Genomic DNA, 51,668 nt, shown 5'->3' with positions numbered 1-51,668 from the left:
GGAAACATTGGAATGCGGGCGCTCTCCACGCTCTTCGCCGTGCTGCTGGTGAGTGTCGCGATGGTGCCGGCTGTGGCTGCACAGAGTGAAAAGCACTTTGAAGAAGAATTGCTGCAAAACATGGGTATAAAAGTAAACAGCATTGACACAGAACTGTGTGACTACAAGAAAGTTGGAGACACGATCTTCTTTAATGGAAACGTCAAATTCGATGCAGAATCAGGGATCAGCGGAAAATTTGAGCGAATTTGCGCAGACCAGCAAGTTAGTGGCTATTACTCCGAAAATGGTTCTTACCATATCGAATCGGTTGGTACAAACTATCGTTCGGTAATCGATGCGCAAGTGGTCTCGGAAAGCTCCGATGCTATCACACTCAAAGTTGAGCAGATGGTGGTTAAAAACGGAGTTGTAAAGGCGTCAAGCGATATAGTGACCCTTCCGAAAACCGAGAGTCCTGATATCAGCGATCTTACTAGTACGAGCGATATTGGCCTAACAAGTGATAAAACAAAGATTGACTTCCCGAGTCTGGCCCCATCAGGATCGACTTTAGTTTTCAATGACGTGAAGTATAGCGATCTTATGTGGGGCACTGCTGCTCTTGCAGCAATTGCTATGCTTTTCGGTGTGCTACCCGGAGTAATTCTCAGTTTAGTGGCTGTGGCTCTCCAAGCTATACCTGATCACTACGATTTCGAACCAGGGGATTGTTACCTCGATATCTGGCTTGTTCCCGAACCGCATCCCTCTGCCCCCATACTTGTAGAGGTTGACTATATATACATTTAAACATCCCATTATTTTTGTGGTGATTATGATTCGCAATTATCTGCCGTTACTATGGAAACTGGTACTCGCTCTTGCAGTAATTCTTCTCGTCGCAAACTTTTACGAATATACACAAAGCGGCCATTATGACTCCCCCAGACAGTGGCTATTTTTTGCCCTTTTATTCACGAGCATCATTATCCGGGTCATCAGTCAAAAAGCCACGAAAAATACCTGATTTTTCATGAGGTCATCCCGATGCTCTTCAGGTTACCCTTGATAAAGTTCCCGCACAATGCACCCCGGCGGAAAGTGTTGAAGACGCTGGAAGCGTTCGTTTTTCGCGTCGTCAGGAGGGCGAACCACATCGCACCTGTCCGCAACAATCCGGACGGCACAACGACGCCTCTCACGATGCCGAATCATCTTAAACTCAAAGGTTCGACCCTGTGAGCCATCTGTACGCAGATCTGTACGCAGGCAGGAATTTCACGGGCGGAGTTCCGGCGGGTGTATGAGCAGGAGCAAGGACAAGATTCTCTTCTCTCCCCTCCCCCCGGGTGCACCTTCTTGCTCCCGTCTTACCCCCGGAGCGGGAATGATTGCTTCGTTTTGTGAGCAGCCGAAGAACATAGAGAAATAGGACGGATATTAAATCCCGCTGGAGGCATTTTCTTCCCCATCCCAGGCCTTGACGCCGGTCACCATATAGTAACTGGTGATCGGACTGACCTTCTGATACCACTTCAACTGCTTACGCTGATTACTGCGAATAGCGCCGAGGTCGTGGATTTTTGCGTTTGAAAAACCGGCATCTACAAAATACTTCAGAGCGCGGTCTTCGGGAACGCCGCCCATGTTCGGAAGAGCCGCCTGCACCGTCTCATCGTATCCGCATACGGCGTTCCTCAACTGAGGAATAAACAACTGTTCCAGTTTCAATCCGAGAGCCCGCCTGAACTTCGTCATGGGCCTTCCGTCGTCCCAGCGTCCGTCGACGACAACGACCATACCGCCTGGTCCGACAACCCGTTTCCACTCGGACAATGCCTTTTCCGGATGGGGGAGCGTCCAGAGCAGGTGCCGGTTCACGACGACGTCGAAGGCGTCGTTTTCAAACGGCGTCTCTTCGGCGTCGCCCCTCTCAAACGTCATGGACAACCCGTTCGCCTTCGCTTTCTCCCCGGCGATCTCCATCATCTTCTCGGAGAGGTCCAGCCCGGTTACCGTATGCCCCATCTCCGAAAGGATCAGCCCCATGGCGCCGGTGCCGCACCCGACATCGAGAACGATTGATCGACGGTCCGGAAGAACTGCAGAGAACGCATCCATCCAGAGTCGTTTTTCGTCAGGGGTCCCGATCCCGTGCGCTACGTGTGAGTCGTAGTGCCAGGACCCTTTGTCCCAGCGGGTGGTGATCCGCTCCTTCAGCGTAGAGTCGTCCATGTCGGCATCACTCCCTTTTAGTTCCGGAGATCGCATAGTATTCCCAGTCGTACCCGAGGTTCTGATACCATTCCTTGCGAGATCTCTGATTTTCACGAATAGTATGCAGCTTTTTTACCGATATATCGGAAAAACCTGCCCTCACAAAAAAGTTCTGTGCCTCATTCATCGAGACTCCGCCCGCATGCGGAAGGGACCCGGACAGTTCTTCGGAATATCCGCTTGCACCCCGCGTATCCGGGTTGAAAATCTTCGATAAGCATCTTCCAAGAGACTGCCTGAATTTTGTGCCCGGCGACCCGTCGTCCCAGAGTCCGTCGATAACAACGACCATCCCGCCAGGTCTGACGACCCGTTTCCACTCGGACAATGCCTTTTCCGGATGGGGTAGCGTCCAGAGCAGGTGCCGGTTCACGACGACGTCGAACGTATCATCCGCAAAAGACAGCGATTCTGCATCTCCTCTTGAAAAATCAACGACAACTCCCCGGGCTTCGGCTTTCTTTCTCCCGACGTCCATCATGCCTTCGGAGAGGTCGATACCTTTCACGATGTGCCCCATTTCGGCAAGAATAAGCGCCATCGCACCGGTACCGCACCCTACGTCCAGAACCTCCCGCGATCCGGAACGGATCAACTCTCGAAAAAGGTCGGCCCAGAGGTCTTTCTCTTCAACGGTCTGTATCCCGTGAGATACATGTGTGTCATAATACTCGGCGTCGGTATCCCATTTTTTGATGATCGCCGATTTGATCTCTGCATCGTTCAATCGTCTCATCCTTGTTCACATCGTTAGAGCGGTTCTATGGGGGTGATGGTGAGATATCCGGCACCCGTCTTCTCGATATCGAGTCGGACGTTATACGCAGCTTCAAGCAATTCGGATCGCAACACCTCATCCGCCGTGCCGTGGGCTCTTATCTTTGCGTCGTGTAAGAGAATAATCGAATCGCTGTACCTGGCGGCCAGATTCAGGTCATGGACAACATAGATGGTGATCACATCGTGGCTGTGCGTGTAGTTGCGGGCAAGGTCCATGATGATGAGTTGATGGCGCAGATCGAGCGCACTGGTAGGTTCGTCTAGGAGGAGAATTTTTGGCCGGGAAACAAGCGCCTGTGCAAGAATAACCAGCTGGCGCTGCCCGCCGCTCAGACTGAAGAACGGTTGTTCGCTCAGGTGCAGGATATTCAATTCCCCAAGGACCCCGGTAACGGCCTGGATCTGTTCGAGAGTGACCTTCCATCTTAAATCGCGCAACAGCCCGATGAGAACCATCTCGAAGACGGTCAGGCGAGTCTGCGTTGAACTCATCTGAGGGACATACGAGATGTCGTCGAACGACAGGGCCCGCGCATTCCCGTCATCAAAGGTGATCGTCCCGGTTCGTTTAATCTGGTTTCCGATTGCTTTGAGAAGGGTGGTCTTGCCGATCCCGTTACGGCCGATAACGGCGGTCATCTCGCCGCTTTTAAACGTGGTGGTGATCTCTTCCAGGACGATATTGTTCCCGAAAGAGACACCCACGTTATCCAGGTCAAGCGTTGTCATTCCCACCTCCTGGTCTTCATGAGAAGGATGAAGAGAGCCGGGACCCCGACAAGCGACGTGACGATCCCCACCGGGATCATCGACCCGCCGCCGATGAGTTTTGCCGTAATCGATGCGGCAAGCATCAGCAGCGACCCGAATATCACTGAGGCGGGTATCAGATACCGCTGATCCTCACCAACCAGGAGCCGTGCACAGTGAGGTGCAACAAGCCCGACAAAGCCGACGGTTCCAATGAAAGAGACGGCTCCCGCGGTGAGGAGGGAGGCGCTCATGAACATCTTGAGCCTGACCGATTCCGTATCGACGCCGAGACTTTTTGCATTCTCTTCGCTTGTGGTGAGTGCGGTCAGCTGCCAGACATACCTGGTGACAAAAATAGCACAGACAACCAGGATACATCCGCTCACGGCGACACTGGTCCACGATGAACGGGTAAGGCTGCCGAACGTCCAGCTTGCTATGAGTTGCGCTACTTCGGCGGATGCTTTGTACTGGAGAAGCTGCTGAAGGGCGACGAAGAAGAAGTTCATCACGATACCGGCGAGAATGATGGTAATTGTCGACATTCCCTTCATTTTACCGACCATGTAGATCGCGAGAGATACCCCGCCGGCAAAAATAAACGCGAGAACAGCGGTCCCGAGCCATAAAATCCCGGCAATGCTGAACCCGGTGAATATTGCGGTTGCAGCGCCGAATGCCGCCCCGGAGGTAAGTCCGAGGGTATACGGACTTGCAAGGGGGTTGTTGCAGATTGTCTGGACCTTGACTCCGGCAAGACCGAGCGATGCACCGACGAAGATGCAGGTAAACGTCATCGGCAGGCGAACAGACCACACGATGGCAGTGCTGGTCGTCTCGCCGTTCGGCCCGTCAAAAAGCGTGGTCACAACGTCATGGATCGGTATCCACGAAGGGCCGATCATAAGGTCCGCCAGGACGAGGAGCACCAGACCTATCAGGCTGCCGATGCAGACTATCGCACGTTTCCGGACGATGGCCTGATAGATCGCCGCTCCGTCTCTGTCCGCCATTGTCTGCCCGACTTACGTTGCATCGAGTTTGATCATGAAGGTGCCCGTGTAATCGAGATCGGGCAGATACTTCTCGTAGAATTCCTCCATAGTCGCCTGCGGATCAAGGTCTTCGAAAAGTTCCGGATACAGCGCTTTGGCGATGTACTGGAGATAGACGTAGTCGATCATGGTACGAAGCCCGCCGTGGTCGATGCCGTATACCTCTCCCTCTTTGACGGCGGTAATCACGTTCCAGCCGGGTCGTTCAGTAAACTTCTTCAGGCGTTCCCGGGCGGTTTCTTCGCTGATGGTGTACCCCATGCGCATCTGGTCCCCGTTGGTATCTCCCGACCAGATCGCTCCTCCAATGAAGATTACGTCCGGATTGGATGCAATGACGTATTCCGGGTTTAAAGAGCCGTATTTTTCAATCTGACCGTCGGCAATGTTGATCCCGCCGGCCTGCGTAGCAAACGACCCCCACATGGTATTGGAGTAGGAGTTTCCATAGTCGCCCGGACCTTTGTTTCCGAGTTCAACGTAGACGGCTTTCTTCTCGACGTTTGCGTCGGCAAGACGTGAGGTAATGTCGTTAACGGCAGCGGTGTATGCCGCGATCTGTTCCTCCGCAACATCTTCCTTGCCGAGGAGCATCCCCAGAATGCGGTTGCTCCGGGTATGCGTCTCAAGGGTGTTCGAGTTGAAGTCGATGACGACGACGTTGATGCCGGCGTTCTCATACGTCTTTACCTGCTCGTTATTGGCGGAATACTGTGACGGGGAGAGCAGCAGGACGTCGGGTTTCAACTGCAGGATCTTCTCGGTGTTCAGGGTATCGTCGTGATAACTTCCTATGTTAACGATCTCGCCGTTTGCTTCCAGAAGTTTCGGGTATGTCGAGGTAAATACCGCATATTCGCCGTATCTTGTGCCGTCCCAGGAATCCATGGCCAGACCGACCAGTTTATCCAGGGCGTCATCGCCGCCGACCATCAGGTAGTTGACGATATAAAACCCGACCGCGATTGTTTCCGGCCGGGAATCAAGCGTCACTTCGCGCCCCGCCAGATCGGTGAACGTGATCTGAGCGTCCGTGTTGTTTGCCGCACTATTCGTAGTAACACAACCGGCCGCCAGCAGACATGCCGTAGTCGTTAAAACAAGAAATATACTCCAGATTCCTTTTACCATAGGTCACCCCGGAAAGAGTCTCCGACATTACAAAACGCCTGAAAATTCATCCTTTCATAATACTGGACACCGAAACTTGCGGTAGATGTAATATCCAGTTTAATTTTCCATGCTATAAATATAACGAATATTTATATGGATATTACTTAATTGAATGGATCTGATGGCTCTGTTGAAATCTCTCCATGATACCCGCTTCCGTCAGGGTGTCCGGAGGTAGCCACCGTCCCTCTCCCGCCGGACGACAGCCCCTTATTACACCATAACGACAATATACTATCATGACCACCGACCGCGAGAGGGCGGCGTTCGAAGCCGGGATCAAACTCGGCGCCCTCTACCACCAGTTCGTTGGGACGCCCATCTCCCGCGAGACGGCCGCGACGGTTGAGACCGCAATTGAGCAGGCCGTCGGCCTTCAGCCCTACGTGACGGGAATCCGCGTCCGGCTGAACCGGGAGATGATGGTCTCGAACCGGTTCGGCTACTCGGAACTTGCCGGGCGGATGTTCGACGCCGAGATCACGACAGAGGTAGGGACGGCCGTCTGCCGGGCCCGGCTGCACCTCGAGAACGACTACCCCATGATGGAGATTCTTGAGATCCATGAAACTCCCCGCGATACCGATCACTGACGACCATATCCACATCGACCCGGCGAACGGCCGGGGCGTCGAGGCCGCGAAGGACTTCCGCCGCAGCGGAGGGACGCACATCTTCCTCGTCTCGAAGCCCTCCTGGTCGTTCGGGATCAAGCCCTCCTCGGGCGAAGACTACCGGGGAGTCTTCCGGGAGACTCTCCGGGTTGCCGATATGGTCCGGGAGGCCGGGCTCGTCGTCTATCCCATCCTCGGCGTCCACCCGGCGGAGATCAGCCGTCTCTCCGAACGGATGAGCCTCGATGAGGCCGTCTCCGTCATGACGGCCGGGCTCGACCTCGCGGCCCGCTACGTCGAGGAGGGAGAAGCCGTCGCCTTAAAGAGCGGGCGGCCGCACTACGAGACGACACCGGAGGTGCTTGCCGCCTCAAACGCGGTCCTCTTCCACGCCCTCGAACTCGGGGCGGCATGCGGCTGCGCCGTCCAGCTCCACGCCGAGAGCGGGCCCTGCACCGACGTCGTCGAGATGGCCCGGCGGGCAGGAATACCGGTTGAGCGGGTCGTCAAACACTTTGCAACCTCCGATACGCCTCTTGCGCCCTCCTTCATCGCACGGCACGAAGATATCCCCGCACTCGCCCGCGCCGGGCGGCTGTTCACCATGGAGAGCGACTACATGGACGAAAACGCACGGCCCGGCGCCGTCCTCGGACCGAAATCGGTCCCGCGGTTCACGCGCCGGTATCTTGAAGAGGGGCTCATCACCGAGGAGGACGCCTGGCGCATCCATGCAGAGGCCCCCTCGCGCACCTATGGCGTGAATATCGTCCTTCCTTAATGGAACAGCGCACCTTTTTGACGACTCCCGTCCAAGAGATCTGCAATGTACCTGAAAGTGCACCACATACCGGGTGCCGGTGACGTGGTGGCCGCCTGCGACTCCGAACTCCTGGATGTCACCCTGATGCATGGAGACGTAGAGGTCTGCATCACCGGAGATTTTTACGGCACAACGCGTGCCGACGAAGAAGAGGTCAGGGGGGCTCTCGCCGGCGCGACAAACGTTAACATTATCGGGAAGCGCGTCGTAGCCCTCGCCGTCTCCATGGGCCTCGTTGCCGAGGGGGACTGCATCATGATCGGCGACGTGCCCCATGCCCAGATATTCAGGATCTAACCCATGACCATCCAGACGAGCATCTGCCCCCGGTGCGGGCAGCCGACCGAGGAAGGGGGACTCTGTCCGCGGTGCCGGGCCGCGGATGTCCGGCTGCTCTCCTGCGAACCCCGCATAACGGCCGTGTACTGCCCGGTCTGCGGGTCGCAGAAGCGCGGCAAGACCTGGTCCGACCTCCGGGTGCCGCGCGAGGACCTCATCGCCGAACTGGCGGTGGCGGCGACGAGCATCCACCTCGACGCAAAGAACCCCCGGGTCACCGTCCGGTCGGAGGAGACCGGGCCGAACAGGACGACCTGCACCGTCGAGGTGGAGGCGACCCTCTACTCCGTCCCGGTCCGGGAGACCTGCCGGGTCGAGATCCTCTGGCAGAAGGAGTCCTGCGACCGATGCAGCCGGATCTCCGGGGGCTATTACGAGGGGATCGTCCAGGTGCGGGCGACCAATAGAAAGATCAACGCCTACGAGCGCGAGGTCGCGACGAGCATTGCAGAGCAGGCCGAGGAGTCTCTCCAGCAGACCGGGGACCGCCTCTCGTTCATCTCGGAACTCGAGGAGTCGAAAGACGGCGTCGACATCACCGTCGGGACGCAGCACCTCGGCCAGGAGATCGCCCGGATGATCACGAGTGCGCTCGGCGGGCGGTTTACGACCCACCCGAAACTGGTCGGCGAGCGGGAGGGAAAAGCCCTCTACCGGGTCACCTACTCCATCCGCCTTCCCTTCTACCAGAAAGGCGACGTGGTGGTCTCCCGGGGCGGCTACTTCGAGGTGCGCGAGATCGACGGGCAGCATCTCCGGGTCTTCGACCTTGCGGACGGCACGACCCGGACCCTCACCGAAGGGGAGGTCGAGCGCCTGATCGGGAACGTCCGTGACGCCGAGTCCGCGCTCGTCGCCTTCACGCAGCCGAACCTCGTGGGGCTTCTCGACCCGAAGACCTACCGGACGCGGGAGGTCGATGCGGTGCCCTGGACCTTCCCGGTGGAGGGACAGCCCATCCGGGTGCTCCGCGACGAGGAGCAGGACCGTCTGGTCATCGTCGGGTGACTGCTGTTGCGTGCGCGGAAGGTGCCGGCGGGCGACCTCGCCGGTCTTTGTGATGCCGGGTGGGTGGACCGCACCCGCCGCCCCTACGTCCGGGACGGCACCGCCTGGGTCCCGGTCAGGGAGGGGTATCCCGCCGACGGGGACCTCCCCGAACGGGAACCGCCTTACCGGGGGCGCGGCTACCACCTCATTGGGGACATCGCGGTCCTTCACGGCGATGCGCCGACGGAGGGGGAACTCGCCGCGATCGTCCGGCACTGCCGCCCCCGGGGGGTCATCCGGGTGAAGGGGTATCTGGGCGCGATGCGCATCCCGGACGTCGAGGTCCTCTACGGCACCGCCGGCGAGGTGCGGCACCGCGAGCAGGGATACACCTTCATCCTCGACCCGACGCGGGTGATGTTTGCGCAGGGAAACCGCACGGAGAAAGCGAGGATTGCCGCTCTCGTCCGGCCCGGCGAGCGGGTCGCCGATATGTTCGCCGGGATCGGCTACTTCACCGTCCCGGCGGCCGCGAGCGGCGCGAGAGTCCACGCGATGGAGATCAATCCGACAGCCTTTGAATACCTGCAGCGAAATATTATGGGAAACCATGTTGCGGACCGGGTTACGGCAGAGATCGGGGACTGCCGGGACCTCCTCTCCGGGGTCTACGACCGCGTCCTGATGGGCCACTTCGACGCCCCGTCGATGCTCGCCGACGCCCTCGCCCATGTCCGGCCGGGGAGCGTGCTCCACGTCCACAGCATCGGCGATGCGACGTCCCGGGTCCGGGAAGAGGCGACGAAGGCCGGGTTCTCGGCGACGGTCGCCTCCCGCCGGGTGAAGAAGTACGGTCCGCATGCATGGCATATGGTGCAGGATGTGACGATAGCGTGACGATACTTTCGGGAAAAACGGTGGTCCTTGCCGTGACGGGGAGCATCGCGGCCGTCGAGACGGTGAAACTCGCCCATGCCCTGCGCCGCAGAGGCGCAACGGTGCAGGCGGTGATGACGGAGGCGGCAGCCGGGATCGTCCACCCCGACGCCCTGACCTACGCGACCGGCCGGCCGGCAATCACGCGGATCACCGGCATCGTGGAGCACGTCCTCTACTGCGGGGAGGGCGGGGCGGCGGACCTCCTTCTCATTGCGCCCGCTACGGCGAATACGATTGGAAAGATCGCCTGCGGGATCGACGACACCCCCGTGACCACCTTCGCCACGACGGCGCTCGGCCGGGGGATGCCGATGGTAGTGGTCCCGGCGATGCACGAGAGCATGTACCGCCACCCGGGGGTTATGGAGAACCTCCGTCGGCTCTGCTCCTGGGGCATCGACGTCGTCGACCCGCGGGTCGAGGAGGGGAAGGCGAAGATCGCCGATACCGAAACGATCGTCCTCCATGCCGAGCGTGCGGTCTCCGGCCGGCCGCTTGCGGGTAAACGCGTCCTGATCACGAGCGGGGCGTGTGCGGAGCCCCTCGACGACGTGCGGGTCCTGACCACCCGGTCGACCGGGCGGATGGGGCGGGAACTCGCGCTTGAGGCCTTCCGGCTCGGCGCCGACGTGACGGTGGTGCACGCGGGGTCGTTCCCGTGCGTACGAAACATCGCTGTCTCGACCGCCGCTGAGATGCGGGACGCGGTCCTCCGGGTCTCCCGGGACGAGGGGGTCGATATCTTCGTCAGCGCAGCCGCGGTATCGGACTTTGCCCCGGAACGCCGGGAAGGGAAGATCCCGAGCGGCACGCCCCAGACGGTCCGGCTCGACCCTCTCCCGAAGGTCATCGACGAGGTGATGGCGACCTATCGCCCCGTGACGGTTGCGTTCAAACTCGGGTGGCACGAGGAGGAGCGGGCGCGGGCGATGCTCGATGCGGGCGCGGCCGTTGTCGTCGTGAACGCCCCGCCGGTGATGGGGGCGGAGGAAGGGTCGTTCTCGATCATGACCGTCGATGGGACCCGGGAAGTCTCCGGGAGCAAAGAGGAGGTCGCGGCGGCGATATGGGCCGGACTGCTGTAGCCTTCTCTCCCGGGCACATCTCCGGCTACTTCAGGCGGGTCGAGGGGAACAGCCCGGAGGTCACCGGGAGCATCGGGGCCGGGATGGTCATCGACGAGGGGGTGCGTTCGGCGGTCGAGGAGGCCCGCGAGACGAGCGTCCGGGTGGTCCGGCAGGGCCGGCAGGGCCGGGCGAGCACCGGGTCGCCGCCGGTCGAGTACGCCCTCGACCGGCTGGGGGTCACGGCCCGCGTCACGACGGAGTGCCGGCTTCCCATCGGAGCCGGGTTCGGGCTCTCGGCGGCGGCGCTTCTCGCGACGCTCACGGCGGCGAATCACCTCTTCGGCCTCGGCCTCTCCGCGGGGGAGGTGGCGGCCTGTGCCCACGAGGCCGAGGTCCTCCACCGCACCGGTCTCGGGGACGTCGCCGCGAGTCAGGCGGGGGGCCTCGTCTGCAGGATGGGTGCCGGCATCCACGCGAAGATCGCCCGGTTCTACCCTGAAGAGCCCCTCTACGCCGTGAGCCTCGGCCCGCTCCCGACCGCATCGGTCCTCTCGTCGGGGGAGGCGATGACGCGGATAGCCGCCGCGTACCCGAACCGCTGCCCGCGTGACCTCGCCGACCTCTGCCGCCTCTCGCGGGAGTTCGCCGAGAAGAGCGGACTCATCGAACCTGCGGTGCGGCGGGTGCTTGCCGCCTGCGACGCGTCCGGGGTCCCGGCAAGCATGACGATGCTCGGCAACGGTGTTTTTGCCTGCGGAGACGGCGCCGGGCGGGTGCTCTCGGGGTTCGGGGAGGTCTACCGCCTGCATGCCGCACGCCGCGGCGCATACTTAATCGAGATGAGATGATGATTCCGAAAGACCATCCACGCTATCGCTCGCTTGTTGCTCGCGAGCGGATGGCCCGGTGCGCCCGTGAAGGCGTCGTCGCCCTGGAAGGGCTCGCGGCACACGGGCGCGGCGAGGCGTTCGACTACCTGATCGGCGAACGAACGACGGCGAGCGCGGCTCTCGCCGAACGGACGGCCGCCGCCATGCTTCTTTCAGCCCGGCACGCGGTGATATCGGTGAACGGCAACACCGCAGCGCTTGCGGCGGCGGAGATTGCAGCGCTCCAGCGGGCAAGCGGCGCCGACGTCGAGGTGAACCTTTTCCACCGGACCGACGAGCGGGTCCGGCTGATCACCCGTCTCCTTGAGGAGAACGGCGTCCGGGTCCTCACGGGGACGCCGGAGCGGATCGTCCCGCTCTCGCACGACCGCGCTCTCAGCCTCCGGGAGGGGATCGGGGACGCCGACGTGGTCCTCGTGCCGCTGGAGGACGGGGACCGCTGTGCGGCGCTCAGGGCGATGGGTAAATCGGTCATCACCGTCGACTTAAACCCGCTCTCCCGGACCGCCAGGACGGCGACCCTGACGATCGTCGACGAGGTGACGCGCGCCCTCCCCGCGATAACCGCGGCGTGCGCCTCTCTCGAACCGGGGGAGGGCGAGCGTCTGGTCGCCTCGCTTGACAATGCCTATCTTCTCCGGGCGGCAATAGATGAGATGAGAGAGAGCTTGAGCCATGCTCTGGAGTGAGGTCTACCGCCCGAAGGGGTGCGAGGGGATCGTCGGGCAGGAGGAGGTCGTCCGCTATCTTGTCTCGTTTGCGGATTCCGGGAGCCTGCCTCATCTCCTCATCTCCGGCCCGCACGGCACGGGGAAGTCGACGGCCGTCGAGTGTCTGGCAAAACGGCTCTACGGCGAGAACTGGGAGGCGAACACGACCATTTTCAGCGCCGCCGATCTCCTCGGCAGAGGGCGGAGCGCTCTTGAGACGGACGAGCGGTTCAGCCTGCTCTACCGCAAAGATCAGAGCCTGATCGTCAACTTCAAGCGGATCGTGAAATGGTACGCCTCGATGCGCCCGCTCGATGCCGACTTTAAACTGATGGTCTTTGAGGACGCCGGGGACCTGACGTTTGAGGCGCAGCAGGGCCTGCGCCGGACGATGGAGCGCTACAGCGCCACCTGCCGGTTCATCTTCGTCACCGTGCGGCCGTCGGCGATCATCCCCGCCATTGCATCGCGCTGTCTGCCGCTCTTCTTCGCCCCACTCGCAAACGAGGTCGTCCGCGACCGCCTCGAGGAGGTCCTCGCCGCGGAAGGGGCCGAGTACCCGGCGGACGACCTCGAGTTGATCGTTCAGGCCGCACGGGGCGACCTGCGGCGGGCGCTCCTCTACCTGCAGATCGCCGTCGGGTCGGGGAAGGACCTCGACCTTGCGGAGGTCTCGCGTTCGGAGACGGAGAGCGTGACGACGTCCGCGTTCGACGCGCTCCGGGCGGGGAACTTCGACGCCGCCCGCCGGATCGCCGAAGCGCTGATGATCGAGTACGGCCTCTCGGCGCGTGAGGTCGTCCGCGAACTCCGGCGGGTGATCGGGCGCGAGTATAACCACCCCGCCCTCTCCATCGCGCTCGCCGATACGGATTACCGGCTCTGTCACAGCGCAAACGATTTCGTTCAGATCAACGCACTTCTTGCCCGGATTTCCCGGGAGGTGTTCAGTGAGGAAAGTACAGCAACATTATGACGAGGTCGCGGACGTCTACGACGACCGCTACGACGGCCACCGCGGCAGGAGTTATCACCGGCATATCTGCGATCACGTGATGAGCATGCTCCCCGGGAGAGGGTTCCTCCTCGACCTCGGGTGCGGGACCGGGCTTTTTGTGCAGCGCTACGTGGAGGAGGGGGGCCGGGCGGTGGGCCTCGACATCAGCCACGGGATGGTCCGGCACGGGCGGCAGCGCTGTCCGGAGAGCGGGTTCTGTGTCGGGACCGCCGATGTCCTGCCGTTCCGGGACGCCACCTTCGATGCTCTCGCGAGCCTGCTCGCTTTCAGTTACGTCCCGGACCCAGCGGCGATGCTCCGGGAGTCCTACCGGGTCCTCGCACCCGGCGGCCGGATCGCCGTCTGCACCCTCTCGCGGACGGTCTTTACGAGCATCGTCCCCATCGCCTACCATGTGGGGGAGAAGGTCGGTTTAAAAAAGGTGGGCGTGGGGGATTTCGACGAGCACTACTACACCAACGCCGAGATTGCCGGGCTCTTCCGGGAGGCCGGGTTCGAGGACGTTTCGGTCGACCGGTGCTCGTTTGCGCACTTAAACCTCGCGGACCCGCTCTTTAACCTCGCCCGGAAGGTGGAGCCTTTCGTCGAGGAGAACCTCCCCTACCTCGCCTATAACGTCTGTGCGAGCGGGAAAAAGCCGGAAGAGTAGATGTCGGCGGGCCGTCCGTCGCGCCGGCGCCGACTTTTTTTTTACGATCGGGTTACGGTGCAGCAGCGATACGGTTATATCCTGCCTCCCCCGAATTACTTCCCATGGAGCCGGTCGATATCGTCCTGACGAAGGATACGTTCGAGGTTCTCGCCTCGGGGACCCGGCTTGATATTTTAAAGGCGCTACGCACACGCAGGATGACGGTCACGGAGCTCGCGGACGACCTCGACCTCGCGAAGTCCACGGTCCATCACCACCTCCAGAGGCTGGCCGACGCCGGGTTTGTCGCCGCCGGGGAGGACGGTCATGCCTGGGTGTACTACGCGCTCACGCCGGCGGGGCGCGCTCTCCTGCAGCCGCACGGCAGCGCCCGGGTCCGGATCATCCTGACGGCGGGACTGGCGAGCCTCGCCGGAGGGGTCGCCGCCCTCGCGGCCTTCCTGACGGCGCCGGTCCGCGAAGTGCCGATCTTTCCGAGACCGGGCGGCGGCGGCCTCCCGGTCCCGGAGGGGCCTCCCGTGGAACTGCTCATTGCCGGGATCGCTCTGGTGCTTGTCGGTGGGTTTCTGGTGGGGTATGCCTGCATCCGGCGGCGAAACACGCGCGCGGCGGGATCTCTCCCTGCGGACGGAAAAAGCGTTTAGCCTCCATATACTTTTTGGATCTGTTCGACGGGGGTCGAACATTTTCACCGGTTTTATCGTTCCGGGAGGCTGAAGGACTGCTGTAGATGCCGCACGCGGCGCCCGCGACCGACACGGCGTTCATCCGTCGACGGTTCGGGGTTGGGTGCGCTCTGCGTGCCCGGAGGCATCGGTTTCGCCGGTACTCGCGAGAGAGACCCGTTGCGGTCTTATGCCTCCAGTGGCTATGGAGGTTAAAAACAATGAAACTCTATCTCTCGAAGACCGGCGTCCTGCTGGCGGTTCTGCTCGTCATGGGGGCGGTCGCCGCTCCCGTCATGGCGGGGGAGGTGACCAAACAGCTCTCCGTGCCCTACTACGAGCAGGAGGCGTCCTGCTACTGCGGCCCGGCGGTCGCACAGATGTGGATAGACTTCCACAACGGTTACATCTCGCAGGATACGCTATGGAGCAGTATCCAGTCTCACAACCGGGAGGGCTGGCCTCTCTGGTATACCGACCCGGACGGGCTCGCAGCCTGCGTGAGCGACTACCTCAGCAACTTCGTCGCCGAGGATCGCAGGTGGAGTTATTTTGACTCGGCAAACATCGCCATGGCGATGGATATCGTGGACCTGGACAATCCGACGCCTGCGTTGATCTATAATGGGTATCACTGGGTTCTGGTGAAGGGTGTCTCGTACGAGGATTACTACGGGAGTATATACGATGTATATGGCTTCTGGGTGCACGATCCCTGGGAGGACGATATCAACCATGTCAACCGCTACTATTCTACAGATGACTGGAGCGATGTATTCACCCCGGTGGATATAGATGGAGATGAAAGCTACTGGGAGGGATATTGGACTCACTTGCGGGGCTACTGGGGAGCTGACACCGCCAGTACCGCACCTCTGGACGCGGCTTTGGTCTCCAGTCAACCTGTACCTAGGGATGACAACACTACCCGCCCCGCGGTCTGGAGCGACACCCTGGTGCGGCCCACGCCGACCGCAGGCGTCGATCGCGAGACCTACTATGACCAGATGACCGCATATTACGAAGCCGTGGCGAAAAACGTCACCCTGATGGCCGATGAGGAAGACGATATCCCCCTGACCGAGGATACCAACCTCGCCGCGTTTGCCCGGCAGGAGATGAACAGAATCAAGATCTTCCAGGAAGAACTTGAAGGTGCGATCCCAGGAGAGTCAGTCTTCGTGCACTCGCTGGATGAGAAGCGGCACGATTACTACCTGATTCCCTTTGAGCGGGACGGTTACGTCACTGTCGTCGCACAGGTCTCCATCAAAGGAGATGTCGCAGATTTCAGTAGCGCATTTTCCCCGACTCCAGGGACACAGAAGACACAAAACGTGATCCGTCCGACGCTGGAGGAGGCACGAGCAATCCTCGCGGAAAACGGCTATGATGGCACCCTGCCTGCCCGGCTGGTCTGGAAGTTCTGCGAGCAGACCCAGTCCTCGGCCGTTCCCGTCTGGGAGTTTACCGTGGACGACGGGGATACGGTCTACGTCGGCTACGCTCCCTGGAAGGATCAGGTCGAGTTCTACGAAGAATTGACGATGAAGAAGATCGCGGGATGATACAGGGCCTTATTTCCCCGGTGACTTCATCCTCTCCTTTTTTGGGCTGAAATTTAATTCGTGGAGATGCTACCCCTGAGAATCAGGCAACGCCGCACCCCCTTCGGGACTAATGATCTTGGTGGTGGCGGGTTCCCCGACCCAGCGAGAAGTGAAGATCGCGTTCATATACATTCCGGACCTGTTCGACGGGGGTCGAACAGTTTCGCCGGCTTTATCGTCTTTCTGCAGAGAGAATCCATGTGGATGCCCGGGGCTGCCCGGTCTCGAAGGTTTCCGGCCTTTTCCTCCGATGCGATCCACGGGAGAGAACGATGAAAAGACTATTGATATTCTCCGGAATAGGCATTCTGGTTCTGGCGCTCATTCTCGCAGGACTGAGCGCTGCCGGTACCGCACCTCTGAACACGACTTCGGTCTCCGGCGGACCCGTAGCGGGGGATACAGGCACCGCCCGTCCCGATACGCCGGACGGCGCCGGCAACAACCTATTCGCGTTCGACCTCTACCGCCGCCTCGCGGCCGACCCGGCGCATGCGGGAGGCAACCTCTTCTTCTCGCCCTACAGCATCTCGTCGGCCCTTGCAATCACCTACGAGGGCGCCCGCGGCACGACCGCCGACGAGATCGGGGCGGTGCTGCACCTTCCAACGAACGACACCCTCCGGCGGGAGGGGTTTGCCGCGATCGACGCCGGGCTGAACTGCGAGAGCGGTAACTACACTCTCCGCACCGCAAACGCCCTCTGGGCGGAGGAGACCCATTCGTTCCTCCCGGAGTATATTGAGACGGCCGCCCGCTGGTATGGGGCAAACGCAACGAGCCTCGACTTTATCAACGACTCCGAGGGGTCGCGGGAGACGATCAACCGGTGGGTGGAGAATGAGACCGAAGATAAGATCCGCGACCTCCTGCCGTCGGGTTCAATCGACCCGCTGACCCGGCTCGTGATCACGAACGCGATCTACTTCAAAGGAACCTGGGTCGAACGGTTCGACCCCGCCGAGACAATGGAGGAGGAGTTCCGGGTCGGACCGAACGAGACGGTGACCGTCCCGATGATGCACGGGAAAACCATCTATCCCTACGCAGAGACCGATACCTTCCAGGCGCTCGAGATGCCGTACGCGCACGGGAACGAGACCGAACTCGCGATGCTCGTCCTCCTCCCCAGAGAAGACAACCTGACGGCTGCGGAGGAGAGTCTCGATGCAGAGAAGGTTATGGACCTGCGAGAGTCCCTGACCTCCCGGCAGGTCGAGGTCTTCTTCCCGAAGTTCACACTGGAGACGGAATACGGCCTCCCCCCGACGCTTGCGGCGATGGGGATGTCCACGGCGTTTGACGAGGATGCCGCCGACCTCTCGGGGATGGACGGCACGAGAGACCTCTTCATCACCGGGATCTTCCACAAGGCGTTCGTCGACGTGAACGAGGAGGGCACCGAGGCCGCGGCCGCGACCGGCGTTGTGGCGGGGGGAGGCGGCATACGGTCGGAGACCCCACCCGTCTTCCGTGCGGACCACCCGTTCGTCTTCCTCATCGTCGAGAAGGACTCCGGGACGGTCCTCTTCATAGGAAGGGTCGTCAACCCCATAAGTCCGTGACGGGCGCGGAACGGGGGCTGCTCTCCCCCCCTCCGCCTCAAGAGCGCGATTGGCGACGATATCGCGGCCGGGAACGCTCCCCGGGCGTTCTCCCTGAAAAAATCACGAAGACCGGAGCCGGGAGAGTATCCGGAGTTTCTTTGCAAGCGCCGCGTCCGCCGCCCGCCGGACCCCGGCCTTCATCTCCTCGAAATCTCTTTTGTTCTCGTCCACGACCTTTTTGACCGGGGTGTAGGCCGACTCCCGGAACCGGGGCGAAAAGTCCCGGATCTCGCCGCCGACCGAGAGGACCGACTCGGGCTTTCCCGTTTCAACGTAGCCGACCTCGCGCATGGCGACCCCTGCGGACTCCACGACCCGCTGGATCTCGGGCGCAACCTCCGGCGGCGCGACGACCAGGAGGGCGTCGAGGGAGACGCCCAGGTAGTCGATCTCGAGGGCGTCGAGCATCGCGAGGACTTCCGGCTGGACGAGCGTGCGGAGTTCGTCCTCCACGACGACGATCCGGCAGCCGGCAGTCTCGGCCATCTCGTAGGCGTCGCCCCGGAGCCCGCCGTTCGTGACGTCGGTCATGGCGTGGATGGCGGGGAGGACGCTATCCGCAAGGAGCGCCTCGCAGGCCTTGAGGAAGTGGAGGTTGATCGTCGCATCGACCACCTCCGGGAACCCGGAGTAGATCGCAGCGGTGGCGATCGTCCCTCCGCCGGCGCCCTCGGTCATGAGGAGAACGTCCCCCGGGGCGATCTGTTTTCTCGCGGTGAGGTGCCGGGCGACGCCGACGGCGCCGACGCAGCCCGTCATCCGGGAGCCGAGGACCATGTCCCCGCCGATGCGGAGGGTGGAGCCGGTCACGAGCGGGACGCCCATGGCTTCCCCGACGGCGGAGACCCCCGCCGTGTAGTCGAATATCTTTGCGACGTCGCCGTCGTCGGCGACGTGGATATCGGAGAGGAGTGCGACGGGTTTTGCGCCCATCACGTAGACGTCCCGGAGCGTCGCCCGGGTGACGTGGAACCCGGCGAGGAAGGGGAAGTCGGAGAGGCGGGAGTGCATCCCGTCGACGGTGGCGATGATGTAGTCGCCTTCAGCACGGACGGCTCCGGCGTCGTCCATCTCGTCGACGCCGACCGCGGCGTTCGTCCGGCCGATGATCCGGGCGAGCTGCCGGTGGGCGAAGAAGTCCCCGGACCCCCGCGACCCGACGCCGAACTCACCCATCGTCGAGCCGGAAGGCTCGTAGACAAAGAGGTCGCCGGAGAGCCCGGTCGAGTTCTTCGCTTCGGCAAGGACCGCCCGAGCAAATGCCCGGGCATAGGCGGGGGTTATGCGGTTATGCTTGACGGTAAGAACGTCCTCTGCGAGAAGGCGCACGATCTCGTCGTCGGGGGTGCCGGCGGCAAGGTGCCGTCGGCTGATCTCTTCTACATCCATTGTAGAAGTGATCGGTGCAAAACCACATAAAGGGAGAGGCAAAGATTCAAACGGGTCCGGGCCGAACGTTGAAGGGTTAGTGGGTGTGCAGATGATCGCCGCATGTTCTATCGCCGGTTCCGATTCGGGGGGCGGAGCGGGCATCCAGGCCGACTTGAAGACATTTACGGCGCTCGGGGTCTACGGGCTGACGGTCGTAACCGCGGTCACAGCCCAGAACACCCGCGAGGTGCGGGGGACCTGGACGCTCCCGTCGGACGCGGTGCGGGCTCAAATCGAGGCGGTCGCCGACGGCTTCTCCGTCGGGGCCTGGAAGACCGGGATGCTTGCCGACGCCCCGGTGGTCAGGACGGTCGCGGAGGCCCTGCCGGAGGGGGCCGCGCTCGTCATCGACCCGGTGATGGTCTCGACGTCGGGCCACCGGCTGCTTGCGGAGGATGCGATAGCGGACCTCGCGGAACTGCTCATCCCCCGGGCGGCAGTCGTCACCCCGAACCTTCCGGAAGCGGAGGTGCTGGCGAGGATGCGGGTTACGACCCTCGAAGATATGGAAGAGGCCGGACGGCGGGTCCTGGACCTCGGGGCCCGGGCCGTGGTGGTGAAGGGCGGGCACCTTGCCGGCGACGCGACGGTCGACCTCTTCGTCGACCGGGACGGGGTGACGGGGGGTTCCGGGCCGCGCTACCCCCATTCGGTGCACGGGTCCGGGTGCTGCTTCTCGGCGGCGCTCACGGCACACCTTGCCCGTGGAATGGATGCGCGCCATGCATTCGAGGCGGCCCGGGAGTTCATCGATACGGCCATCCGGGAGGCTACGGGAGGTCCCGGACCCATCAGGATTGTCAATCCTGGAGGAACAATTCTTCGGGGGGATTGAAATAACATTTCATCATTCCGGCAATATTTTACCTATTTTTTCCAATTCGTTTCCAGGATTGTTCTTTTTTATCACCAGTCTAAATCCCGATAAAAACCCAATATTGCTGACATTATCCATTAGAAATGAAAAAAAACCATATGATTGTACGAACAAAATACGGTAAATTAATAACTGGTTGTTTGTAATTACTCTTAGAATGGATGAGATTGACGATGCGATACTCCGGGAGCTGCAGAGAGACGGGCGGATGTCTATGGCAGAACTTGGCTCGATGCTGGGTATTGCACCGTCGACGGTCTTCAAACGCATTGAGAAACTGAAGAACGCCGGTATCCTCGAGCGGTTCACGATTGTCGTCAACCAGAAGTGTTTCGAGCACACGCTGGTTGCTTTTCTGAATGTCAGGGTTCACCCGGACGGAAAACAGGAAGTCGAGGAGTTCATGCAGGACCTTCCGTACATCCTTGAACTCTATGAGGTGCTTGAGCCCGGGGACTTCTTCGTCAAGGTCCGGGTACAGAACATATCCGAGCTGAAGCGGAACGTTCTCGTCCCTCTCTCCAGCCTCCGGGGCGTGGAGGATATTCAGACGATCATCTCGGTGAGAAAGATCAAGGAACAGACATAGGTGGAACTGAATGCAAATTATGCAGATTGAGACCATGCAGCAGATGCTCGCGATTGTGACGCTGCTCCTCGGGGCGCTTCTGATTGCCGTCATCTTCAACGCCTACCGGATCGTGCGGCAACCTACCCTGCTCCTCTTCATTTACGGGCTTTTTACGCTGATCATGGGGATCACGTTTGCGGACCTGGTGAGCATCTTCACACCCGATGCCTTTATCGTCGCCTGGTCGGCGGTCTTCTCCCGCATCGTGGTCCTCCTCGGTCTCTGTGTGATGGCTTACGGAATCCTGAGAGGGTAATATGCGTACCGGTACTTCGTTTGCACGGGACTGGCAACTGATCAAGGTAGCCCGGTCTCTGCGGCGCCACGACGTTACCGGGCCACTCGTACAATGCCTCCTCCGCGACGCCTCCCCGGACCTTGTAGCGCGGGTCACCGCCATCGCCGGGCGGCTCGGTGAGAGGGATGGAACGGCGCTCCTTGCCCACACCGAGGAGCGGTTCGATCCCCCCACCCTGATGGAGGGGCTCCTCCTGACCTGGGGGGTCCCCTGCGAGCCGAGAGATTCCACCGACGGGGGCGTGACGATCACCATCAGCGGCGACGGTGCGGCGACGGCTATCCGGACGACCTTCGCGGACGAGCGGGTGGCCGTGCCCTATCTCGCCGGCTATGCCCGGGCGCTCCAGAAGGATGCGGTGCTCGAGCCCGGCAGCGGTAGCGGGATGACGATCCGGTTCCCGCCCTGCGATGAGTGAGGCGGGTTCCCGCCCGACGACGTCCTGCTCTCTTATCGTCTTTCGGAACGCTTTTGCAAACAGTTATCTCTCCGGCACGTCAGGTTACTGGTGAAGCATTTGTCGAACGAGGGATGCACATGGAGATGGAATGTATGCGGACATGCCAGAGTTGCGGGATGCCGATGGGTGCGGAGGGCGATTTCGGAACGGAAGCGGGCGGCACGCCCTCGACGGAGTATTGCGTGTATTGTTACCGGGACGGGGCGTTCACCGAGCCCGACATCACCATCGACGGGATGGCGAAAAAATGCGGGGCGATCATGTCGGAGTTGTACTCAATTCCTCCGGAGAAGGCGGTGAACTTTTCGAAGGAACAACTCTCGTGCCTGAGGAGGTGGGCGGGAAGGGAGATTGCATCCTGCGGGAGCTGCGGGATGCCCCTTGTCCGGGATGAGGACGCCGGGACGGAGGCGGACGGGTCGCGGAGCACGAGTTACTGCACCTACTGCTACCGGGACGGGAGGTTCACCGAGCCCGACCTGACGCGGGAGGAGGCGGTCGGGAAGTATGCGCCGATGATGGCCTCACACCTCGAGATACCGGTCGATAAGGCAACGGAGATGGTGCGGCGGTACCTCTCGACGCTGCCGCGGTGGCGGGAGTAAGGTTTCAGGTCCCGGGTGAACTCTTATATCTCTCCCCGTCCCACCATCGATACAGGAGGAAGGGAGCGTGAGTCTACGTGCCGGGCTGCTTGAAAGAAGGGAAGAGATCCTCGCAGTCGCAGCCAGACACGGGGTCCGGCGAGTCAGGATCTTCGGGTCGGTCGCACGGGGGGAGGAGACTCCGGCAAGCGATCTCGACCTCCTCGTCGAGTTCGAGCCGGGGAGGAGCCTCCTCGATCACATCGCTCTCGCTCAGGACCTGGAGGATCTGCTCGGCCGCAAGGTCGATGTGGTGACTGAGAACGGGTTGCACTGGTATATCAGGGACCGCATCTTCCGGGAGGCCGTGCCGCTGTGAAGGACGAACGGCTGTATTTCATCCATATACTTGAATCAATCGACAGGATAGAGAGTTACACCCACAAAGGGCGGGACGCGTTCATGGGCTCCCCAATGGCACAGGACGCGGTGATCCGGAACTTTGAGATCGTCGGCGAGGCCGTAAAGCAGATCCCGGATTCCTTGAAGATGGAGTATCCGGATATCCCCTGGCGCCGGATCGCCGGCCTCCGTGACGTTCTGATTCATCAATATATGAGTGTGGACTTAGACGCCGTGTGGGCAATTGTTGAAGAAGAACTCCCCGAATTCAAGCAGACGGTTGCCGATATCCTCGCCAGACTGAAGGATCATTGACCCCGGCACATCTCCAGGCCGGAGCGCCCCGCTCATACCGCGGCTCCGGAGACCCGGACCCTGTCGATGATCAGGTCTTCTTCCGGCGGAACACCCCGACCTTCCCGACGTAGCGCTTCCACGTGCCCTTTGATCGTTTCTCTGCTGTTCTCCAGCGTCTCCTCGACCGTCTCCCCCGGGAATAGCGTCCGGAAAGCGCCGGAACTTCCGCCCAGAGCCCCCTCTTCAGCTCGTCGGATTACAACAGTAGATTCCATTTTTGACGCCCCGAGTACCTCAGAGACCGCATGCAATACCACATCTTGCCTGTCCCGGTCGGCTCTTAATTCTGTGTAATGGACCGGTGCCTCGTCAAGTTTCCGAAGGTGGCCGCGGTTCTCTTCGTACCGAGCCATACCGGGCCCTCGTGAGCGGGACCCGGTCGAACCAGTTAAGCGTACGGATCGGGGCGATCTGCCCCCACTGGATAACATCTATATGTTCCGGACCAATGTAAATATTACAGGATATGAACCCGGGAACCGATCTCTCTACCCAACTCATCCAGAAACGGGACGAAATTCTCTCTCTTGCACACCGGAGGGGAGCAAAAAACGTCCGGGTTTTTGGGTCGGTTGCACGAAACGAAGCCCGGACGGACAGTGATATTGATACCCTGGTCGATCTGGACCCCGACCGGAGTCTTCTCGATATGGGCGGTCTTGCCATGGATCTCTCCCGCCTGCTCGGTCACCCGGTCGATGTTGTGACCGAAGCAGGACTCCGAGAACGTATCCGTTCAAGGGTCTTACGAGAAGCGCGACCCTATGAGAGACGATCGCGAACGGATACTGGATATTCTCGAGGCTGTCGAACGGATTAGAGAGTGGCAGCCCGGGACCGTGAGTACTTCTACAATGATGAGCCGGCACAGCGTCCCGGGTGATCTACCATCTCCAGATCATCGGTGAGGCCGTACGGGGAATATCTTCGGAGTTCAGGGCTGCAAACCCCGATATCCCGTGGTCGGATATCATCGGGATGAGGAACGTCCTTATCCATCACTATTTTGGGATCGACCGGAATGCGGTCGAGCACGATGGCGTCGAAATCGAGAGGCGCTATGGAGGTTGAGCACGGGTGACACGAAAGAATGAGCAGCACGATGCGCGGGTTGGAGACACGGCGCTACGACCGGTCAACCCAAAAGACACCGGCTCTCAGGAACCGGACATCTCCTCGCTTCTTATCGATGTTCGCGACCTGATCTGCACGGCAAAGAGCCGCTGCTCTGACTGCGGTGAATGTAGAACTGGTCCTGCTGTACTGGCATATCGGCGGCCGAATCCATAGGGATATCCTCGGGGAACAGCGTGCTGCCTACGGGAGAAAGATAGTCTCGACATTGTCGCGAGAATTGGTAGCAGAGTACGGACCGGGATACAGCGACAAAAATCTCTGGCGGATGATCAGGTTTTCCACCCTGTTTCCATCGGGGATCGGGAGACTTCACGGCCGGAACTAGATCGATTCGGCAGAGGCCTTCCGCCGGGCTCGTCTCCCGGGGCGGCAGCTCCCGGATTGTGGTGTCAGCGACTCCACAATTCCACGTTGTGGGAGATCTACTGACGTCCTGCCTGTTCGTACACCCGGAGGAACTCTGCCCGTGGAATTCCTGCCTAGCGTGCGGATGGCTCGCAGGGTCGAGCCCTTGAGTCTCGCGTGGTTCAGCATCGTGAGCGGCGTCGTTGTGCCGTCCGGGTTGTCGCGAACGAGTGCGATGTGATTGCCCGTCCTGACGACCTGAAATCCAAACTTCCAGAGTTTTGAGCACCTTCCTCTGCGGGGCGTCGTGCGGGAACTTCATCTAGATGGCGACCTCGGCAACGAAGGTCTCCGTACTATCGTTGTTCTCAAATGCACTGTCCCCGAAGGTTTCGATGTGGAACCGGATGGCGGACTTTACCTCGGCAAGCGCCTCATCGTAGGTGTCCCCCTCTGCGATGACAGCCCCTTTCAAACCCAGGGGGTAGGCAACATAGCCGTCCGGATGCTTCTCAACGATGGATCTTCAAGGTCTTCATGGTCTCATCCCTCCTGTAGTGACGTGCAACCGGAACACAGGCGGTTCGTCCCGGTCTCCCGTACTCCTGTATATGCAAACAGAGGGTAAATGCTCTTCTGTCCCTCGATGCCATCCCCGGATATCCCCGCCCGGGCTCCGGGAGAACCCCTGCCAGCACGTCCGTAAACCGGCCGGGTTCCCCGGAACACCCACCTATCGACTTCGGGTGGGCCAGTACCGGGTCATTCTCACGATCGAGGACGAATACCTCCTGATCCTCGTGCTGGAGGCGATGGTTCGAGAACCGGAGCTTGAGAAACCCGAAAGGGTTTCGAGGCGGGACACCGGAGCAGCATCTACCGGTAGGAGGCGATCAGAAAGATGGCTCGTCCGTATGATCTTCCGCACAGATCCGCTCTGCACAAACGACAAAATCCGTCGCCTTGGCGATGACCGAGACCACCTCTTCCCGCATAATGTTCCGGCAGATCGTGTAATCCACCTCCTCCCGGAGTTCTTCGATCAGGTTCAATGCCCGTCCGTGCTCTCGAGCGAGTTCACCGGTCTTGACGTATTCCGAGCCGATCGCCGAGATCAACCCGGTATGAGTCTTTGTCTCTACGCCTTTTCGGCGCAGAAGAGCAAGGGCTGCAAGATACATCGCATAGTAGGCCCGATTGATTGAATCTTCGTAATGCCCCTCAGTGCAGAGGATACGTGCTGCATCGAGGCGCTGGTGCGATTTGACAAAAAGCGCCGTTATGACAGACCGGTCATTCACGTGAACTACCCCGCGCGTTAAACCGCCACGCCGTCATGAAGAACATGCCTGATGAAGGGGTACTGCCGGTGCGATGCAAGATCGGCCCGGGAGATGACCTTGACCGAGAGCCGCTCTCCCGTCAGCATCAGCAGGTCGAAAGCAAGTCCTGTGAGGTATTCACGAAGGTGAAAATCCTCCCTGGATGTAATCACAAGTATGTCGATATCGGAGTCCGGCCGATCGTCCCCCCGTGCCACGGAACCGAAGAGTATGATCTCCTCTATTGCATCACCACACGCCTCTCGTGCCTTTGCCGTGAATTCATGGACGACCGGTCGCTTGACCGAAAGCATACGGTGGAGTAGTTGTGAATGCAGGGCAATAATGATTACTGATCGAAACTTCACGGCCGGAACTACCCCGGCTCGGCAGAGGCTTTCCCCCGGGCTCGACTCCCGGGGTGGCGGCTCCCGGATTATGGTGTCAGCGACTCTACAATTCCACGTTGCAAGGGATCTACTGACGTCCTGCCTGCTCACATATCCAGGGGTACTCTGCCTTGAGCCTCGTATGGTTCGATGTCGTTGTGTCGTCCGGCTGCTTCTCAACGATGATCTTCAAGGTCTTCGTGATCTCATCCCCCTGCAGTGACGTGCGACCGGAACACAGGCGGTTCGTCCCGGTCTCCCGTACTCCTGTATATCCAAACCGAGGGTAAATGCTCTTCTGTCCCTCGATGCTATCCCCGGATATCCCCGCCCGGGCTCCGGGAGAACCCCTGCCAGCACGTCCGTAAACCGGCCGAGTTCCCCGGAACACCCGCCTACCGGCTCCGGGTGGGCCGGTACCGAGTCATTCTCACGATCGAGGACGAACACTCCCTGATCCTCGTGCCGGAAGCGATGGTTCGAGAACCGGAGCTTGAGAAACCCGAAAGGGTTTCGAGGCGGGACACCGGAGCGGCATCTACCGGTAGGGAGGCGATCAGGAAACATAACCGTTCCCGGTCTTCTGCCGTCGGAACGGTGCGGTAGGAGGCCGTGCCTCCGGGATAACATGTATAGGCCCGACGGCACCGTATCTACTACAGGACATGAATCCGGGAACCGACATCTATACCCTTCTCGTCCAGAAACGGGACGAGATCCTCGCCCTCGCGCACCAGAGGGGGGCTAGAAGCATCCGGGTCTTGCTCAACGTAACTTATTCAGATCTTCAACAGTCATGCCGGCCTGTTTTAACTCGCGGGGGTGAAGGGGCGGAGCGAGAAGTCCCCGGTCAACAGGTACGGGGATGACACGGCACAACCCAAAGGGTTGTGCCGTGTGCTTCAGATGGTGAACTATACCCTCTGGAGCAACATCGCTGCTCTCTCGCAGACGAAGAAAAGGGGTCGAAAGATCGGCAGACTCCGGTTCAAGAGCGCATTCCGGTATCGGACGCTCAACTATAACCAGTCGGGGTTCAAGATCGACCGTGAACACAGCACGATCACGTTTTCGAAGATTGGAGCGATTCCATTCACGATGTATCGACTATATACCGGAAACGTAAAGGGTGTTTTGATCACTTGCTCCAATGATAAATGGTATGTGATCGTTCAGGCGGAACAGGAGATCTCTGAACCGAAACGAGAAGGGAGATCTGTCGGGATCGATGTCGGTCTGAACTCGTTTGCAGTCGATAGTGACGGTGCAGTGATCGAGAATCCCCGGTTCTATGAGCACTCGCTGAAGAAGATCAAGAAGATCCAGCAGAGCATTGCCCGGAAAAAACGGTTCTCGCAGAACTGGAAGAAGGCAAAAAGCGGACTGGAAAAAGTCTATGATCATATCACGAACCAGAAGAGAGATTTCCTGCATAAACTCTCCCGCCAGTACGTTGACATCTATGCAACGATCTGCGTTGAAGCACGGAAGACCCCCACGGGGTCTTCCTGACAGGAAACTCCCTCCTGGAGTTTCCGTGACCTGAATATCAAGTATCTCAAAGAGAAGGGTAAATCCCGCGGGCTTCGGAGGAGTATTCACGATGCATCGTGGGGACGATTTTTATTGTATCTCTCGTACAAGGCTGAAAGTGCTGGTACGAACCTCATCAAAGTCGATCCCCGGGATACGACGCAGATGTGCTCGAACTGCGGAAGCATCGTGAAGAAGAGTCTCTCCGAGAGAGTCCACGAGTGCTCATATTGTGGGTTTGTTGCTGATCGGGACTATAATGCTGCGGTGAATATTCACCGCGTGGGGATGGAACAGCCCTTTGAGCCACGGAAACTGCAGAGCAGTTTCCTGACAGGAAGATGCTCCGCATCTTCCGTGCTGTGGAGATGAGACCTCTACATCACATCCCTGTGATGCAAGTATTGTCCATGAAGCAGGAAGCCCCGCCCTGAAGGGCGGGGTAGTTCACCCGACGATTCCCGAAGAACCTGTATGCACCGGAGAAATCCCGGTGCAGGGAGTCATCACGAATGTATCACGACAACAGAGGAACCGAACAGAAAACCGGGGGCGGCAGCCCGGACCCGAAGTGCCACCACGCGCTCCGCCAGGCCGCCACTGGTACTTCTTCACCGGAGGAGATAAGCGTGCCCCCGGAGCCGGTGCCGCTCTTCCTGGTGCCGCAGGCGGTCGCCGCCGAGATCCGGCGGCACAGCCGGGAGGTGCGGGAGATCTGCGTCCGGCGGACCCGGAACCACCAGTACATCGTCAGCGTCGAGTGGGGGCGGCCGTGACCCCGGAGAGTCGCAAACCTTTGGTTTTCTCCCGCTCCGGTCCTATCGGACCATCGCGCCCGGCACCCTCGCCTGTGCCTCGACCGGAGGGCTTCTTATTCTGGTCGAGCGGGGCCTGGATCGTTCCGCTCGTCTCGTTCCGGCGGGCGGCATGCGGGGAGGCGGCGAGTGCCCCCCTCTTTTCTCTCGTCCGGGAGGCGGGCATATGATTGAGGAGGGACGCCGGGTGGTCGGGAAGGACATGGTAATTACGCGACCGCGAACTATCGCCGGACATTTTCGAAGAAGGGCCCGTTCATCTCATATCTTTCATCGACCGCTGAAAGGAGTTCATTATGAACGGTTCCTTTCGAGAAATAGAGGGCCGTGATCACGCCGGCGTCTTTTGCCGCCTCAATCGCTGGAACGAAGTCGCTGTCACCAGAAACAATGATGGCGTAACGGATCTGGTGAGACCAACTTAACCTCACCAGTTCCACAGCCATGAGGATATCGACCCTCTTCTGTTCAAACGAGCCATCATGGTTTTTCCGGAGTTTTCCAAATCGCATCTGGAACCGGGGCAGGCTTTCAATAATTTCTCGAAATTTACAGTAGTTTCCATAACGTACCTTCTCGTTATCAGTGGGCAGTTCGCTCTGATACGGCATGCAGTCGTAGAAATAGGTACGCAGCCTCTCTTTATCGCCGCAAACGACGGTACAAAATTTTTCAAAATCGATCCTCATGCCGTCAGGAACCACTTTGGACAAATACCCGTTATCGATGAAAACAGCAGCCCGCGATATCATTAATCACTGAGGTTGTCCCAAAACCCCCTATGCTGGGAGGGGGACACCCAATCGCACCTAGCGGTGCTCATGCACCCGCCGTTCCGCCGGGCGCACCTCCCGATCCCTCCCCCCGTGGCGATATGCTGTCTTCCGCAGGAAGATAGCAGGAGCACCGTAAGGTGAGACTCCCGATGGGAAGCCGTTTCACCCTCCTTGCCCAGGATATAGTTCAGATGGTAGAAACCTCAGAGGTGAGTGTTCCGATCAGGATGTATGGAGGTTCATAGATCTTTTTGGGATGACCTCACTAAAAGGGCGATTGAAAAGAAGAAACTACCGTCCCGCAAGGGAACGGTAGCGTGTATAACAGATACACGTACTGCTCCATGCGAGAAGAATTTTTCGATCTTCAACGAGTCTTCGACGCGGGGACCGGGATGCAAAACCTACGGACACTTCTGTGGGAACGGATCGGAAGTCCACTGGTTTTGGCCGGGGTCACCGTCTTTGCCTCAAAAAGATCTTAGATCCATTGTCGCCCGGCCGGGTATGAATCATCCTGAGGGGATGCGGAGCCCCTCGCCAGGAGCGTGAATCTGAGCGGTTTTTTGCGAAGGGACCCGGGCACCAGCACTCACCGTTCCCCCCGGCTCAGTTCCTCTTCCAGTTCGTCCACCGTCGGCAGCCCGTCCCGCAGGTCCTCCGGGAGGCTGGTCGTCAGTTCGTATCCCGCGATCCCGATCGGCTTTTCCATGTCCCGGAGGGCGTACTCGGCAATGATGCGGTTTCTCGACTTGCAGAGCACAAGCCCGATGCTCGGGTTGTCGTCCGGGTGGCGGAGGAGGTCGTCGACCGCCGAGAGGTAGAAGTTCATCTTGCCCGCGTACTCCGGGATGAATTCGCCCACCTTCAGGTCGATCACCACGTAGGACCGGAGTTTCAGGTGGTAGAAGAGGAGGTCGATGTAGAAGTCCTGCCCGCCGACATCGAGCCGGTACTGGCTGCCCACGAACGCAAACCCCACGCCGAGCTCCAGCAGGAACTCGCGGATGTGGTCAAGTAGGGCCCGCTCCAGTTCACTCTCCCTGACCTTCTCTCCCATCCGGAGGAAATCAAAAACGTAGGGGTCCTTCAGGGTCTGGAGGGCGAGGTCCGACTGCTCCGCCGGGAGAGTCGCCGAGAAATTTGTCACCGCCCGCCCCTCTCGCTCGATAAGCCCGCTCTCGATCTGGTGGACGAGGACGTTCCGCGACCACCCGTTCGCGATGGTCTTGTGGATATACCATTCGCGCTGTTTCGGGTCCTTTACTTTATCGAGCAGCGTTACCGTATGATACCATGTAATTTGTGCAAGCACCTCTTGCACAAATTCAGGGTCGGGCCACGCCTCCGCAAACGAGCGCATATATTTCAAGTTCCTGGGAGAAAATCCCTTCATTTCGGGAAACTCCCTCCTGAGATCGGCCGAGAGGCGGTCGATCACCTTCGTCCCCCACCCCTCCTGCTCCTGCCTATGCAGGATCTCTCGCCCGATCTGCCAGTAGAGGAGGATCAACTCCCGGTTCGCTGACAGCACCGCGCGGGTCTGTGCTTCCCTGATCCGCACCTTCAGACCTGCGAGAAAAGCAGGATAATCCTCGGGGAGCACCTCACTCGAACCCATACCCGATCCTCCTCAGGTTCTCCCGGATCTCCCCTTCCAGCCGTGCCGACTCCGAAAACTGCTCCTCGAACGGCTCCCCGTCGTCCTCGACCTCCGCGTACCGCCCCGGCGTCAGGACGTGGCGATCTTCGGGGTCGGCCCTCTGCTTCCGCAATGCCGCTGCTTTCACACGCTGCCCTTCGAAGGCGCCCGAGATGAATTTGAGGAAGAACAGTCCGGGGGCCGTGCCATCCCAGTTTTTCTTGTTTCCGTTGTTTTTTGCCATTATCTCGCCCAAATGCAGTCCATACGTCTCCCCGCCGGTACAATCGGTCACGCTCGCGGCGTGCAGCCTCAAGTCTGGTGCCGCAAGTACGTATCCCAGGATTGAAGCCCGTGCTCTGCGAGGGTTTTGATGAGTGTACCGTAATCTTTGTTTTGCTAAATCTGACCGAACATAGCAAAAACTCATGCAGTGAGGGTATTTTCGTCACCGGTTGGTTCTGAGAGCATTACCGGATATTTTACCCGGGCAGGGCGCCTGACGACCGTATGGAGCATGTCGGTGATGCCGCAGGCCTTCACCGCAACCTGTAGACGTGCTGGCGATGATCAATTGCTATCAGGTACACTGTTCTTTCTCTTTCGTCGGGAAGGAATATCAGCCGATAACGCTTTGCAATCCGGGTTGCTTTCTTCCCGTGTAATGCACCTGAAAGCCAACCGCCTGTATTGAGGGGGTCTTGTTTCAGGCGTTGAAGTTTTTTTCCGAGTTCAATTATTACTTCTTTGTTGCCTTCGACCTTTGAGAGGCTCTCGACAAATGTATCGGTCCTCCGGATCGCCCATTCCATCAGGACAGCTCGCTGAGCAGGTCGTCTATCGAAGATATCTCCCGGAATCGTCCGGCTGCGATGTCTTCTTCGCTTTTTTGTATCTGCGCCATCGTTTCGGGGTTGCTGAGAATCTCAACGGTATCAAGAAGGGCGTCAAGATCTTCCCGCCGGACCATTGTCTCCTGTATCTTTTTGATTTCAAGATAGAGTTCATCGATGGTGACAGCCGGAGTCATGAGTAGTAGTAACCGTCTGTTCAAATAAAAGTATTCTGGAGGTGGCGAGTGCCTTTCTCATGATGGCGGTCGTGGTCGCCTTTGCCAGGGAGCACGGCGTTATAACCGCTGTAGGCTAATGCATCGATTGCTCCGGAGGCATCGGAGAAGATCCAGTACCGTGAGAAGATCCGGTACCGTAATCTCCTCGATCTCGCCCATCGCGGTCTGTTGGAAGCGGTCGGTGCGAAAAGGGTAGAAAATACGTTTTAGCCCGATCACATCCCGGGAAAGCCTGATATGATGATAGCGTCTGACAGATGATGGACATTTATCAGACATATCGGGCATCTTCGGTTTCTGAGTGCCCGCTATCTACCACCTGAGGTTGAGAGAATCGGTATTTCGTAGGGGGTTGAAACGCCACGGCTTCACCTCACCCCTCTCCTTTATTCCGCTCCCGGACCAGCCGGGCGTCCCGGGGATCGATCCCGGTCGGTCTCCCGCGGATGAGGGCGAGACCTGGGAGAATGCAGCGGAGCCGAAGCTTTCCGGGTGCCGGGGGAACTATTGTCGGACTGAGGGCGACACCGGGGTATTTGATAAAAAAAAGGCGTTTGTCCGTTCCGCCCCGGTCGTGGCTCAGGCGGCAGAAAGACTGTACCGTGTTCCAAACAGGGTGTATCGGCGGTTTTCAGATTGTTTGGGGATGGTCTAGACAAAAAAGATGGAGGTTCTAGTGAAATTAGAACGCCTTTGTCGACCCTTTAACAAGCTTGTCTTCAAAGGTGTATTCGCATTTAATGACCCCTTTATAGTCTAGATTCCTCTTCAGTTCTACATGCCCAACGTAGGACCTCGGGTCTCCGGGTTCGAGCACACCCATGGTGATAGTCTTGGTCACCTTCTTATCTTTCTGTTTTGAGTCTGTCGGCGTCATCTCGATGATCAGTTTAAAGTCGTACGCCGTCGCCTCTCCCCGGTTCTGCACCTCTCCGGAAACCTCTATGAGCCCACCCTGCTGGAGCATCTTTGTCTCGGTAATACCCACATAGATGTCGGGTTTGCCTTTTTTGAGGGTTTTCTTGACCGTCGAGGTCTTATTTGCGGATATCGTAATCGTGGAGTTGCTTTCCAGATATCCGAGCATCGTCACGAGAAGGTTATGCTTCCCCGCAGAAATGTTCGTCAGCGTGAGGGGAGCGGTTCCCATCTTTTCGCCGTCCAGATACACCGTGGCGCCCCAGGGGTCCGACGAAATTGTGACGCTTCCGTACCCGGGAGTGGGCGTCGGCGTCGGTGTGGTTTTTCCCTGAGCGGTTACGCCGGGCTGGTTTGCGGGGTTCGTGCATCCGGCCGAGAACAGCGCGAGGATCAGCAGACAGATGAGAACGGTTTTGTATCGCATGAACAGCATACTGGTGCTCCCATAGTTTAAAGGTTATTGTTCTTTCCCGGGGACGAATATTGCACTCAACCATTTTCGGGGAAGAAGAAGGGGTATTTATGCCACGCTGCCATTTAGGAGTGAATAAGCCATAACAATCAAATAGCATCACCCTCCGAGCATCTTCACCAGCACCGCCACGACCCCGCCGACGATCCCTCCGGCCCCGGCGCTCACCGCCGACAGCCGCCGCTCCTCGCACCTTACGGTGCTCCCGCTCTGCTCCTGCGGAGCATCGCGTCTCGAAACCCTCCGGGTTTCTCAAGCTCCTGCCCCGCACCTTCGGTGCTCATGCTCCGGCCCTTCAGGCCATCGCACCCTGCGGCCAGTCGCTCTTCTCCGGCTTTCTCCGCCCGAGAGCCGCTCCAGCGCCCGAATCCTGGCCTCGAACTCCTCAAGTCGCACCTTCGGTGCTCCCGCTCCGGTTCTAACGAACCATCGCGTCCTGCGCCTCCATCCGCTGCAGCGCCCGGCAGATCCACTTCACATCCCGGTTCGTCTCGTAGATAAGTTCCCTGGTGGTCTTTTCCCCGGTCATCCTGGTAACCCTCCGGAAGAATATGGAACGGCGGAGAGAAAATGCCTGACCGTAAGGAATATATCCCATAATCGGAGCCCGTTTTGCCCTCCCCGATAAAGTCAGGCTGATACTCTCCCGCGTCCACCCTATAAGTGTCTGTCATATTCCCGGGAGCATGCAGGCTGCGGAAGATGCTTCGCATCTTCCCATCAGGCACGACCAGAGGGTTGTGCCGTGAGGAGTGAAAAACCATGGCAGACTTCGTTCAGAAGACCGTGAACAGGACGGCGGTCCGGGACCTTGCGGTCCCGATCGTCGACGTAACGTCGTTCGAAAACCTCATCGAGAGCGTCATCGCCGACAACCCGTTCGGGTGCGTCGGGTATACCGGCCGCGACGGCGAGCCCGTCGCTGCAATCGTCCGGAACCGCGAGCACTACACCGCGAAGGTGAACTTCATCGACGGCGAGGGCAAGCGGGTCGGGACCGTCTCGCTCCAGTCCCCGACGATCGCCGCCTTCGAGGCGAACGCCGCGGAAGCGCTCGACAACACGGCCCTCGCGGCCGCGATGGGCGGGGAAGCCGAGCGCAACTTCGCTGGCGAGACCTACTACGCCCAGCTCAAGTGCCACGACCCGTCGGGTGACGACTACTACGTCACCTTCACCCGCCGGACTGTCCGGATCTCGTCCTACCAGGACGACGCCATCCGGACCGCGGTCGAGACCTGGGCCGATGCCGTTCCCGCACTGGCGTGAAGCGGGGACCTCCGTCCCCTGCTTTTCTCCCCGTCCACTTTCACCCCGCGCACGGCTCCTCGTTAACTACTACCTCTTCTCCAGACTGACGTATGACGCACTCTCCCCTTCTCCGCCACGACCAGACCCTCTTCCGGGACCCTGACGTCTTCGAGTTCACGTTCGTCCCCGACCACCTCCACCACCGCGACGCCCAGGTCCAGGAACTCGCCTTCCTCATCCGGCCGGCCCGCCGGGGCGGGAGCGCTCTCTCCGCCGTCCTCCGCGGCCCGCCCGGGACCGGGAAGACCACCACCGTCCGCCGACTCTTCCGCGAGGTCACCGAGACCACCCGGCAGGTCGTCCCGGCGTACGTCAACTGCCGGCACGACCGCACACCGCTTGCGGTCTACCGGAGCATCTTCGAGCAAGTCCACGGCTACGCCCCGCCTCCGGTCGGGCGGCACCTCGACGAGATCAAGCGGGGGATCGCCGCCAGGCTCCGGGACCACGATGCAGCGCTCATCGTCTGTCTCGACGACGCAAACGAGCTCATCCCGGCAGGAACCTACAACACCCTCCTCTACCAGATCCTCCGGCTCTATGAGAAGTGGAACGTCAGAAAGCCCGGGGTCTTCGCGGTCACGAGCGACCTCGCCCTGAACCTCTACGCGGAAGCCGACGAGAGCGTCCGGTCGGTCTTCCACCCGACCGAGGTCAATTTTACACCCTACACGAAGGTCGAGGTCCGGGATATCCTTGCCGACCGCGTCCGGCAGGGGCTCTACCCGCGGGTGGTCTCAAAGGTCCTCCTCGACCGTATCGCCACCATCGCCGCCGGTGAACAGGACGTCCGGATCGGGATCGACCTCGTCAGGCTGGCGGTCCTCCGGGCGGAAAAGGACGGCCGTCGCCGGGTCACCCCCGGCGACGTGACGGCTGCCGGCCGGGCGGTCGCGGCACCGGTCCTTGCCACCCGTGCCGCGGGGCTCTCGGACGACGAGCGCATACTGCTCCGCCGGATTGCGGAACGATCCAGGGAAGGGGCAGATATGACGGCGGGAGCGGTCTTTGAGGCGGCGCGGGATTACCTCCCGGTCGGGAAGACGACCTACCACGAGCACCTCAACGGGCTCGCGAAAGCCGGGTTCGTCGATCTCGTGCCCGGAGCGGGCCGGGGGCGGGAGCGGGAGGTCCGCCTCCGGTACGACCCCGGGGACGTGGCCGCCGCCTGCATCGGATCAAAAAAGCCCGGATCGATCATCACCCCGGATTCGGTTCGCAATCGTTGATTCCTTCCCGATCCTCTGGAATCCGAATTTTGGATAAAGTAACGTTTAAATAGTCTCTGTTGTTAAATTCGGGGCCATTGGCTCACCTTTTTAACCCACGGTCCCCGAAGATGATGTATGCGCCGGAAAGAATCCCGGTGCAGGGAGATACAAAATATGCAACACGACGACAGGCCCCCATGTAGGGGAGGAACCGAATCGAAACCCAGAGGCGGCAGCCCGGATCCAAAGTGCCACCACGCGCTCTGCCAGGCCGCCACTGGTACATCTCCCCCGGAGGGGATAAGCGTGACCCCGGTACCGCTCTTCCTCGTTCCGCAGGCGGTCGCTGCCGAGATCCGGCGACACGGCCGGGCGGTGCGGGAGATCAACGTCCGCCGGACGAAAAACCACCAGTACACCGTCAGCGTCGAGCGGGGCCGGCCATGACCCCGGAGTCGAAACCCTTCGGGTTTCTCCCGCTCCGGTCCGATAGGACCATCGCGCCGGGAACCCTTACCTGCACCGCGACCGGCGGTCTCCTCGTTTTAGTGGAGGCGGAGCGCTGCCGGATCACGCCCGAGGACGCGAAGAGACTCATCTTCTCCGGCCACCCGGCGCCGGTCACGTGTGAACGAGTGCGGCGGACGGGGGGCGTCGTCACAGGGGCATTAACGATCGAAGGATACGCGGCGATGAACCTCGCCGGGAGAGCAGTGGTGATCCGGACCCGCATCGGCTCCTGGATCGTCCCGCTCGTCAGTTTCCAGCGGGTGGTGCGCGGGGAGGCGTCGAGCGCTCCTCTCTTCCCTCTTATCCAGAGGCGGGCATATGGTTGAGGAGGTCCGCCGGGCCGTGGAGGTCTTCGACGCTGACAGAGTGGTCGGGAGGTACACATAATCCTGCTACCTCGAACTATCGCGCCGAACACTCTCAAAGAAGGACCTGTTCATCTCATATCTTTCATCGACCGCTGAAAGGAGTTCATTATGAACCGTTCCTCTTGAGTAATAAAGGGCCGTGATCACTCCGGCGTCTTTTGCCGCCTCAATCGCCGGAACGAAGTCGCTGTCACCCGAAACGATGATAGCGTGACCGATCTGGTGAGACCAGCTTAACCGCACCATTTCCACAGCCATGAGGATATCGACCCTCTTTTGTTCAAATGAACCATCGCGGTTCTTCCGGAGTTTTCCAAATCGCATTTGGAACCGGGGCAGGCTTTCAATAATTTCTCGAAACTTACAGTAGTTTCCATAACGAATCTTCTCGGAATCGGTGGGAGGTTCGCTCTGGTACGGCATGCAGTCATAAAAATAGGTACGTAGCCTCTCTTTATCGCCACAAACTGCGGTACAAAATTTTTCAAAGTCGATCTTAATGCCATCAGGAACTATTTTGGACAAATATCCGTTATCGATGAAAACAGCAACCCGAGATATCATTAACCACTAAAAGGACGATTGAAAAGAAGAAACTACCGTCCCACAAGGGAACGGTAGCGCGTATAACAGGTACACATATTGCTCCATGCGATAAGAAATTTTCGATGAGTCCTCAACGCAGGGGTTGGGATTCAAACCCACGGGTTCCCCTGCGAGATCACCGAACTACCCGAGTAAGGATGGGAATCAGGATTGACCATCGCTGTTTTTATCGGCGTAACCTCCGTCTTCGCGTACGTGGCGCTCGGTGCCGTCATCCAGGTCGCCGAGCCGGTCATGGTGCAGGCAAGTGCCGACGGCGAGTATATACGGTACATCGCCGTCATGGTGAGGGTCCCCCGGGACGGCGCCTATATCGACGTGGAACGGGTCGTCGTCACCGTGTCCACCGCGGAGTCCATGCAGACCTACACGGGAACGACCCGGTGGCGCCCGATAGGCGGTGGCGGAGGAACAGGGATGCCGGTTTTCTGGCAGATGCAGATCCCGTTATTTCAAGCCGATGACCCCACGCTTCCGGGAGATCTGCTCATCGGTCAAAACCAGAGGTTCTTTGTCGAGATGAAGCCCTTGGATGCCGTTCCATGCACGGTAGAGCGCACAGCACCGGCTGGTATGAGTCCCGGTAGTTGGCACGAAGTATAGATGAGGGGGCGCATACAGCGCACCTGGTATGCCCCTGGCCGGGTTATCATGCCTTCTTATACACTTTTTGGACCGTTTCCAGCGGTATTGGCCCCTGCGTACTATTCAGGATGGTGTCGAGCAGCATAACAACTGCAATCAGGATGATCCAGGGCGACCGTCAGGGTGTGGAGAGGAGGAGAACACACCGTGGATCGACAGGTGAAGTCAGCGGGGTATGGTGAGGAATCGGATCCAGCTGCAAGATGTCCCGGATCGGTTCCATGACTGCAGGCAGACCGACGAACCTGCGATAGCCCGGTCCCGGCTGCCCTTTGAGCAGGAGAAGAACCGGCAACCGGTTGCCGGGCCATCGCGTCACTCCTCCTCTCCCGCCTCTTCCCCGCAGTCGTCCTCCTCGTTGTATTCATCCTCGTCGTCCTCTGCCCTCAGGATGTACCACGCGACGGCAAGGATGAGCGGCACGCCGACCGGGACGGCAAACCCCGCTGGGCCGTGGAGGAGGGGGCCGTACTGGATGAGACAGGAGAGGAGATAGGCACCGCCCGCTCCTCCTACCAGGAGGGCGAGGGGTTTTTTGAACGATTCATAATTTTCCTGCCGCCGGGCTGCAAAGTAGACGATTGCGGCGATCAGGAGAGAGGTGCCGCAGAGCTGGAGGAGGATCGAGAGGGCTGACCGGCCGGTGATGGTGCCGGAGGTGACGTAATCGAGGTCACGAAACACAGTGATGACGCTCGTCCCGAGATACGTTTCCTGGTAGCGCAGGAACGGAAACTGAAGGGCCGCGCCGATGGCGTCGCCGAGGGTATAAATGTTTACAGGTAGAACGAGGGTGAGGGCGAGGAATGATATAAGAATTGATTGCGTTTTGAAATGCATTATGTCTCTCCGTAACGTATGAAATGAGATCTGCAGGGGTAATAATATAGTTAGTTGTTAATTGGCTCCAGCCTCTGAAACGGGATTCATCCGTAGTGGTCTGACCCGCATTTTGCCGGACGTCGATCGGATGGTCGTTTCATCTCGATTCGTAGCATCCGGTGGTCTTTCAGGTATTCTCCCAAATCGGTCGCCCAATCCCGTCGGTGCCCAGTTCAAGAACTTTGGTGGCGTTGTCTACGGAGTCCGGAGGACCTTAGCGGCAGGTTGTCGAGTTTGCGGGTCAGGATAGAGGTTGCAGAAAAAAAGGGTTAGACGTAGGTATCAAGGACAACCTGCTCCGTGCCATCCAAGAAGTATCCTACAGCAAGAACGTGGTCACGCGAAGTAGTTCCGTTGTCCACGAAGACTACCGTTTCACCAACAGGCAGTAAGGCTGTTAGATTTAAGTCGGTCAGACTAGTTTCCTTCTTTACCTTAAAGGGAGAGGTGTTACTTACGTAGCAATACTGAGTAGACAGATCATCCCCAACCGTTATTTTCAGGTAGTTGAGAGTGCTGGCATCGGCACCGCCCTTGTAATTCACGACAATGTCATCTCCATTTTGGCTGGCAGTAGCCGCAACCGTCTTCGTCGTACCCATGTTCCCGCTCATCCCAAACACAAACGCCGCGATAACCGCGGCGAGGATCACCGTGATGGCGACCATGAGGATGGTCCCGATCACCGGCGACACCGCTTCTTCATTCTGCTTGAAGTTCAGCATACTTATGCACCTCTCCTGACAAAATGCCCTTCCGGGGCTGTCAGTTGGCGAGATAACCTATTTTTTAATCGTATATAAGGATACCGGAGTCATTTTTTCCGGAACGATTTTATATCGTCGGACATGCCTGTGCGAAACGATCATTCATGAAATAAAGAAGTTGTTGAAATGAACATACGGGCCCGGATCGCTGTTTTGAGGATAATACGAGTTCGCCACCCGGGGGATGAAATCCGGGCCCGAAAAGCGCCCCGGGGGTGCGGCAGGTGGCGGGGACTTCCGGCCCGATACGCGCCCGGATTCCGTCGTGTGCGCTTCCGGTCCTGCGGGCCGGGGCGGGAACACCAGAGGTGCGGGTTGCGGCTGCCCTGCGGGTGCGGCGGACGGCGCGCCCGGACCTTGAGAGGCCGTCGGGCTTCAGGTCGGGGCGGGAGGCTGCCCGCGCACCCCGGGCGGTGGTTGCAACCCCCTGTCCGACCGGATGACCGCCGGGATCGATCTCGTCCCTGCAGCAGGCCCCCCGCCGGCCGGCAGGAAGGCATGGCGGAACCGGTGGACTGCTACAGGGATGCCCGAAACTCGTCGACGGTGATCCCGCCTGGAAGAGGATCGCCCGGAGCGTCCGGGGTGCGAAGGATCTTCCCGGAGTGCACGACAGGAACGATCACATCACGGTGCGCATGATGGAGTTCTGGTGGCTCCCCGGACGATGCACCTGCCGGCCCCCCTCTCGTTTGAGGACATGGTCGTCCCGGATCGGTCTGCAAACCGTTGGTGCACTATGTTTGGAGCATTCGATTGCAGGTCTCCAGTTGCCCGACGGCAGCATCGGAAGTATTCCGGGCAGAAATTCGAGCGGTATTATCACCCTGAGAGGCAATATCGCACTGTATGGTAGGAACATGAGGGTATTCACGGCCGTGCTGTATAAGGAAGAGGACGTTTGCGTAGCCGAGTGCCCGACGGTCGGCACCGTCAGTCAGGGCAGGACGGTAGAAGAGGCGGTGGCCAACCTCAAGGAAACAACGGAGTCGTAACTGGAGGAGTTCTCGCTGAAGGACGGGCGGAAACCGATTATCACGATGTTTGAGGTGGCCGTGGGTGCCGGAGCTTAGACCGGTTTCCGGTGCGGCTGTAATGAAAACACTCACAAAATAGATGATAAAGTTCCCGCACGACGCCCCGCAGAGGAAGGTGCTCAAAACTCTGGAAGTGCTTGAATTTCAGGTCGTCAGGTCGCGACAACCCGGACGGCACAACGACGCCGCTCACGATGCTGAACCACGCGAGACTCAAGGGCTCGACCCTGCGAGCCATCCGCACGCTAGGCAGGAATTCCACGGGCAGAGTTCCCGGGTGTACGAGCAACTGTGACTGATCCCGGTCAGAACCTGGCAAGGAAGGATTCGGTCAGAGATCTATCGACAGGAGATACAGCGACTGAGATGAGGAACGGTACCGGGAACGAGACAAAGCCGAAACAGCCTTTTCAGTCCTCAAAAGGAGATTCGGAGAGGAACTGAAGGCAAGGAGATACCGGTTATCAGGTCAGGGAGATCAGGAGCGAGGTGATCCTCCATAACCTGACGAAGGCAGGGCAACGGGTTGAGATTGTTGTTACCCCGGGAAGAATTCAACAGAGCCGGAATATCTTGCTTTTTCTTGGAGAGACCGGCGGGGCAATTAAGTATAAATCTCCCTGATTGATAGGTTATGGTATGAAACTGCGTGTGGTGCTTGAGCCCAGTGAGGATGGAGGATACACCGCCTATGTGCCGAGCCTTCCTGGCTGTATTAGTGAAGGCGACACGAGGGAAGAAGCGCTGGATAATATCAGGGAAGCAATTGATTTGTACCTTGAAGCAGTTGAGGACGATTTAGTAGTGAACTACCCCGCCCTGAAGGGCGGGGCTTCCTGCTTCATGGACAACACTTGCATCACCGAGATGTGATGTAGCGGCATCGTCTCCACAGCACGGGAAATCGAAGATTTCCCTGGCTGGGAAATGCTCTGCATTTCCACAGCACGGAAGATGCGGAGCATCTTCCTGTCAGGAAACTGCAGGGCAGTTTCCGTGGCTCAAAGGGCTGTTCCATCCCTATGCGGTGGATATTTACCGCAGCATTGTAATCTCTATCGGCAACAAACCCACAGTATGGGCATTCGTGGACTCTCTCGGAGAGACTTTTCTTCACGATGCTTCCGCAGTTCGAGCACATCTGTGTCGTGTCGCGGGGATCGATTTGAATGAAGTTCGTACCAGCACTTTCAGCCTTGTACGCGAGGTAAGAATAGAATCGTCCCCATGAAGCATCGTGAATACTCCTGCGAAGCCCGCGAGATTTACCCTTCTCTTTGAGATACTTGATATTCAGGTCACGGAAACTCCAGGAGGGAGTTTCCTGTCAGGAAGACCCCCACGGGGTCTTCCGTGCTTCAACGCAGATCGTTGCATAGGTGTCAACATACTGGCGGGAGAGTTTGTGCAGGAAATCTCTCTTCTGGTTTGTGATATGATCATAGACCTTCTCCAGTTTACTCTTTGCCTTCTTCCAGTTCTGCGAGAACCGCTTTTTCCGAGTAATGCTCTGCTGCACCTTCTTGATCTTCTTCAGCGAGTGCTCATAGAACCGGGGGTTCTCGATCACTGCCCCGTCGCTATCGACTGCAAACGAAGTCAGACCGAGATCGATCCCGACGGATCGTCCCTCTCTCTTCGGTTCGGAGACCTCCTGTTCCGCCTGAACGATCACATACCATCTCTCACTGGAACGGGTGATCAGGACGCCCTTCACCGTGCCAGCGTACGGGCGGTGCATTCTGAACGGAAGTGTTCCGATCTTCGAGAACGTGATCGTGCTCTGTTCGCGGTCGATCTTGAACCCGGACTGGTTGTAGTTGAGCGTCCGATACCGGGATGCGCTCTTGAACCGGAGGTTGCCGATCTTCCGTCCTCGCTTCTTCGTCTGGGAGAGAGCGGCGATGTTGCTCCAGAGGGTATAGTTGACCATCTGGAGCACACGGCACAACCCTTTGGGTTGTGCCTGACAGGAAGATGCGAAGCATCTTCCGTGCTTTAGAGTATACGCCCTTCAGAAATGGATTCTCCTCTTTCAGCGTGACGATCTGCGCCTGCATTCCTCGCATCGTCGGAGTGAACCCATGTTCCCGCGCAGTAGTACATTCTTCGAGAAGTTTGTTGTAGAGCCACCTACAGGTATCGAGCGCACCGTTCAGTCGTGCCGCAGTGGTTGCATCGGGATACGCCCGGTACTTGTAGGAAACGATCATTTACTTCTCCATCTGAGAGTCAACATACTCTTTCAGCGCATCAAGTCTTACTATCTTCTATTCCTCCAACCACGCTCGCAGATTCTTCGACCCACCCCGGGAACCCCCGGCCGCCGGGACAGCATCCTCACGAACCCCTGAAGGAGGGCGCGGTCAGCGTTCCCGCCTCCTTCCGGCCCGGGGTCTCTGAGGTGACGTAGATCCCGGAAACCGGGGGTCGACGTCGAGCGCCTCGTAATCGTCGAAGTAACCAGAGTGGGCGACGCTGTCGGCGAGTTCCCGGACCTGGGCGTCCCGGTGGCGAAGGTGCCCGGGGGGACGATACGTGAACTCGAAGACCTCCCGGTCCCGGAACAGAGTCTCGTCGTAGCGGAGAAGGGAAGAGCGCGTCATACGTCACTCTGGAGAAGAGGAGATAGTTAAAGAAAGGCCGTGCGCGGGCTGAAAGTGAAGGGGGAGGGGCCCCGCTCCATGCGAGCGTGGCGTCGCCGTCGTCCTCGCCGGACGAGATCCGGATAGGTTTTCTGGTAAGAGTGACGCAGCAGCCGCGATGCTTCGGCAGAAACGACGTTTCATAGGGCAAATCCGAGCGCCGCCGGGTTCGAGGAGCGGAGCGGGAGAAGGGCTTCGACGTTAGGACAGGGCCAGAACAGGCTCCCCGGTGCCTGTTCCGTCGGGATGGTTATTGGGGAGCGGCGACCGCCCGGCAGCAGTCCGCTGCCTCTATCCCTTTTGGGGTTTGCTTTGCCCCGCCTCCCTCTAACGATCCGGCTTTTCGGCCGTAAGTTTGCGATAGGTCTCCTCCCCGACGCATTCCCGCGCGTACTTGCACCACCGGACGCAGGATAAGGCATCATTGTAAACGGTAAACCCGCATTCGCTGCACTTCACCGAGACGTCGTTTGAGAAGACCTCGACCTCCGCACCGCACTGAGGACATTTCTTTATCGTAAGCGTCGGAGTCCGAATATTTGCAGCACCCGGGCAATGGCTGAACATTATGCATCCTTCCCCTATCGGTTATTCCCACAAGATTCCTTCTTCGTGAGTATATGAGGGCATCCCAAAATGCCTTTGCCGGAAGGGGGGCACCCCCTCCCGGACCCTCCCCCACATGGCGATAGCCAATAGGAAGCCGTTTCACTCTCTCTGTCCTGGATATCGTTCAGAGGAGAGAAACTTCGGAGGTGCGTGCTCCGATAAGGGTGTACAGAACATTCATAGATCTTTTTGGGATGAGTTCTATATTAGAATCCCTTTGCACGTTTCGCGCTCCCGGTTGCTATAGCCGTGTCGTCGATCGGGACGTAACTCCTTTACGATGGTCGCTTTACACATACTACAATCTCGATCCGCCCGATGTTTCCGTTAAAAAGGAGGGCCGCCCCGACAACCATTATCACATCGCACAGCAGACGCTGCAGAGCAGAACCCCCGGCCGGCACCGGGGAACGCGGAAGAGGCCCCGATATGAAGATACTGGTCATCATGGGAAGCCCCCGGAAGGGCAACACCTTCCGGGCGGCGCAGAGGATCGAGAGCACGATGCGGTCCCTCGGCGACGTCGAGTTCGAGTACCTCATGCTCGGGGATGTCGACCTTGCACCCTGCCGGGGATGCATGGCATGTTTCGAGTGGGGCGAGGAGCGCTGTCCTCTCAAGGACGACGCCCCCGCCGTCGGGCAGAAGATGCAGGACGCCGACGGAGTGATCTTTGCGTCCCCGGTCTACGGGCTCGCCGTCACCGGCCTCATGAAGACCTTCATCGACCGGTTCTCCTACATCTTCCACCGCCCCCGGTTCTTCGACAAGAAGGCCCTCCTCCTCGTCACCACCGGCATCGTGGGCGAGAAAGACGTCCTCGACTACCTCGACTCCGTCGTCGGCATATGGGGCTATGACGTCGTCTCCCGCGTCGGTATCGTCATGCCGCTCACCCCCTCCGAACGGCACGTCCGGGAGGAGAGCGGCCGGAAACTCGACAGGGCCGCCCGGAAGTTTTTCCGGGCCCTAACGGAGCGAAGAGAGCGGCGGCCGGGGCTCCGGAGCGTCATCGTCTTCCATGCCCAGAAGGCCTCGTTCGACGAGATGCGAGAAGCGGCCCCGACCGACCATGCCTACTGGAAGAAGCGGGGCTGGCTTGACCCGTCCGCCCGCTACTATACGAACGCCCGGGTGAACCCGTTCTACAACGCCGTGGGACGAATCGTCGAGTGGGTCATACGGCGGAGGGCCCGCAAAGCCCTTGCCGGGACGTGATGACCGCCGGCCCTTTCCCTCTTATATAACCCCGCGCCCGGTAAGGTTACGCGACCCGGGCACACAGAGACGGCGGCCGGTATTTTCTCCGTTCGCCGGGAGCAGGCGGTCGGGTGCGCGTTCCGGCCGGGGCCCGAGGGTCTCGGCGAAAATTCGGCGCACAACGGTACCATGAGGATCAATACGCGCCGGTACCAGTCCGCCCGCAAATTTCATCGTTCAGCACAAAAAAGGCCCGTCCCGGGACTTCTGCGCCTGTGAAGAGTGATGAGGTATACTATTTTTTATTATATAATTTTATGAATAAATATCAGTAAAGGTTATATATTTATACCGCTATCCACCCGTTCACCGGCAACCTTACGACCGGGTCTTAAACCGAAAATCCGCACTCCGCCTGCCGGGAGCTCCGGCGAGCACCTGCTTTAGCCAGCTGCTTGTGCTTACCGGCAGGTATCTACCGGCGATCCTGCAGGCGGAAGAGCGATCATCAAGGGGGAAAAACATGAAAAAACATACGCATCTGGCACTTTTGTGCGCAATCGTCGTCATCGGGTTCTTAATATCACCGGTTATGGCGGTAGACGCTGCGCCCGGAGAGGACCTATACCGTCCCTCCGAAAAAGCGCAGGAACGCCCTGATATTGACGGCGATACAGTCGTCTGGGGCGACGACCGATACGATGAGCAGAACATGAGGTCCATGGACATCTTCCTGGCGACCATAGACGACCTTCGACGTACTCCACCCTACAGTTACGCAGGGACAAGGATAACGGATGACCCCGCCTCACAGGAGAGGCCCTCCATCTCGGGCAACTACATCGTCTGGCAGGATAACCGGCATGGAAACTGGGACATCTACCTTTATGAGCGTTCCACTGGTAACGAGACACGACTCACCACCGACACGGGCGACCAGTGGCTGCCCATCGTCCGCGGAAACTACATCGCCTGGTACGACGACTCGAACAGCGGCCGGCGCAACGTCGTCCTCTACGACATTGCCGCGGGGACCGTGAAGGAGATCATCGACTGCGATGCACAGATAATCCCGGACGGGACCAGCACCGCGTTCAAGCCTGCACTCTCGGAGGACTACGTTGCCTGGGTGGAAAGGGCGGACAAGAGGGTCCACTACTACGAGATTGCAACCGGCAGGACAGGCACGGTATCCACGAGCACGGCGCCGCAGTTCTGGCCCTCGCTCTCCACCGGGAACCTCATCGCCTGGGAAGACTACCGGCATGGGACCTTGAACCCCGACATTTACATTGCTGACCTTGACAACCTGTCCGCAGGGGAGAGACAGATCACCACCGACATGACCGAGCAGGTCGCGCCGGCGATCAGCGGGAACCTCGTCGCCTGGGAGGACAAGCGGGGTGCACCGCGAGGCATCTTCATGTACGACCTCTCTACCGGGAAGGAGATGTCTGTAGTTCTCTCTGCCGATGAATACGACGACCACCTCTACCCCGCCGTCAGCGGAAACGCGATAGTCTGGCAGAGAGGCTATAGTCCTGACTCGAACCTCTACCTCTTCGTCTACGAGCCCGAAACACCGGTCGATCCGGTCGCAACAACCATCGCGGTCGCACCGACTGCAGTCACGCTCGCAATCAACGGCACGGAACAGTTCTCTGCAACCGTCCACGATCAGTTCAACGCCGTCATGACCGGCGTTACGGTCACCTGGGATAGCGACAACGAGACTGTCGGCACCATCGACGACACCGGCCTCTTCACTGCCCTCGTCTCGGGCACGGCGACCGTCACCGCGTCGGCGGGCAACGTCTCCGAGAATGCAACGGTCACGGTAACCGCTGAAGGCCCAGTCATTGGGAGCATTGAGGTTACGCCGCCCGTAGCCACGCTTGCGGTCAACGGCACGGAACAGTTCTCTGCAACCGTCCGCGACCAGTTCAACGCCGTCATGACCGGCGTCAACGTCACCTGGGATAGCGACGACGAGACTGTCGGCACCATCGACGACGCCGGCCTCTTCACCGCCCTCGCCGCAGGCACGGCAACCGTCACCGCGTCGGCGGGCAACGTCTCCGAGACCGCCACCGTTACCGTCAACGACAACGCCGAAGAACCGGTCCTGACAACCATTGAGGTCGCACCGACCGCGGCCACGCTCGCGGTCAACGGCACGGAACAGTTCTCTGCAACCGTCCGCGACCAGTCCGGCAGCACCATGACCGGCGTCACGGTAACCTGGGATAGCGACAACACGACCGTCGGTACCGTCGACGACACCGGCCTCTTCACCGCCCTCGCCGCAGGCACGGCAACCGTCACTGCGTCGGCGGGCAACGTCTCCGGGACCGCAACCGTCACCGTCACCGGAACAGCAGAAGAGCCTGCGCTCGCGAAAGTCCTCGTCTCGCCGTCCGCGGTCACCCTGGAGGTCGATGATGCCAGGATGTTCACCGTCGTCGCGTTCGACGGGTTCGGCCGCATCGTACCGGACGCAGAAGTAACCTGGACGAGCAGCGACCCAACCGTCGGGACCATCGACGACACCGGTCTCTTCACCGCAGTCTGCAACGGCACGGCGACCGTCACCGCAACCGCAGGCGGGGTATCCGGAACCGCGACCGTCACCGTAAACTGCGACGACCCGGTCCTCACCCAGATCGTCGTTACTCCGTCGGCAATCGCTCTCGCCGCAAACGACACAGAACAGTTCATCGCAACCGTCCTCGACCAGAACGGCTGCGATATCGCGGATGCCGCGATCGACTGGACCAGCAGCGATGAGGGCGTCGGCAGAATCGACCCCTGCAGCGGCCTCTTCACCGCGGTCTGTGACGGCGCGACGACCGTCACCGCAAGGTGCGGCGACGTCACCGGAACGGCGGAAGTAACGGTCACTACCACATCTTCAGGAGTTGCGGTATCCCCGTCGGCGGTCACCATGGACGCCGGAGACTCCCGGCAGTTCACCGCGACCGTCCATGACCTGCAGGACAACATATCCGGCTCCATCTATGACCTGCAGGACAACGCATCCAATCCTCCGGTGACCTGGTCGTGCAACGACGAGGGTGTCGGCACGATCACCGCTGACGGCTTCTTCACCGCGATCTGCGACGGCACGGCGACCATCACCGCATCCGCAGGCAACGCCTCCGGGACCGCGACTGTAACGGTCCGGTCGGCATCCCCGGCACTTGCGCGGATCGTCGTCAGCCCGTCCGACTTCACCATAGCCGCCGATAACACCCTGGCGCTCACCGCGACCGCGTTCGATCAGAACGGCTCTGAAATGCCGGAGGCTACCGTCACCTGGGCAAGCAGCGACCCGGCCGTCGGGACCATCGACGAATGCGGCAACTTCACCGCCCTCTCGGAAGGCAACGTGACCCTCACCGCATCGGCGGACGGGATCACCGGCTCCGCCTGCGTAACCGTCGGGCCCTCGTTCCCGGTCCCGGCCCGCATCGAGATCGAACCGGCCATAGCCACCCTGGAGACCGGGAAGACCCGGGAGTTTGTTGCCAGGGTCTATGACCAATGCGACGACGGGATGGACTGGGTCAGGGTTGCCTGGTCGTGTGCCGACCCGGCGGTCGGCACCATCGATGCAGCCGGGCTCTTTGCGGCGCTCGCAGAGGGATCGACCAATGTAACAGCAGCGGCAGGCAGCGTGCAGGCGACCGCACCGGTCACCGTCACCGCCACTCCCGAACCCGAGCCCACAGCAGAACCCACGGCGGAACCCACAACGTCTCCGACCGACCCAGGGAACGGCGGCAGTGACGGCGACGGCGCGAGTGGTCCCACGTTCGATGCAAGGATTCGTGAGAACATTGAGCGCGGCGAGACGTTCACGTTCTCGGAGATGACCACCTCATCGGTCGACAGCGTCTCCATTACGGCGGCCGATGCCATCCCGAAGTTAATGCTGACCGTGAAGAAGGCAGCGGCGCCGTCGCAGACAGAACCTCCCGCCGCCGGCGTCTATGAGTATGTCGAGGTTGCCCTCTCGTGGGTGAACCAAAATGACATCAGCGGCGCGACGGTGACCTTCGCCATCCCTGCCCGGTGGCTTGAGCAGCACAGCATGGCCCCGGAGGACGTCAGGCTCCTGCGCTACGTCAACGGCGGCTGGCAGATTCTGGATACCGAGGTCATCGGCGAAGAGGACGGAACGTACCTCTTCCGGGCTACAACCCCCGGGTTCTCCACCTTTGCCATTGCTGCGGCGCCGGAGAACGTGACCACGACCCCGACCACAACCAGCGAGGAGACGAATGTCACTGAAGAGGTCACCGCAACGCCTGAGACGACCGAAGGCATAACGACGGAGCCGACCGCCTGGCCGACGACGACACCTACGGCACCGCTCACCTACGCGCCCCTCCTCGCCCCGCTGGCCTTCTTCCTCTGGGCGAGAAGGAACCGCTAACCCACTTTTTTTTGACGCGGCGATTCCCGTTCATTCCTGAGCGCTTCCCAGAAGGCCCGGTTGTTGATGCACCCGGGGTCCGGCGCATGGATGTCCCCGAAGTATGCCCAGCCGCGGGCCCTGCACCCGCCGCAGATATACCGGTTGGCGCAACCGGCGCATGCCCCCGAGAGCTGGCTTCGGTCCCGTAACTTCTGCAGCACCTCCGAGGAGTGCCAGATCTCAAGAAACGGAGTATCCCGCACGTTTCCCACGATGATCGGCATGAAGACGCAGGGCTGGACATCCCCCTCGGGCTCGATGCTGCAGTAGAGCCTGCCGGCACCGCACCCGCCGATGAAGTCGGCAAGGAGCCGCGTCCTCCCCTCCATCTCCTCCCCGGCGTAGAAATGCCCGACAGGCACCCCCTGCTCCCCCTCAACCACCATGGAGGCGACCTGCGGGGCGGTGGTGAGCGCCTCGGGACCGGTGCCCTCCCGGGTCCGGTCCATCAGGTAGCGCATCAGGTCTCTGCGCTCTTCGGGAGAGATGTCCCGGTCGATCATCTCCGTGCCCCTCCCGGTCGGGATGAAGTTAAAGCACATGAACCGGTTCACCCCGAGGTCCGACGCAAGACCGTAGATCTCCGGGATCTCGTGATAGTTCGACCGGGTGACCGTCGTTGCCATGCAGGTGTAGAGCCCTTCCGCGACGCAGTTCTTGATACCGGCGATGGTCCGGTCGAATGCGCCCGGAATGCCCCGCATAGCATCGTGACTCGCAGCGTCTTTCCCGTCGACGGACACCTCCACGTACTCGATGCCGGCTTCCCGGACCTTTGCGGCCATCCGGCGCGTCAGAAGCGTGCCGTTGGTGGCAAGCGCCACGTAGAGATCGTTTTTGCGGGCATGGGCGACCACCTCGAAGAAGTCCCTTCGCATCAGAGGCTCTCCTCCCGAGAAGGCGAGGATCACCACGCCTGCATCCGCGAGTTCCTCCACGAGGCGCTTTGCCTCCCCGGTATCGAGCTCACGGGGGAGCGCCTCCTGTGCATCCTGGTAGCAGTGGGCGCACCGGAGGTTGCAGCGGTGGGTAAAGTCCCAGACCACCAGGAACGGCGCGTTCACGACCTGGGGCATGGTGACGCCGTATCGGGCGATCCCCTCAAGCACATTCTGCAGCCCGCGCCGAAAAATAGGCTCCTGGAGCCCGTTCCGGATATCGTCCTCACTCACCCCGAAGAGGGCGCTGCTGCTGCGGAGGGTACGCCCGACCATGCGGCCGGCCAGCCTGCACCTCCAGCACAACCCGTCGTCCTGGCCAAGATAGTACCGGATCGCATTTTCGAGACGGTTCCCGCAATCGTCTTTTCGGGTAATCGACCTGAGAGCAGCACGGGAAACCGGGTTCCCGAGCCGTCGCCAGATCGCCGGGAGTGCATGGATGCGATCATCATCCGCCATTGCCTTTCATCTCTCCGGGTCACCCCCGGGGAAGGGGTGATCCGGGTCTTACGGGTGGGTAAGAGTGCTTAAAGGTTGTCCCCGATGGGTAAGAAAAAAGGAGTGAATGGGGCTTTAGCGCCGCTTTACGGCAGATCCGAAGGCCCCAGCACGTTTTACACACCGGTTCTCACGGTCACTCCACGATGAAATCGCCGTTCATGGAGGGATGGATGTCGCACTGGAAGTAGTAGGTTCCGGGTTCGGACGGCGCCGTGAAGGTGTAGGTGGTCTCGGCTGGCCCGGTGACGACCTCGCCCGCGAAGATCTCCTCGGACCGGAGGGGACTGTCGTAGACCGCGACGTTGTGGGGGACGCCGGCGTCCCGATTGTCGAAGGTCATGGTCACGTTCGCCCCCGCCGGTACCGTGATCGTGTCCGTATCAAACGCCATGTCCTGTGCGCTGATGGTCACCGCCGTCTCGTTTCCGGTCGCATTCCCGCCGACGGTGACGTTCACCGTCTCGAACGCGAGCGGGACGACCGGCGTATGGTCGTTATTGGTCAGCTGGACCGAGAGGTTGTGTTCTCCCGCCGTCACGTTCTCCCA

The 51,668-nt window shown here is 59.8% G+C and carries 56 protein-coding genes and 5 pseudogenes; 37 read left to right on the top strand and 24 right to left on the bottom strand.

Annotated elements, in window-relative coordinates:
* A partial coding sequence (locus BRA42_RS03100) for a hypothetical protein (protein WP_342772080.1) occupies window positions 1-792 on the top strand: 792 nt, incomplete at its 5' end.
* A gap of 630 nt (window positions 793-1,422) precedes the next feature.
* On the opposite strand, the gene BRA42_RS03095 is transcribed toward BRA42_RS03100, so the two are convergent.
* From BRA42_RS03095 to BRA42_RS03075, 5 genes are read right to left on the bottom strand one after another with little or no spacing between them, the layout of a single operon-like run.
* Window positions 1,423-2,217 carry a class I SAM-dependent methyltransferase gene (locus BRA42_RS03095; RefSeq protein WP_292408457.1) on the bottom strand — a complete coding sequence of 265 codons (795 nt, stop codon included), beginning with the start codon at window positions 2,215-2,217 and terminating at the stop codon, window positions 1,423-1,425.
* Window positions 2,218-2,224: 7 nt separating this feature from the next.
* Window positions 2,225-2,995: a class I SAM-dependent methyltransferase gene (locus BRA42_RS03090; RefSeq protein ID WP_292408460.1), complete on the bottom strand. Its 771-nt coding sequence runs from the start codon at window positions 2,993-2,995 to the stop codon at window positions 2,225-2,227.
* 14 nt (window positions 2,996-3,009) lie between these two features.
* Window positions 3,010-3,768 carry an ABC transporter ATP-binding protein gene (locus BRA42_RS03085; protein ID WP_292408463.1) on the bottom strand — a complete coding sequence of 253 codons (759 nt, stop codon included), beginning with the start codon at window positions 3,766-3,768 and terminating at the stop codon, window positions 3,010-3,012.
* Window positions 3,765-4,805, bottom strand: coding sequence for a FecCD family ABC transporter permease (locus tag BRA42_RS03080; protein WP_292408466.1), 1,041 nt, complete (start codon window positions 4,803-4,805; stop codon window positions 3,765-3,767). The genes BRA42_RS03085 and BRA42_RS03080 overlap by 4 nt, the downstream gene beginning before the upstream one ends.
* A 12-nt stretch (window positions 4,806-4,817) precedes the next feature.
* Window positions 4,818-5,978 (bottom strand): ABC transporter substrate-binding protein, encoded by a 1,161-nt coding sequence (locus BRA42_RS03075; RefSeq protein WP_292408468.1) that lies wholly within the window; start codon window positions 5,976-5,978, stop codon window positions 4,818-4,820.
* A 281-nt stretch (window positions 5,979-6,259) separates the two neighbouring features.
* On the opposite strand from BRA42_RS03075, the gene BRA42_RS03070 reads away from it, so the two are divergent.
* The 13 genes from BRA42_RS03070 to BRA42_RS03010 all read left to right on the top strand — a co-directional run bounded on the left by BRA42_RS03070 (window position 6,260) and on the right by BRA42_RS03010 (window position 17,902).
* Entirely contained in the window at window positions 6,260-6,613 is a 354-nt protein-coding gene (locus BRA42_RS03070) for a dihydroneopterin aldolase family protein (RefSeq protein WP_292408471.1), read from the top strand.
* On the top strand, window positions 6,585-7,415 hold the full coding sequence (locus tag BRA42_RS03065; RefSeq protein WP_292408474.1) for a TatD family hydrolase: 831 nt from the start codon (window positions 6,585-6,587) through the stop codon (window positions 7,413-7,415). The genes BRA42_RS03070 and BRA42_RS03065 overlap by 29 nt, the downstream gene beginning before the upstream one ends.
* A 45-nt stretch (window positions 7,416-7,460) precedes the next feature.
* A complete protein-coding gene (locus BRA42_RS03060) occupies window positions 7,461-7,754 on the top strand; it encodes a DUF424 domain-containing protein (RefSeq protein WP_292408476.1) in 294 nt (97 codons plus the stop codon).
* Between the two features lie 3 nt (window positions 7,755-7,757).
* Window positions 7,758-8,804: a 60S ribosomal export protein NMD3 gene (locus tag BRA42_RS03055; protein WP_292408479.1), complete on the top strand. Its 1,047-nt coding sequence runs from the start codon at window positions 7,758-7,760 to the stop codon at window positions 8,802-8,804.
* A gap of 6 nt (window positions 8,805-8,810) precedes the next feature.
* A complete protein-coding gene (locus BRA42_RS03050; RefSeq protein WP_292408481.1) occupies window positions 8,811-9,683 on the top strand; it encodes a class I SAM-dependent methyltransferase in 873 nt (290 codons plus the stop codon).
* Window positions 9,680-10,810: a bifunctional phosphopantothenoylcysteine decarboxylase/phosphopantothenate--cysteine ligase CoaBC gene (gene coaBC / locus BRA42_RS03045; RefSeq protein WP_292408484.1), complete on the top strand. Its 1,131-nt coding sequence runs from the start codon at window positions 9,680-9,682 to the stop codon at window positions 10,808-10,810. Before BRA42_RS03050 ends, coaBC begins: the two co-directional genes overlap by 4 nt.
* A complete protein-coding gene (locus BRA42_RS03040) occupies window positions 10,792-11,640 on the top strand; it encodes a pantoate kinase (protein WP_292408487.1) in 849 nt (282 codons plus the stop codon). Before coaBC ends, BRA42_RS03040 begins: the two co-directional genes overlap by 19 nt.
* Window positions 11,640-12,371, top strand: coding sequence for a 4-phosphopantoate--beta-alanine ligase (locus tag BRA42_RS03035; protein ID WP_292408552.1), 732 nt, complete (start codon window positions 11,640-11,642; stop codon window positions 12,369-12,371). Before BRA42_RS03040 ends, BRA42_RS03035 begins: the two co-directional genes overlap by 1 nt.
* Window positions 12,358-13,368 (top strand): AAA family ATPase, encoded by a 1,011-nt coding sequence (locus BRA42_RS03030; RefSeq protein ID WP_342771074.1) that lies wholly within the window; start codon window positions 12,358-12,360, stop codon window positions 13,366-13,368. The genes BRA42_RS03035 and BRA42_RS03030 overlap by 14 nt, the downstream gene beginning before the upstream one ends.
* Entirely contained in the window at window positions 13,343-14,059 is a 717-nt protein-coding gene (locus BRA42_RS03025) for a class I SAM-dependent methyltransferase (protein WP_292408493.1), read from the top strand. The genes BRA42_RS03030 and BRA42_RS03025 overlap by 26 nt, the downstream gene beginning before the upstream one ends.
* Before the next feature lie 104 nt (window positions 14,060-14,163).
* Window positions 14,164-14,706, top strand: a complete 543-nt coding sequence (locus BRA42_RS03020; RefSeq protein ID WP_292408496.1) for a winged helix-turn-helix domain-containing protein — start codon at window positions 14,164-14,166, stop codon at window positions 14,704-14,706.
* Between the two features lie 242 nt (window positions 14,707-14,948).
* The gene (locus BRA42_RS03015) at window positions 14,949-16,295 is read left to right on the top strand and encodes a hypothetical protein (protein WP_342686107.1); all 1,347 of its coding nucleotides are present in this window, start codon (window positions 14,949-14,951) and stop codon (window positions 16,293-16,295) included.
* A gap of 314 nt (window positions 16,296-16,609) precedes the next feature.
* Window positions 16,610-17,902 (top strand): serpin family protein, encoded by a 1,293-nt coding sequence (locus BRA42_RS03010; protein WP_342770819.1) that lies wholly within the window; start codon window positions 16,610-16,612, stop codon window positions 17,900-17,902.
* Window positions 17,903-18,004: 102 nt separating this feature from the next.
* On the opposite strand, the gene BRA42_RS03005 is transcribed toward BRA42_RS03010, so the two are convergent.
* Entirely contained in the window at window positions 18,005-19,333 is a 1,329-nt protein-coding gene (locus BRA42_RS03005) for an AIR synthase-related protein (protein WP_342686109.1), read from the bottom strand.
* 79 nt (window positions 19,334-19,412) lie between these two features.
* Here BRA42_RS03005 and thiD point away from each other — a divergent pair, with 79 nt between their 5' ends.
* From thiD to BRA42_RS02970, 7 genes are all read left to right on the top strand, one after another.
* Window positions 19,413-20,210: a bifunctional hydroxymethylpyrimidine kinase/phosphomethylpyrimidine kinase gene (gene thiD / locus BRA42_RS03000; RefSeq protein WP_342686110.1), complete on the top strand. Its 798-nt coding sequence runs from the start codon at window positions 19,413-19,415 to the stop codon at window positions 20,208-20,210.
* Between the two features lie 199 nt (window positions 20,211-20,409).
* Window positions 20,410-20,841, top strand: a complete 432-nt coding sequence (locus tag BRA42_RS02995; RefSeq protein ID WP_292408513.1) for an Lrp/AsnC family transcriptional regulator — start codon at window positions 20,410-20,412, stop codon at window positions 20,839-20,841.
* Between the two features lie 19 nt (window positions 20,842-20,860).
* Window positions 20,861-21,139 carry a hypothetical protein gene (locus BRA42_RS02990; protein ID WP_292408517.1) on the top strand — a complete coding sequence of 93 codons (279 nt, stop codon included), beginning with the start codon at window positions 20,861-20,863 and terminating at the stop codon, window positions 21,137-21,139.
* Window position 21,140: 1 nt separating this feature from the next.
* Window positions 21,141-21,599: a hypothetical protein gene (locus tag BRA42_RS02985; protein WP_292408520.1), complete on the top strand. Its 459-nt coding sequence runs from the start codon at window positions 21,141-21,143 to the stop codon at window positions 21,597-21,599.
* A 134-nt stretch (window positions 21,600-21,733) separates the two neighbouring features.
* Window positions 21,734-22,246: a zinc ribbon domain-containing protein gene (locus tag BRA42_RS02980; RefSeq protein WP_292408522.1), complete on the top strand. Its 513-nt coding sequence runs from the start codon at window positions 21,734-21,736 to the stop codon at window positions 22,244-22,246.
* 67 nt (window positions 22,247-22,313) lie between these two features.
* Window positions 22,314-22,604: a nucleotidyltransferase family protein gene (locus BRA42_RS02975; protein ID WP_342686111.1), complete on the top strand. Its 291-nt coding sequence runs from the start codon at window positions 22,314-22,316 to the stop codon at window positions 22,602-22,604.
* The gene (locus BRA42_RS02970; RefSeq protein WP_292408528.1) at window positions 22,601-22,942 is read left to right on the top strand and encodes a DUF86 domain-containing protein; all 342 of its coding nucleotides are present in this window, start codon (window positions 22,601-22,603) and stop codon (window positions 22,940-22,942) included. The genes BRA42_RS02975 and BRA42_RS02970 overlap by 4 nt, the downstream gene beginning before the upstream one ends.
* A gap of 32 nt (window positions 22,943-22,974) precedes the next feature.
* Here BRA42_RS02970 and BRA42_RS02965 read toward each other — a convergent pair whose 3' ends face one another.
* Window positions 22,975-23,199 carry a type II toxin-antitoxin system HicB family antitoxin gene (locus tag BRA42_RS02965; protein ID WP_292408530.1) on the bottom strand — a complete coding sequence of 75 codons (225 nt, stop codon included), beginning with the start codon at window positions 23,197-23,199 and terminating at the stop codon, window positions 22,975-22,977.
* A 251-nt stretch (window positions 23,200-23,450) separates the two neighbouring features.
* Between BRA42_RS02965 and BRA42_RS02960 the strand changes: the two genes are divergently transcribed.
* The 3 genes and pseudogenes from BRA42_RS02960 to BRA42_RS14480 all read left to right on the top strand — a co-directional run.
* The gene (locus tag BRA42_RS02960) at window positions 23,451-23,804 is read left to right on the top strand and encodes a nucleotidyltransferase family protein (protein WP_292408533.1); all 354 of its coding nucleotides are present in this window, start codon (window positions 23,451-23,453) and stop codon (window positions 23,802-23,804) included.
* 59 nt (window positions 23,805-23,863) lie between these two features.
* Window positions 23,864-24,055 (top strand): DUF86 domain-containing protein, encoded by a 192-nt coding sequence (locus tag BRA42_RS02955; protein ID WP_292408536.1) that lies wholly within the window; start codon window positions 23,864-23,866, stop codon window positions 24,053-24,055.
* A gap of 154 nt (window positions 24,056-24,209) precedes the next feature.
* Window positions 24,210-24,446 (top strand): annotated as a pseudogene (locus BRA42_RS14480) (DUF1016 N-terminal domain-containing protein); the annotation flags it as partial.
* 342 nt (window positions 24,447-24,788) lie between these two features.
* Here the strand turns inward: BRA42_RS14480 and BRA42_RS02950 are convergent.
* From BRA42_RS02950 to BRA42_RS02940, 3 genes are all read right to left on the bottom strand, one after another.
* Entirely contained in the window at window positions 24,789-24,941 is a 153-nt protein-coding gene (locus BRA42_RS02950; protein WP_292408539.1) for a type II toxin-antitoxin system HicB family antitoxin, read from the bottom strand.
* Between the two features lie 418 nt (window positions 24,942-25,359).
* Window positions 25,360-25,767 (bottom strand): HEPN domain-containing protein, encoded by a 408-nt coding sequence (locus BRA42_RS02945; protein ID WP_342770822.1) that lies wholly within the window; start codon window positions 25,765-25,767, stop codon window positions 25,360-25,362.
* Between the two features lie 17 nt (window positions 25,768-25,784).
* Complete coding sequence (locus tag BRA42_RS02940; RefSeq protein ID WP_342770823.1) at window positions 25,785-26,102, bottom strand: nucleotidyltransferase domain-containing protein; 318 nt, start codon at window positions 26,100-26,102, stop codon at window positions 25,785-25,787.
* A 981-nt stretch (window positions 26,103-27,083) separates the two neighbouring features.
* Here BRA42_RS02940 and BRA42_RS02935 point away from each other — a divergent pair.
* Window positions 27,084-28,082, top strand: a pseudogene (locus tag BRA42_RS02935) (RNA-guided endonuclease InsQ/TnpB family protein).
* 140 nt (window positions 28,083-28,222) lie between these two features.
* On the top strand, window positions 28,223-28,486 hold the full coding sequence (locus BRA42_RS02930; RefSeq protein WP_292407133.1) for a hypothetical protein: 264 nt from the start codon (window positions 28,223-28,225) through the stop codon (window positions 28,484-28,486).
* Window positions 28,487-28,749: 263 nt separating this feature from the next.
* Here the strand turns inward: BRA42_RS02930 and BRA42_RS02925 are convergent, their stop codons facing one another.
* The 6 genes from BRA42_RS02925 to BRA42_RS02900 all read right to left on the bottom strand — a co-directional run bounded on the left by BRA42_RS02925 (window position 28,750) and on the right by BRA42_RS02900 (window position 33,360).
* Window positions 28,750-29,277, bottom strand: a complete 528-nt coding sequence (locus BRA42_RS02925) for an NYN domain-containing protein (RefSeq protein ID WP_292407136.1) — start codon at window positions 29,275-29,277, stop codon at window positions 28,750-28,752.
* Between the two features lie 616 nt (window positions 29,278-29,893).
* A complete protein-coding gene (locus BRA42_RS02920; RefSeq protein ID WP_292407139.1) occupies window positions 29,894-30,922 on the bottom strand; it encodes a PDDEXK nuclease domain-containing protein in 1,029 nt (342 codons plus the stop codon).
* Window positions 30,909-31,187, bottom strand: coding sequence for a hypothetical protein (locus tag BRA42_RS02915; protein ID WP_292407143.1), 279 nt, complete (start codon window positions 31,185-31,187; stop codon window positions 30,909-30,911). Before BRA42_RS02915 ends, BRA42_RS02920 begins: the two co-directional genes overlap by 14 nt.
* 295 nt (window positions 31,188-31,482) lie before the next feature.
* Window positions 31,483-31,755, bottom strand: coding sequence for a type II toxin-antitoxin system RelE family toxin (locus BRA42_RS02910; protein ID WP_292407147.1), 273 nt, complete (start codon window positions 31,753-31,755; stop codon window positions 31,483-31,485).
* On the bottom strand, window positions 31,755-31,973 hold the full coding sequence (locus tag BRA42_RS02905) for a hypothetical protein (protein ID WP_292407150.1): 219 nt from the start codon (window positions 31,971-31,973) through the stop codon (window positions 31,755-31,757). Before BRA42_RS02905 ends, BRA42_RS02910 begins: the two co-directional genes overlap by 1 nt.
* A gap of 724 nt (window positions 31,974-32,697) precedes the next feature.
* Window positions 32,698-33,360 carry a PEGA domain-containing protein gene (locus tag BRA42_RS02900; protein WP_292407153.1) on the bottom strand — a complete coding sequence of 221 codons (663 nt, stop codon included), beginning with the start codon at window positions 33,358-33,360 and terminating at the stop codon, window positions 32,698-32,700.
* A gap of 810 nt (window positions 33,361-34,170) precedes the next feature.
* Here BRA42_RS02900 and BRA42_RS02895 point away from each other — a divergent pair.
* The 4 genes from BRA42_RS02895 to BRA42_RS02880 all read left to right on the top strand — a co-directional run bounded on the left by BRA42_RS02895 (window position 34,171) and on the right by BRA42_RS02880 (window position 36,766).
* A complete protein-coding gene (locus BRA42_RS02895) occupies window positions 34,171-34,677 on the top strand; it encodes a hypothetical protein (RefSeq protein WP_342770642.1) in 507 nt (168 codons plus the stop codon).
* A gap of 92 nt (window positions 34,678-34,769) precedes the next feature.
* Window positions 34,770-35,948 carry an ORC1-type DNA replication protein gene (locus tag BRA42_RS02890; protein WP_342772079.1) on the top strand — a complete coding sequence of 393 codons (1,179 nt, stop codon included), beginning with the start codon at window positions 34,770-34,772 and terminating at the stop codon, window positions 35,946-35,948.
* Window positions 35,949-36,236: 288 nt separating this feature from the next.
* Entirely contained in the window at window positions 36,237-36,377 is a 141-nt protein-coding gene (locus tag BRA42_RS02885; protein ID WP_342770751.1) for a hypothetical protein, read from the top strand.
* Complete coding sequence (locus BRA42_RS02880; protein ID WP_342770752.1) at window positions 36,374-36,766, top strand: hypothetical protein; 393 nt, start codon at window positions 36,374-36,376, stop codon at window positions 36,764-36,766. Before BRA42_RS02885 ends, BRA42_RS02880 begins: the two co-directional genes overlap by 4 nt.
* 66 nt (window positions 36,767-36,832) lie before the next feature.
* Here the strand turns inward: BRA42_RS02880 and BRA42_RS02875 are convergent, their stop codons facing one another.
* Window positions 36,833-37,372 (bottom strand): NYN domain-containing protein, encoded by a 540-nt coding sequence (locus BRA42_RS02875; protein ID WP_342770753.1) that lies wholly within the window; start codon window positions 37,370-37,372, stop codon window positions 36,833-36,835.
* Window positions 37,373-37,564: 192 nt separating this feature from the next.
* Here BRA42_RS02875 and BRA42_RS02870 point away from each other — a divergent pair, with 192 nt between their 5' ends.
* Complete coding sequence (locus BRA42_RS02870) at window positions 37,565-38,017, top strand: hypothetical protein (protein ID WP_342770754.1); 453 nt, start codon at window positions 37,565-37,567, stop codon at window positions 38,015-38,017.
* 357 nt (window positions 38,018-38,374) lie between these two features.
* Here the strand turns inward: BRA42_RS02870 and BRA42_RS02865 are convergent, their stop codons facing one another.
* Window positions 38,375-38,899, bottom strand: coding sequence for a hypothetical protein (locus BRA42_RS02865; protein WP_342770755.1), 525 nt, complete (start codon window positions 38,897-38,899; stop codon window positions 38,375-38,377).
* Between the two features lie 311 nt (window positions 38,900-39,210).
* Window positions 39,211-39,666: a type IV pilin N-terminal domain-containing protein gene (locus tag BRA42_RS02860; RefSeq protein ID WP_342772078.1), complete on the bottom strand. Its 456-nt coding sequence runs from the start codon at window positions 39,664-39,666 to the stop codon at window positions 39,211-39,213.
* Between the two features lie 266 nt (window positions 39,667-39,932).
* Here BRA42_RS02860 and BRA42_RS02855 point away from each other — a divergent pair, with 266 nt between their 5' ends.
* The 4 genes and pseudogenes from BRA42_RS02855 (at window position 39,933) to BRA42_RS02840 (ending at window position 41,618) form a co-directional block, all read left to right on the top strand.
* Window positions 39,933-40,151, top strand: a complete 219-nt coding sequence (locus tag BRA42_RS02855; RefSeq protein WP_342770757.1) for a hypothetical protein — start codon at window positions 39,933-39,935, stop codon at window positions 40,149-40,151.
* A 417-nt stretch (window positions 40,152-40,568) separates the two neighbouring features.
* Window positions 40,569-40,703: a type II toxin-antitoxin system HicB family antitoxin gene (locus BRA42_RS02850; RefSeq protein ID WP_342770758.1), complete on the top strand. Its 135-nt coding sequence runs from the start codon at window positions 40,569-40,571 to the stop codon at window positions 40,701-40,703.
* Window positions 40,704-41,040: 337 nt separating this feature from the next.
* Window positions 41,041-41,369 (top strand): annotated as a pseudogene (locus BRA42_RS02845) (hypothetical protein); the annotation flags it as partial.
* 15 nt (window positions 41,370-41,384) lie between these two features.
* Window positions 41,385-41,618 carry a type II toxin-antitoxin system HicB family antitoxin gene (locus BRA42_RS02840; RefSeq protein ID WP_342770759.1) on the top strand — a complete coding sequence of 78 codons (234 nt, stop codon included), beginning with the start codon at window positions 41,385-41,387 and terminating at the stop codon, window positions 41,616-41,618.
* Here the strand turns inward: BRA42_RS02840 and BRA42_RS02835 are convergent.
* The 3 genes and pseudogenes from BRA42_RS02835 to BRA42_RS02825 form a co-directional block, all read right to left on the bottom strand.
* Window positions 41,605-42,678, bottom strand: a pseudogene (locus BRA42_RS02835) (RNA-guided endonuclease InsQ/TnpB family protein). The gene BRA42_RS02840 and the pseudogene BRA42_RS02835 sit on opposite strands and share 14 nt — an antisense overlap.
* Window positions 42,679-42,889: 211 nt before the next feature.
* A pseudogene (locus BRA42_RS02830) lies at window positions 42,890-42,958 on the bottom strand (hypothetical protein); the annotation flags it as partial.
* A gap of 153 nt (window positions 42,959-43,111) precedes the next feature.
* The gene (locus BRA42_RS02825) at window positions 43,112-43,351 is read right to left on the bottom strand and encodes a hypothetical protein (protein ID WP_342770760.1); all 240 of its coding nucleotides are present in this window, start codon (window positions 43,349-43,351) and stop codon (window positions 43,112-43,114) included.
* 1,077 nt (window positions 43,352-44,428) lie between these two features.
* On the opposite strand from BRA42_RS02825, the gene BRA42_RS02820 reads away from it, so the two are divergent.
* Together BRA42_RS02820 and BRA42_RS02815 are read left to right on the top strand one after the other, a co-directional pair.
* A complete protein-coding gene (locus BRA42_RS02820) occupies window positions 44,429-45,217 on the top strand; it encodes a flavodoxin family protein (protein ID WP_292411007.1) in 789 nt (262 codons plus the stop codon).
* Between the two features lie 505 nt (window positions 45,218-45,722).
* Window positions 45,723-49,637 (top strand): Ig-like domain-containing protein, encoded by a 3,915-nt coding sequence (locus BRA42_RS02815; RefSeq protein ID WP_342770761.1) that lies wholly within the window; start codon window positions 45,723-45,725, stop codon window positions 49,635-49,637.
* Here the strand turns inward: BRA42_RS02815 and BRA42_RS02810 are convergent.
* Both BRA42_RS02810 and BRA42_RS02805 read right to left on the bottom strand, forming a co-directional pair.
* The gene (locus BRA42_RS02810; RefSeq protein WP_292411003.1) at window positions 49,634-51,079 is read right to left on the bottom strand and encodes a radical SAM/SPASM domain-containing protein; all 1,446 of its coding nucleotides are present in this window, start codon (window positions 51,077-51,079) and stop codon (window positions 49,634-49,636) included. The two genes, BRA42_RS02815 and BRA42_RS02810, sit on opposite strands and share 4 nt — an antisense overlap.
* Window positions 51,080-51,254: 175 nt before the next feature.
* The coding region (locus BRA42_RS02805) for a cupredoxin domain-containing protein (protein WP_342772077.1) at window positions 51,255-51,668 on the bottom strand (414 nt) is incomplete at its 5' end.

Origin of the sequence: Methanoculleus sp. UBA374 (assembly GCA_002508705.1) — an archaeon.
GTDB classification, from domain to species: Archaea; Halobacteriota; Methanomicrobia; order Methanomicrobiales; family Methanoculleaceae; genus Methanoculleus; species Methanoculleus palmolei.
This window is presented reverse-complemented; position numbering and strand designations above follow the sequence as displayed.

Bases quoted from the DNA above. Each gene is read 5' to 3' on its own strand.
- BRA42_RS03075 (WP_292408468.1), bottom strand. From the start codon at position 5,978: ATGGTAAAAGGAATCTGGAGTATATTTCTTGTTTTAACGACTACGGCA.
- BRA42_RS02990 (WP_292408517.1), top strand. From the start codon at position 20,861: ATGCAGATTGAGACCATGCAGCAGATGCTCGCGATTGTGACGCTGCTC.
- BRA42_RS03035 (WP_292408552.1), top strand. From the start codon at position 11,640: ATGATTCCGAAAGACCATCCACGCTATCGCTCGCTTGTTGCTCGCGAG.
- BRA42_RS03015 (WP_342686107.1), top strand. From the start codon at position 14,949: ATGAAACTCTATCTCTCGAAGACCGGCGTCCTGCTGGCGGTTCTGCTC.
- BRA42_RS02875 (WP_342770753.1), bottom strand. From the start codon at position 37,372: ATGATATCTCGGGTTGCTGTTTTCATCGATAACGGATATTTGTCCAAA.
- BRA42_RS02865 (WP_342770755.1), bottom strand. From the start codon at position 38,899: ATGCATTTCAAAACGCAATCAATTCTTATATCATTCCTCGCCCTCACC.
- BRA42_RS03070 (WP_292408471.1), top strand. From the start codon at position 6,260: ATGACCACCGACCGCGAGAGGGCGGCGTTCGAAGCCGGGATCAAACTC.
- BRA42_RS03060 (WP_292408476.1), top strand. From the start codon at position 7,461: ATGTACCTGAAAGTGCACCACATACCGGGTGCCGGTGACGTGGTGGCC.
- BRA42_RS02925 (WP_292407136.1), bottom strand. From the start codon at position 29,277: ATGATATCGCGGGCTGCTGTTTTCATCGATAACGGGTATTTGTCCAAA.
- BRA42_RS03055 (WP_292408479.1), top strand. From the start codon at position 7,758: ATGACCATCCAGACGAGCATCTGCCCCCGGTGCGGGCAGCCGACCGAG.
- BRA42_RS03020 (WP_292408496.1), top strand. From the start codon at position 14,164: ATGGAGCCGGTCGATATCGTCCTGACGAAGGATACGTTCGAGGTTCTC.
- BRA42_RS02940 (WP_342770823.1), bottom strand. From the start codon at position 26,102: ATGCTTTCGGTCAAGCGACCGGTCGTCCATGAATTCACGGCAAAGGCA.
- BRA42_RS02985 (WP_292408520.1), top strand. From the start codon at position 21,141: ATGCGTACCGGTACTTCGTTTGCACGGGACTGGCAACTGATCAAGGTA.
- BRA42_RS02890 (WP_342772079.1), top strand. From the start codon at position 34,770: ATGACGCACTCTCCCCTTCTCCGCCACGACCAGACCCTCTTCCGGGAC.
- BRA42_RS02810 (WP_292411003.1), bottom strand. From the start codon at position 51,079: ATGGCGGATGATGATCGCATCCATGCACTCCCGGCGATCTGGCGACGG.
- BRA42_RS02960 (WP_292408533.1), top strand. From the start codon at position 23,451: ATGAACCCGGGAACCGATCTCTCTACCCAACTCATCCAGAAACGGGAC.
- BRA42_RS02910 (WP_292407147.1), bottom strand. From the start codon at position 31,755: ATGGAATGGGCGATCCGGAGGACCGATACATTTGTCGAGAGCCTCTCA.
- BRA42_RS03030 (WP_342771074.1), top strand. From the start codon at position 12,358: ATGCTCTGGAGTGAGGTCTACCGCCCGAAGGGGTGCGAGGGGATCGTC.
- BRA42_RS03095 (WP_292408457.1), bottom strand. From the start codon at position 2,217: ATGGACGACTCTACGCTGAAGGAGCGGATCACCACCCGCTGGGACAAA.
- BRA42_RS02915 (WP_292407143.1), bottom strand. From the start codon at position 31,187: ATGGCAAAAAACAACGGAAACAAGAAAAACTGGGATGGCACGGCCCCC.
- BRA42_RS02820 (WP_292411007.1), top strand. From the start codon at position 44,429: ATGAAGATACTGGTCATCATGGGAAGCCCCCGGAAGGGCAACACCTTC.
- BRA42_RS03005 (WP_342686109.1), bottom strand. From the start codon at position 19,333: ATGGATGTAGAAGAGATCAGCCGACGGCACCTTGCCGCCGGCACCCCC.
- BRA42_RS02930 (WP_292407133.1), top strand. From the start codon at position 28,223: ATGTATCACGACAACAGAGGAACCGAACAGAAAACCGGGGGCGGCAGC.
- BRA42_RS03085 (WP_292408463.1), bottom strand. From the start codon at position 3,768: ATGACAACGCTTGACCTGGATAACGTGGGTGTCTCTTTCGGGAACAAT.
- BRA42_RS03065 (WP_292408474.1), top strand. From the start codon at position 6,585: ATGAAACTCCCCGCGATACCGATCACTGACGACCATATCCACATCGAC.
- BRA42_RS02825 (WP_342770760.1), bottom strand. From the start codon at position 43,351: ATGACGCGCTCTTCCCTTCTCCGCTACGACGAGACTCTGTTCCGGGAC.
- BRA42_RS02880 (WP_342770752.1), top strand. From the start codon at position 36,374: ATGACCCCGGAGTCGAAACCCTTCGGGTTTCTCCCGCTCCGGTCCGAT.
- BRA42_RS03010 (WP_342770819.1), top strand. From the start codon at position 16,610: ATGAAAAGACTATTGATATTCTCCGGAATAGGCATTCTGGTTCTGGCG.
- BRA42_RS02920 (WP_292407139.1), bottom strand. From the start codon at position 30,922: ATGGGTTCGAGTGAGGTGCTCCCCGAGGATTATCCTGCTTTTCTCGCA.
- BRA42_RS02815 (WP_342770761.1), top strand. From the start codon at position 45,723: ATGAAAAAACATACGCATCTGGCACTTTTGTGCGCAATCGTCGTCATC.
- BRA42_RS02995 (WP_292408513.1), top strand. From the start codon at position 20,410: ATGGATGAGATTGACGATGCGATACTCCGGGAGCTGCAGAGAGACGGG.
- BRA42_RS02980 (WP_292408522.1), top strand. From the start codon at position 21,734: ATGCGGACATGCCAGAGTTGCGGGATGCCGATGGGTGCGGAGGGCGAT.
- BRA42_RS03090 (WP_292408460.1), bottom strand. From the start codon at position 2,995: ATGAGACGATTGAACGATGCAGAGATCAAATCGGCGATCATCAAAAAA.
- BRA42_RS02965 (WP_292408530.1), bottom strand. From the start codon at position 23,199: ATGGAATCTACTGTTGTAATCCGACGAGCTGAAGAGGGGGCTCTGGGC.
- BRA42_RS02860 (WP_342772078.1), bottom strand. From the start codon at position 39,666: ATGCTGAACTTCAAGCAGAATGAAGAAGCGGTGTCGCCGGTGATCGGG.
- BRA42_RS02840 (WP_342770759.1), top strand. From the start codon at position 41,385: ATGAAACTGCGTGTGGTGCTTGAGCCCAGTGAGGATGGAGGATACACC.
- BRA42_RS03040 (WP_292408487.1), top strand. From the start codon at position 10,792: ATGGGCCGGACTGCTGTAGCCTTCTCTCCCGGGCACATCTCCGGCTAC.
- BRA42_RS02905 (WP_292407150.1), bottom strand. From the start codon at position 31,973: ATGACTCCGGCTGTCACCATCGATGAACTCTATCTTGAAATCAAAAAG.
- BRA42_RS03080 (WP_292408466.1), bottom strand. From the start codon at position 4,805: ATGGCGGACAGAGACGGAGCGGCGATCTATCAGGCCATCGTCCGGAAA.
- BRA42_RS02895 (WP_342770642.1), top strand. From the start codon at position 34,171: ATGGCAGACTTCGTTCAGAAGACCGTGAACAGGACGGCGGTCCGGGAC.
- BRA42_RS02850 (WP_342770758.1), top strand. From the start codon at position 40,569: ATGAGGGTATTCACGGCCGTGCTGTATAAGGAAGAGGACGTTTGCGTA.
- BRA42_RS02900 (WP_292407153.1), bottom strand. From the start codon at position 33,360: ATGCGATACAAAACCGTTCTCATCTGTCTGCTGATCCTCGCGCTGTTC.